Below are 56,936 nucleotides of genomic sequence, written 5' to 3'. Positions count from 1 at the left end.
TGGCTCTGTACCGCGCGTCGGCGAAGGCCTGCCGCTCTTTGTCACACCCTGTGTTTGGGCGCATCCGCGCCACTGCGCTACAATCCTGCGCCTTTGCTGCCAGTCGGCTTTAATTCATTGATATCGGATTGCCGGAACCTCGGTTCTGTGCCGATCCGCATTGCGAGGTACCGCCATGGTGCACAGCATGACCGCCTTCGCCCGCGTCGAAAAAGCCGGCGTCCAGGGCACCCTGAGCTGGGAACTGCGGTCGGTCAACAGCCGCTACCTGGAGCCCCACCTGCGCCTGCCGGAGTCCTTTCGCGACCTCGAGGGCGCTGTTCGTGAAGCCCTGCGCCAGGGTGTATCGCGGGGCAAGCTCGAATGCACCCTGCGCTTCACCGAAGAGAACACCGGCAAAGCACTGCAAGTCGATCAGGAGCGCGCCGCGCAACTGGTCGCCGCTGCCGAGACCATCGCCAGCCTGATCAACAACCCGGCAGCGCTGAACCCGCTGGAGGTCCTGGCCTGGCCCGGCGTACTGGTTGGCGACGCCACCGACCCACAAGCCCTGAACGCAGAAGCGCTGGCACTGTTCAATCAGGCTCTCAAAGAACTGAAGGCCGGCCGCGAGCGCGAAGGCGCGGAGCTGGCTCGGCTGATCAACGAACGCCTGAGCTCCATCGAAGAAGACGTGGTCACCTTGCGCGAACTGGTCCCGCAGATGCTCGCCACCCAGCGCCAGAAAGTCCTCGACCGCTTCGCCGACATGAAGGCCGAGATGGATCCGCAGCGCCTGGAGCAGGAAATGGTCATGCTCGCGCAAAAAAGCGACGTCGCCGAAGAACTGGATCGCCTGAGCACTCACATCATCGAAGTTCGCCGGGTGCTCAAATCCGGCGGCGCTGCCGGTCGGCGCCTGGACTTCCTGATGCAGGAACTCAACCGCGAAGCCAACACACTGGGCTCCAAAGCCTTCGACCCGCGCAGCACCCAGGCTGCGGTCAACCTCAAGGTGTTGATCGAGCAGATGCGCGAACAAGTGCAGAACATTGAGTAAGGCTACCCCGACATGACCCACAGCACCGGCACCCTGTACATCATTTCCGCCCCTTCGGGCGCGGGCAAGAGCAGTCTGGTCAAGGCCCTGACCGACGCCAATCCGGAGATTCGCGTATCGATTTCCCACACCACCCGTGCCATGCGTCCGGGTGAAGTGGACGGCGTGAACTATCACTTCGTGACCCGCGAAGAGTTCGTGAAGATGGGCGAGCACGGCGACTTCCTCGAACGCGCCGAAGTCTTCGGCAACTTTTACGGTACCTCGCAAAGCCGCCTGCAGCAGACACTGGACGAAGGTCACGACCTGATCCTTGAAATCGACTGGCAAGGCGCCGAGCAAGTGCGCAAGCTGATGCCGCAGGCACGCTCGATTTTCATTCTGCCGCCGTCGCTCCAGGCCTTGCACCAGCGCCTGACCAACCGCGGTCAGGACAGCGACGAGATCATCGACGGCCGGATGCGTGAAGCCGTCAGCGAGATGAGCCATTACGTCGAATACGACTACCTGATCATCAACGACGATTTCGCCCATGCGCTGGACGATCTGAAGGCGATTTTCCGCGCCAATCAGCTGCAGCAGAAACGCCAACAGGTGCGTTTCGGCAAATTGCTGGCTGAATTGCTCGGTTAATCAGCTCTTCCCAAAACCGTTGCAAGGGCTTTACATTGGCACTTGCAGCGCGTTGAAGGGCTTGGTCAAAAAATCAGCGCTTCCCTAATCGCTGGTGATTTTTTAAACTGTTGAGTCCGCTCGCCCATCCGGGCAGCGCGCATATTGCATTTGCTACGAGGAAGACCATGGCCCGCGTAACCGTTGAAGACTGCCTAGAACACGTGGATAACCGCTTTGAGCTGGTCATGCTCTCTACCAAGCGTGCCCGTCAACTGGCCACCGGCGGCAAAGAGCCGAAAGTAGCATGGGAAAACGACAAGCCTACCGTCGTCGCCCTGCGCGAAATCGCTGAAGGCCTGATCGACTACGCAGCTATCGCCGAAGCCGAAATCGTTGAAGATGAACCGCTTTTTGCTGCATTCGAGGACGAGTCCAACGAGGCCGTCTAAGCCTATGCCTGGTCGACGTGGCACGGCGCGGGATCACAGCTTGTGGCAGGAGACATCATGCCGAGCATAGACGCCCTCGCCGATCGCTTATCGGCCTACCTCGGCAAGGACCAGGTCAACCTGGTCCGCCGAGCGTATTTCTACGCTGAACAAGCCCACGACGGCCAACGCCGCCGTAGCGGCGAAGCGTACGTCACGCACCCACTCGCGGTTGCGAATATTCTTGCCGACATGCACATGGACCATCAGAGCCTGATGGCTGCGATGCTGCATGACGTGATCGAAGACACCGGCATTGCCAAAGAGGCGCTGCAAGCGCAGTTCGGCGAAACCGTGGCCGAACTGGTCGACGGGGTCAGCAAACTGACCCAGATGAACTTCGAGACCAAGGCCGAAGCCCAGGCTGAAAACTTCCAGAAAATGGCCATGGCCATGGCCCGCGACATTCGCGTGATCCTGGTCAAGCTGGCCGACCGCCTGCACAACATGCGCACCCTGGAAGTGCTGTCCGGCGAAAAGCGCCGGCGCATCGCCAAGGAAACCCTGGAAATCTATGCGCCCATCGCCAACCGGCTGGGCATGCACGCCATCCGCATCGAGTTCGAAGACCTCGGCTTCAAGGCCATGCACCCGATGCGTTCCGCGCGGATCTACCAGGCCGTCAAACGCGCCCGGGGCAACCGCAAGGAAATCGTCAACAAGATCGAAGAGTCCCTGAGCCACTGCCTGGCCATCGATGGCATCCAGGGCGAGGTCAGCGGTCGCCAGAAACACCTCTACGGCATCTACAAGAAAATGCGCGGCAAGCGTCGGGCCTTCAACGAGATCATGGACGTCTATGCGTTCCGGATCATCGTCGACAAGGTCGATACCTGCTACCGCGTGCTGGGTGCTGTACATAATTTGTACAAACCATTGCCGGGACGCTTCAAGGATTACATCGCGATCCCCAAGGCCAACGGCTATCAGTCGCTGCACACCACGCTGTTCGGCATGCACGGCGTGCCGATCGAGATCCAGATCCGCACCCGCGAAATGGAAGAGATGGCCAACAACGGCATCGCCGCCCATTGGCTGTACAAATCCAGCGGCGACGAGCAGCCCAAAGGCACCCATGCCCGCGCCCGTCAGTGGGTCAAGGGCGTGCTGGAAATGCAGCAACGCGCCGGCAACTCGCTGGAATTCATCGAAAGCGTGAAGATCGACCTGTTCCCGGACGAGGTCTACGTGTTCACGCCCAAAGGCCGGATCATGGAGCTGCCCAAGGGCTCCACGGCGGTCGACTTTGCCTACGCGGTGCATACCGACGTCGGCAACAGCTGCATTGCCTGCCGGATCAATCGTCGTCTCGCGCCGCTGTCCGAACCGCTGCAAAGCGGCTCCACGGTCGAGATCGTCAGTGCTCCCGGCGCGCGGCCGAACCCGGCCTGGCTCAACTTCGTGGTCACCGGCAAGGCGCGCACACACATTCGCCATGCACTGAAACTGCAACGTCGCTCCGAGTCCATCAGCCTCGGCGAACGCCTGCTGAACAAGGTCCTCAACGGTTTCGACAGCGCGCTGGAAAAAATCCCGGCCGAGCGCGTCAAGGCCATGCTCGTCGAGTACCGCCTCGAACTGATCGAAGACTTGCTGGAAGACATCGGCCTGGGCAATCGCATGGCCTATGTGGTGGCCCGCCGACTGCTGGGCGAGGGCGAACAGTTACCAAGCCCGGAAGGCCCGCTGGCGATTCGCGGTACCGAAGGCCTGGTGCTCAGCTACGCCAAGTGTTGCACGCCGATCCCGGGCGACCCGATTGTCGGCCACCTGTCCGCTGGCAAAGGCATGGTCGTGCACCTGGACAACTGCCGCAACATCAGCGAAATCCGCCACAACCCGGAAAAATGCATCCAGCTCTCGTGGGCCAAGGATGTCACCGGCGAATTCAACGTCGAGCTGCGCGTCGAGCTGGAGCACCAGCGCGGCCTGATCGCCCTGCTGGCCAGCAGCGTCAACGCCGCCGACGGCAACATCGAGAAAATCAGCATGGACGAACGCGATGGTCGCATCAGCGTGGTCCAGTTGGTGGTCAGCGTGCACGACCGCGTGCACCTGGCCCGCGTGATCAAGAAACTGCGCGCCTTGACCGGGGTGATTCGAATCACCCGCATGCGTGCGTAGCAATCCATCCATTACAAGGAGTCATTCATGACCAAGACTGTTATCACCAGCGACAAGGCCCCGGCCGCCATCGGTACTTACTCCCAGGCGATCAAGGCTGGCAACACCGTTTACATGTCGGGTCAGATTCCTCTGGACCCAAAAACCATGGAACTGGTCGAAGGCTTCGAAGCCCAGACCGTCCAGGTGTTCGAGAACCTCAAGGCCGTGGCTGAAGCCGCTGGCGGTTCGTTCAAGGACATCGTCAAGCTGAACATCTTCCTCACCGACCTGAGCCACTTCGCCAAGGTCAACGAGATCATGGGCAAGTACTTCGACCAGCCTTACCCTGCCCGCGCCGCCATCGGCGTAGCAGCCCTGCCAAAGGGTTCGCAGGTTGAAATGGATGCCATCCTGGTCATCGAGTAATCCGTGCGGCGCAGCCTCGGGCTGCGCCGACTGCTCTGCTGTAAAGAAAGCTTGAAAGGATTCCACCATGCGCAACGCGCTTGCTCTCTCGCTGCTCGCCCTGTTCCTGGGCGGATGTGCCAGCAACCCTGCCGATCGTGATATCAGCGGCACCTGGATCAACCAGGTGGCGATCGATGCTGCAGCCAAAGGCGTCCCCCTGCGTGAAGCGCTCCAGGCCTATGGCCCGAACCTGGAATGGGACATCAACACCAAGGCCAGCCAGGCCCGCTACACCAACGGTTTTGAAAACGTCGAAGGCAAGCTGCTGGGTGAAGAATCCGGCGCCTGGAAAGTCGACTTTTATGGCAGCTCGGCCAGCGAACTGAAGCGTGACGGCAAGCAACTGAGCCAGTCTGCCAGCGACAACGAGCCCGAGCAGGTTTTCGATCGCGCCGCGACTCCGGTACCGGATGGCGCTCCGATCGGTGCCAGTTTCGAGCGCGCACTGTATTCAGCGTACATGGGCGGTGGCTGGACAATCGTCAGCGGCCCCGGAGAAGGCAGCACGGTTCAATTCCAGGCCGACGGCCAGGTGAGCGGCCTGCCAGGCAGCGATCGTTATGCGTTGTGCCTGGCCGGCGATTGCGCATCCATGAGCGGCGGCAATGACAACATGTGGCTGCAACTCAATGGCCAGGGCAACGCCTGGATCTTTGCGCGCAAGGGCAAAGAGCTGGAGATTTTCCAAGCCGTGAACACGGCACAGGCGGACGAGATGCCCTCGTTCACCCCGGGCGAGCGCAAGTGGTTGCTGGAAAAGCAGTAACCCTGATCTGACTGCAAAGAAGATTTAATGTGGGAGCGGGCTTGCTCGCGAAAGCGGTGTATCAGTCGACATCAACGTTGAATGATAAATAGCCTTCGCGAGCAAGCCCGCTCCCACATTTTGGTTTCTGGTGACTGTAAGTCAGCAGCGGCCTTCTAGAATCGCCGCATACCCCTCGCGGAAGCTTGGATAATTCGGCGCCCAGCCCAAGGCTTTGGCCCGCGCATTAGTGCAACGCTTGCTGCCGGTGCGACGTACGCTGGCGTCGTCGTCCCACTCGGTCACGCCCAGATACCCGCGCAACCAGTTCACCACATCGGCCAGCGCCGCCGGCTCGTCATCGACGCCGATGTAGACATCATCCAGTGCCACCCCACGCCGATCCGCCTCAAGCAGGCACGCCATCAACCCTGCGGCATCGTCCGCATGAATCCGATTGGCATACAACGGTGGCTCGACCGCCACGCGATAACCCCGGCGTACCTGCGTCAGCAGCCATTCACGGCCGGGGCCGTAAATGCCGGTCAAGCGCACGATACTGGCCGGAATGCCGCTTTTAAGGGCAAGTTGCTCGGCTTCGAGCATCACACGTCCGGAATAGCCCGCCGCCACGGCTGGCGAAGCCTCGTCGACCCATTCGCCATCCTGCTGTCCGTAAACACTGCTGCTGGAAACGAACAACAGGCGGTTGGGCACCTGTCCGTAGTCGTTCAGCCACTCCAGCACATGCTCCAGGCCCTGGACATAGGCAGCACGGTAACCGGCTTCATCGTGATCGGTGGCCGCCGCGCAATACACCAGGTAATCCACGGCACCGACCGGCCAGGTGTCCGGGCAGTCTTTGTTGAACAAGTCACCGGCAACGCCGATGACGCCCACGGGCAGACGTGAAACGTCGCGCCGCAGACCCTGGACCTCCCACCCTGCCGCCAGCAGTTGTGTAGCCAGGCGGCTGCCGACATCACCGCAGCCGGCGATCAAAACAGTAGGCGCAGACATCAGAAAACTCCCATCGCAAAGCCACAGACTAGCGCCGGCCATAGACAGGCGGCTAGCAATGCAGGAAAAAAAGAGACGCTATTACTTCTGTTAACAAGAATTACTTGCAATAATGCGCCCCACTTTTGTTCTCGGCCTTTCGAGGCCTGGAAGAACATCACCCGTTTATTCTCTCAGGTCCGGCCAGCATGACACGCAATCAATTCCCCGCTTCGCCAACCAAACGACCTCGCGCCTGGAGCGCGGTGGCCGCCCTGCTGCTCAGCCTGATGCTGGCACCGGTTGCCGCTTTCGCTGACGCCCAGGCACCGGCCACTCCAGCTGTCGCAGCCGCCGCTCCTGCCGACCACACAGTCCCGGCCGTGGCGCCTGCCGCCACCGACCCGGCCCAGGCTGCGGACACCCTTGGCGAAGACGTTCCTGAGGTCCTCGAAGCCGACAACACGCTGGGCATGGCCCATGACCTGTCGCCGTGGGGCATGTACAAGAATGCCGACATCATCGTGAAAATCGTGATGATCGGCCTGGCCATCGCCTCGATCATCACCTGGACCATCTGGATCGCCAAGGGCCTTGAGCTGATGGGTGCCAAGCGTCGTCTGCGTGGTGAAATCGCCCAGCTGAAAAAATCCGCCTCCCTCAAGGAAGCCAGCGCCACGGCGGCGAAGGAAGGAACCCTGGCCAACCTGCTGGTCCATGACGCCCTCGAAGAGATGCGCCTGTCGGTCAACAGCCGTGAGAAAGAAGGCATCAAGGAACGCGTCAGCTTCCGTCTTGAGCGCCTGGTCGCGGCCTGCGGTCGCAACATGAGCAGCGGCACCGGCGTACTGGCGACCATCGGTTCCACCGCACCGTTCGTCGGCCTGTTCGGTACCGTGTGGGGCATCATGAACAGCTTCATCGGCATCGCCAAAACCCAGACCACCAACCTCGCCGTCGTGGCTCCCGGCATCGCCGAAGCCCTTCTGGCGACCGCGCTGGGTCTGGTCGCGGCGATTCCTGCGGTGGTGATCTACAACGTGTTCGCCCGCTCCATCGCCGGCTACAAGGCGCAGGTGTCCGATGCTTCGGCGCAAGTCCTGCTGCTGGTCAGCCGCGACCTCGATCACCAGCCTGAGCGCAGCTCGCAACCGCACATGGTGAAAGTGGGGTAATCGGCCATGGGCCTGCATTTGAAAGAAGGGGCAGACGACGATCTGTCCGAAAACCACGAAATCAACGTCACGCCGTTCATCGACGTGATGCTGGTGCTGTTGATCATCTTTATGGTGGCGGCGCCGCTGGCCACCGTGGACATCAAGGTCGACCTGCCCGCCTCCACCGCCAAACCGGCACCGCGGCCAGAAAAACCGGTGTTCCTCAGCGTCAAGGCTGACCAACGCCTGTTCCTCGGTGAAGACGAAGTGAAGGCTGAAGCACTCGGCGCCACGCTCGACGCCAGAACCCAGGGCAAGAAAGACACGACGATCTTCTTCCAGGCCGACAAAGGCGTGGATTACGGCGACCTGATGAGCGTGATGGATAACCTGCGCTCGGCGGGTTACCTGAAGGTCGGTCTGGTCGGTCTCGAGTCGGCAGTCAAGAAATGATCACGACGCGCCATAAGCTGACGCGTTACAGCGGTAGCCTGGCCGTGGTGCTGGGCGTTCACGCGCTGGCCATTGCACTGGCGCTGAACTGGTCCACCCGTCCGCCCATCGAATTGCCTCCTCAGGCAATGCTGGTCGAACTGGCACCGGTTCCGGCCCCGCCACCGCCTGCTCCGCCGAAGGTCGTCACCCCTGTGCAGCCACCGGCTCCGGTTGAAGAACTGCCGATACCCAAGCTCGCTGAAGCGCCGAAGGCTGAAATTGCCGTGCCCAAGCCCGTCAAGCCAAAGCCGAAGCCGCAGCCGCCCAAGCCGGTAGAGAAGAAACCCGAACCGCCGAAGGAAAAACCGGCCGAAGAAAAACCGGCCGAAACGCAACAGACTCAGGCGCCAACGGAGAAATCCGCCCAGCCTGCCCCGGGTCCGTCGCCGGCTCAACTGGCAGCCAAGGCCAGCTGGCAAGGCACGCTGCTGGCACACCTGCAGAAGTACAAAAAGTACCCTGCCAGTGCACAGGCGCGGGGCAAGGAAGGGATGAACCGTCTGCGTTTCGTCGTGGATGCCGAAGGCAATGTGTTGTCGTTTGAACTGGTAGGCGCCTCGGGCACTGCCGATCTGGACCGGGCCACCCTGGAAATGATCCGCCGCGCTCAACCGCTGCCCAAGCCACCGGCCGACATGCTGACCAATGGCTCCATCGAAATCGTTGCACCGTTTGTGTATTCGCTGGAAAAACGCCGGCGGTAAAAATGTGGGAGCGGGCTTGCTCGCGAAGAGGCCGACACATTCAACATCCATATTGTTTGGCACACCGCTTTCGCGAGCAAGCCCGCTCCCACATGGTCACGCTTCAACCTTAAAAGGCACCGAAAGGTGCCTTTCGCTTATCTGCCAGCGGCAAACCGGTATTACCCGGTGTCACGCGACACTCTCAGTCTGATAACGTGCGTCTATCGATTGCAGCCGGTATGCTTGGCCCGCAACTTCATGGACGCTTGCTATGACCCTCACAGAATTACGCTACATCGTTACCCTCGCCCAAGAGCAGCACTTCGGCCACGCGGCCGAGCGTTGCCACGTCAGTCAGCCGACCCTTTCGGTGGGCGTGAAAAAGCTTGAAGACGAACTCGGTGTGCTGATTTTCGAGCGCAGCAAAAGCGCCGTGCGCCTGACGCCGGTCGGCGAAGGCATCGTCGCCCAGGCTCAAAAGGTACTGGAACAAGCCCAGGGCATCCGCGAACTGGCCCAGGCCGGCAAGAACCAACTGACCGCCCCGCTGAAAGTCGGCGCGATCTATACCGTCGGGCCATACCTGTTCCCGCACCTGATTCCGCAACTGCACCGGGTAGCCCCGCAGATGCCGTTGTACATCGAAGAAAACTTCACCCACGTGCTGCGCGACAAACTGCGCAACGGCGAGCTCGACGCGATCATCATTGCCCTGCCGTTCAGCGAAGCCGACGTGCTGACCCTGCAACTCTACGATGAGCCGTTCTACGTGCTGATGCCGGCCCAGCACCCGTGGACGCAAAAAGAGTCCATCGACGCCAGCCTGCTCAACGACAAGAGCCTGCTGCTGCTCGGCGAAGGTCACTGCTTCCGCGACCAGGTGCTGGAAGCCTGCCCGACCCTGACCAAAGGCAACGACGGCGCCAAGCACACCACGGTGGAATCCAGCTCCCTGGAAACCATTCGCCACATGGTCGCGTCCGGCCTGGGCATTTCGATCCTGCCGTTGTCCGCGGTCGACAGCCATCACTACGCCCCTGGCGTGATCGAAGTGCGCCCGTTGTCGGCACCCGTACCGTTCCGCACTGTGGCCATTGCCTGGCGCGCCAGCTTCCCGCGCCCGAAAGCGATTGAAATCCTCGCCGACTCCATTCGCCTGTGCTCGGTGGCCAAGCCAGCGGCGCAAGCCGCTGTGGGCTAAGCAACGGTCATGAGCGAGTTGTCGCAAGTGTCGGTGACGGCACTCAAGGGTGTCGGTGAAGCCATGGCCGAGAAACTGGCCAAGGTCGGTCTGGAAAATCTCCAGGACGTATTGTTTCACCTGCCCCTGCGCTATCAGGATCGCACCCGCGTGGTCCCGATCGGCGCGTTGCGACCCGGTCAGGATGCGGTCATTGAAGGCACCGTCAGCGGCGCTGATGTGGTCATGGGGCGCCGGCGCAGCCTCGTGGTTCGATTGCAGGATGGTACCGGGGGCTTGAGCCTGCGCTTCTACCATTTCAGCAACGCGCAGAAAGAAGGCCTCAAACGCGGCACGCGGATTCGCTGCTACGGCGAAGCGCGGCCCGGTGCTTCGGGGCTGGAGATCTACCACCCGGAATACCGCGCCATCAACGGCGACGAGCCGCCGCCCGTGGATGAAACCCTGACCCCGGTGTACCCGCTCACCGAAGGCCTGACCCAACAGCGCTTGCGCCAGTTGTGCATGCAGACCCTCACCCTGCTCGGCCCGAGCAGCCTGCCCGACTGGCTGCCGAACGAACTGGCCCGGGACTACCAACTGGCGCCGCTGGCCGATGCGATTCGCTACCTGCACAACCCGCCCGCCGATGCCGACGTCGATGAACTGGCCCTCGGTCACCACTGGGCGCAACACCGCCTGGCCTTCGAAGAACTGTTGACCCATCAACTGTCGCAACAGCGCCTGCGCGAAAGCATGCGCGCCCTGCGTGCGCCAGCGATGCCCAAGGCAACGAAGCTGCCAGCCAAATACCTGGCCAACCTCGGCTTCAACCCGACCGGCGCCCAGCAACGGGTCGGCAACGAAATCGCTTACGACCTCAGCAAGCACGAACCGATGCTGCGGCTGATCCAGGGTGACGTCGGCGCCGGTAAAACCGTGGTCGCCGCACTCGCCGCGCTGCAAGCGCTGGAGGCCGGTCATCAAGTGGCCCTGATGGCGCCCACCGAGATTCTCGCCGAGCAGCACTTCATCACCTTCAAGCGCTGGCTCGAACCGCTGGGCATCGAAGTCGCGTGGCTCGCCGGCAAGCTCAAGGGCAAGAACCGCACGGCCGCGCTGGAGCAAATCGCCAACGGCACGCCGATGGTGGTTGGCACTCATGCGCTGTTCCAGGATGAAGTGCAATTCCAGAACCTGGCGCTGGTGATCATCGACGAACAGCACCGCTTCGGCGTGCAGCAGCGCCTGGCCTTACGGCAGAAGGGTGTTGGCGGACGCATGTGCCCGCACCAGTTGATCATGACCGCCACGCCGATTCCGCGCACGCTGGCCATGAGCGCCTACGCCGATCTCGACACCTCGATCCTCGACGAATTGCCTCCCGGCCGAACGCCGGTGAACACCGTGCTGATCACCGATACCCGACGGGTCGAAGTCATCGAGCGGGTACGCAGCGCTTGCGCCGAAGGGCGTCAGGCCTATTGGGTTTGCACCCTGATCGAAGAGTCGGAAGAGTTGACCTGCCAGGCCGCCGAAACCACCTTTGAGGACCTCACCGCCGCCCTCGGCGAGCTGAAGGTCGGGCTGATCCACGGCCGTATGAAGCCTGCGGAAAAAGCCGCGGTAATGGCCGAATTCAAGGCCGGCAACCTGCAACTGCTGGTCGCGACCACGGTGATCGAAGTGGGTGTCGACGTGCCCAACGCCAGTTTAATGATCATCGAGAACCCCGAGCGCCTGGGCCTGGCGCAACTGCACCAGTTGCGCGGCCGCGTAGGCCGGGGCAGTGCAGTCAGCCATTGCGTGCTGCTCTACCATCCGCCGCTGTCGCAGATCGGTCGTCAACGACTGGGTATCATGCGCGAAACAAACGACGGCTTTGTCATCGCCGAAAAAGACCTGGAACTGCGCGGCCCCGGCGAAATGCTCGGCACGCGCCAGACCGGCCTGCTTCAATTCAAGGTCGCCGACTTGATGCGCGATGCCGATTTGCTGCCCGCCGTGCGGGATGCTGCCCAGGCTTTGCTCGAGCGCTGGCCGACCCACGTCAGCCCGCTACTCGATCGATGGCTGCGTCATGGCCAACAATACGGCCAGGTGTGACAACCTTCACGGTTTCTGAGGCGTGGCCCCAAGCAAGCTGGTTATACTCCCGCAATTGTTTAAGTACGGATACAGACCATGACCGAAGTTGCCTTCGCACCCGACGCCCCGCACGCTCCGTCGGTTATTCGGCTGATGCTGGGCAAGTTGGGCATTGCCTACGAAGAAGTGCTGGACCATCACGGCCTGAATGCCGCGCGCAAAGTGCAGGCCGTTCTGCTGGATGACAGTGTCGGCGCGTTGATGGTGCTGTTTGCGCAGAGCCAATTGCTGGACCTCAATCGCCTCACTGAACTCACCGGTCGCCGCCTCACCGCCGTACCCACCGAACGCCTGACAAAAATGCTCGGCAAGCACAACCTCAGCTTGCTGCCGGGTCTGCCGGCGCTGACCAGTTCACCGTGCCTGTACGACGAAAGCCTGCTGCGCGAGCCGAAGTTGCTGATCAACTCCGGTGAGCCGGGCGTGCTGCTGGAAATCTCCAGCGAAGACTTCAAGACGACCATGCTGACCAAGGCCAGCGCCGCCAACTTCGGCGAAAACCTGACCAGCATTCGTCCCAACCTCGACCGCCCCGATGACGACCGCGAGGAAATCACCCAGGCCGTCCAGGCGTTCACCGCGCGGCGCATCCAGCAACGTCTGGAAGCGACCATCGAGATTCCGCCGCTGGCCGAAACCGCGCAAAAAATCATCAAACTGCGCGTCGACCCCAACGCCACCATCGACGACATCACCAGCGTGGTCGAAACCGACCCGGCGCTGGCCGCACAAGTGGTGAGCTGGGCGGGATCGCCGTACTACGCCTCGCCGGGCAAGATCCGTTCGGTGGAAGACGCCATCGTGCGCGTGCTGGGCTTCGACCTGGTGATCAACCTCGCACTGGGCCTGGCCTTGGGTAAAACCCTGAGCCTGCCCAAGGACCACCCGCAACACTCCACGCCGTACTGGCAGCAATCGATCTACACCGCCGCCGTCATCGAAGGCCTGACCCGCGCCATGCCGCGCGCCCAGCGTCCGGAAGCCGGCCTGACCTACCTGGCCGGCCTGCTGCACAACTTCGGCTACCTATTGCTGGCACACGTGTTCCCGCCGCACTTCTCGCTGATCTGCCGCCACCTGGAGGTCAACCCGCACCTGTGCCACAGCTTTGTGGAACAGCACCTGCTGGGCATCAGCCGCGAACAGATCGGCTCATGGCTGATGCGCTACTGGGACATGCCCGAAGAGCTGGCCACCGCCCTGCGCTTCCAGCACGACCCGGCCTACGACGGCGCCTACGCCGAATACCCGAACCTGGTCTGCCTGTCGGTGCGCCTGTTGCGCAGCCGTGGCATCGGCTCCGGCCCCGACGAAGACATCCCCGACGCCCTGCTCGAACGCCTTGGCCTGAGCCGCGAAAAAGCCAACGACGTCGTCAGCAAAGTCCTCGAAGCCGAAGTGCTGCTGCGCGAACTGGCTTCGCAATTCACTCAAGGCTGAAAAGCATCGCGAGCAGGCTCGCTCCCACAAGGATCACCAAAACCTTGTAGGAGCGAGCTTGCTCGCGAAAGTCGTCAACGATGACGCGTGCATCCTGGATAACCGCGGGGGGCTTGAGTTTCTCGTCGGAACGCCGCCCGGAGCAAGCTCGCTCCTACACCTTCTTCGGCTTCAAATACTTGGTCAGCCCCTGGAACCAGATCACCAGCGCCGGATTGCCCCTGATCTGAATCGACTTGTCCTGAATCCCCGTCATGAACGCCAGCTGCTTGTTCTTCGCCTGCATCGTGGCAAAGCCGTATGCGGCGTCTTTAAAGGCAATCGCAAACGCTGGCTCGGCATGCACACCCGATTGGCTGGTAATGCGCTGGTCCTTCACGCGGAAATGCCGCGCCACTTTCCCGTCCAGGGTCTGCAGCTGAAACACCAGGTCCTTGTCACCCAACTGCTGCTGAAACGCCGGATTGGTCCGGCTGGCCTTACCCATCAACAAACCCAGCATCCACAGCAGAAAACGAAATTTCATGCGCACAGCCTCAGAAGGAAAATGAACGGCGATGGCAGTGTAACGGCAAAAACATAGAACGCCACCATCCGCTTTATTTTGCAGAAGATGCTGCCGCTTTTGACGCCGATGACTACCAAGTCATTGACGAAGCTTCTACACAAGAGACTTCGCAAGGCTGTATTTTCCCCCTCGTCTACGCATTACCAGGAGCGCCGACGCCCCTTCCAGGTTAATGAGCCGTGCGCGGTGAACGCTGTCGCGTTCTTGCGCACGGCTTATGTCAGGTCACTTCATCCGTTAGCCAAAAGACCGGTTGGCCGTTACGCGGTCACCGTGTAGCGATAACTCACATTGGTCAGCCGCCCATGAATAGCCAGCATCACCTCGGACATGCCTGGCGTGTGTGTCGGCAAATGTACATAGCGCAGGTTTTCATCCAGATACGCATCTGGACTGCCCACGATTTGGACACCGCTCGGTTCATACAGGACGTCACCCGGCGTCTGGGCCTGCACAAATATTTCAGGCAGCCTGATGGGCAGCGAACTGTTTTGCGCCACATTGCCCAACTCAATAATGCCCAAGGCTTGATTGCGGATATTGATGGTGGTGGTCGAAGGCATGGCATTCAAGACGGTCAGGTCTTCAAACCCGTTGCTCTGAACCAACAGGTTTTTGAGGGCGGTCAGTCTGGCAAAGGAATCCGGCAGTTTTCCGCACAGGTTATTGTTATTGCCCACGTCAAAGCGTTCCAGTTTTGTCAGGTTGCCGATCGACTCCGGAATACCGCCTCTCATGATGCCCAGCGGCGATTGAGAACTCAGGTTCAGGTTGACCAGGCTTTCGAGATTTCCGATCCAGTCCGGAATTGATTTGAGTGCACAGTTGATGAAGTACGCCGACTTCAACTTTGCCAACGTCCCGAAGTCTTCAGGCAGACGAGTGATAACTTGGCGCTCTATCATCACGTCCTCCAAGTTGCGCAGGTTTCCAATACCTCGCAAGCTGGTGAATTTCAACGGCTCCCCGCCCAGTACTCTCAACGCCGTCACTTTATCCAGCATGTCCTGCGTTACCGTGTCTTCGATAGTCACCGGCGCGCCCGTGGCCGCTGAAATATGCACGGCCGCCACGCGCGCAAATGAAATGTCGTCAAAGAGAGCCTTGATCGGCGCCGGGATTCTCACAGGGGTAAAAGCCTTTGCCGTTGCAGTGTTCGAGGTCATGTCAGTCACCTTGCCAGTGTTTAAGGAGACTCTTTTATAAAACATCGGCCGTCCGCCTTTAACTGTCATAACTGACAGTTGCCAAGACCAATTTAGAATAATCTTGAGCCGAGCGACGGAGGGAACGGCATTTATCGCCCTCCCTAAAATTCAAGAAATTTTGTCGCTTCGGAAAGCGTAATTTAAATCACACTAAGCCACCGGCATGGACTGACGATCTCGAAAACGATCATTTTCGAGAAACCATCGTGAGAAAAAACGCCGCGACCATTTGAGCGAACCGGAAATGGTGACTATGACTGCCAAACAAAAATGGGCACCCAACCTTGGTTGGCGTGCCCATTTTTTATTCCGCTCCCCGCTACGCGGGTTAGGGAAAAGGATTACGGATTACGGATTAACGCTATCTTTCAACGATTTCCCAGGCTTGAAAGCAACGGTGTTGCTGGCCTTGATTTTGACGGGTTCACCGGTTTGCGGGTTTTTGCCGGTGCGGGCACCGCGATGGCGTTGCAGGAAGGTGCCGAAGCCCACGAGCGTTACGCTGTCTTTGCGGTGCAGGGCACCGGTGATTTCTTCAAGAACGGCGTTGAGAACGCGGTTGGCTTGTTCTTTGGTGAGGTCTGCTTTTTCAGCAATGGCTGCGGCGAGTTCTGGTTTACGCATATGAGTGAAGCCCCTTTGACGGTTTGTTGTTGTTATGTCCGTGCTGCCCTCTGCGGAGCAGCGCCAAAAGCGCCGCAGGTGCTCTACTCTGCGGCAGACGGGAGTGAGGATGGCACGCAGTGAGGCCCCGCGCCAGTATCGGCGCGGCCTTTGTTAGGGCAAAAGGGGGGTGATTCCGACAGAACGCCCGGTATTTATGCCAGCAGGGCCGGAAGCTCTTTGTTCAGGGCCAGTTTTTCCATCACGGCGGCACCGGTGAGTGCATAACCGAGCAGTTTGCCCGCGGCATCGCGGCATAAAACCTTGATGTCGGCACCCTGCCCTTCGACTGTCCAGATGCCTTCTGCGCCCCGTGGTGGCGGGGACACCACCAACGGGCACACCGGCGTTTTGACGGTGATCGGCATCGGGCCATAGGTGACGGCGGTCGGGTTGCCGGCGAGGGTTTGCGCCAACGCTCGCGCACAGCTCATCAGGGGCATGACGTACAACAGATTCAGCCCGTCGACTTCGGCGCAGTCGCCCAAGGCGTAGATGTTGGCGTGGGAGGTTTTCAGGTGCCGGTCGACCATGACGCCGCGGTTGACCTGCAGACCGGCCGCCGCCGCGAGATCAACGCGTGGGCGCAGGCCAATGGCCGAAACCACCACGTCGCACGGGATCACCTGGCCATCGGAGAGGTGCGCTTCCAGGCCATCGGCCACACGCTGCAGGCGGTTGAGCACCGGCCCCAGGTGGAAGCGTGCGCCGAGGCTTTCCAGGCCAGCCTGCACCGCTGCCGCAGCCGCCGGGTGCAACAGGGTCGGCATGACTTGTTCGCACGGCGCAACCAGCTGCACTTCGTAGCCGCCCAGGGTCAGGTCGTTGGCGAACTCGCAGCCAATCAGGCCGGCGCCGAGCAGCAGCACACGGCGCTTGCCTGCGGCCGCCGCCCGGAAGCGCGCGTAGTCTTCCAGGTCGTTGATGGGGAATACGCAATCCGCCGCGTCGCCTTCAATCGGCACGCGCACGGTTTCGGCGCCCCAGGCCAGGATCAGGTCGCGGTAGATCACCGCTTCTTCACCAATCCACAGGCGTTTGTGGCCCGGGTCGATGCCGCTGATGCGCGTGTGGGTACGTATTTCGGCCTTGAGTTGTTCCGCCATGGCGCCGGGTTCGGCCATGCTCAGGCCGTCGGCATCCTTGTTTTTGCCGAAACCGGTGGAGAGCATCGGCTTGGAGTAGGAGCGCCCGTCATCGGCGGTAATCAGCAGCAGCGGGGTTTCGCTATCGAGTTTGCGAAACTCGCGGGCGACGTTGTAGCCAGCCAGGCCGGTTCCCACGATGACTACAGGTGCGTTCATTCCTTACTCCTCAATTGTTCAGGCAGCGATTTCGATCATTTCAAAATCCATTTTGCCCACACCGCAGTCCGGGCACAGCCAGTCTGCCGGGACGTCTTCCCAACGGGTGCCCGGCGCAATGCCGTCATCCGGCCAACCGTCGGCTTCGTTGTAGATCAGGCCGCAGACGATACATTGCCACTTTTTCATCAGGTACTTCCTCAGGGTTCAGGCGTTTTGCCGGTCGGACGGTCGATGGTTGTAGCACTGCCGTCCAACTCAGCGCGTTTTGTACTGATCGGGACCGTCAGATGCAAGCCTGTTCGGCGCAACGGTGGGCCATTTCAATCGATATCAGCGGCTGACATGTTAAGCTCGCCGCCTCATTTGCTGCCAATAATGACTCATTGTGCATCACACAGAATCCCCCTCTCCAGCTCCTCTCTGGCTCTCGCGCAGCGAACTGGCGCCCCTCCCCGATGCTTCCACCCTCGACTGGCTGTTCGACGAAGGCTCGCTGACCAGACGTCTGATTCATCTGTCGAATGATGCTTTCAGCGTCTCGCCAATGTTCGAAGGCTGGCAGCCTTTGCGCGCCGACGAATGCGTCGCGCTGGACCTGGCCGAAGGCAGTGAGGGCTGGGTGCGTGAGGTGTATTTGCGCGGTCATGGCGAGGCGTGGGTGTTTGCGCGCAGCGTGGCGTCACGCAGTGCATTGCAAGGCGACGGCTTGCACATGGACGAACTGGGTAGCCGCTCGCTGGGCGAATTGCTGTTTTGCGATCATGCCTTCCAGCGCCGGGCCATCGAGGTTTGCCATTATCCGCAAGCGTGGCTGCCCGCCGAGGCGCAGTCGCCTGAGCTGTGGGGCCGCCGTTCGCGTTTCGATCGCGGCGCCTTGAGCGTTCTGGTGGCCGAAATTTTCCTGCCGACCCTGTGGAAGGCCGCCCTCGCCCAACCGGAGAACCGCTGATGTACCAAAGCCTGCTCAAGTCATTGAACCGCTTGAATCCTCGGGCCTGGGACTTCATTCAGCTGACCCGCATGGACAAGCCGATCGGCATTTACCTGTTGCTGTGGCCGACGCTGTGGGCGCTGTGGATTGCCGGCAAGGGTTCGCCGTCCCTGGCCAATATCGTGATCTTCGTCCTTGGCGTGGTGCTGACTCGCGCCGGCGGCTGCGTGATCAACGACTGGGCGGACCGCAAGGTCGACGGGCATGTGAAGCGTACCGAGCAACGGCCACTGGTCAGCGGCAGAATCAGCTCCAAAGAGGCGCTGGTGTTCTTCGCATTGCTGATGGGCGTGAGTTTCCTGCTGGTGCTGTGCACCAATGCCGCGACAGTCTGGCTGTCATTGGGAGGTTTGGCGCTGGCGTTCAGTTACCCCTTCATGAAGCGCTACACCTATTACCCGCAAGTGGTGCTGGGTGCGGCGTTTTCGTGGGGGATGCCGATGGCCTTCACCGCAGAAACCGGTGAACTGCCGGCTGTCGCATGGCTGCTGTGGATCGCCAACCTGATGTGGACCGTGGGTTACGACACGTATTACGCGATGACCGACCGCGATGACGATCTGAAGATCGGCGTGAAATCCACGGCAATCCTGTTTGGCGAGGCCGACCGCGTGATCATCCTGACCCTGCAAGGGCTGGCACTGGGCTGCCTGTTGCTGGCGGGGTCGAAATTCGGGTTGGGGACGTGGTTCCACCTTGGCTTGCTGGTGGCCGCCGGCTGTTTTGCCTGGGAGTTCTGGTACACCCGCGACAGGGACCGTATGCGCTGCTTCAAGGCGTTTTTGCACAACCACTGGGCGGGGTTGGCGATTTTCGTCGGGATTGTGCTGGATTACGCGTTGCGTTGAAGATTTGAAAGGATCGCGGCCTTCGCCAGCTCCTGCAGAGCCACGAAGGCCGCGATCCCATGCGACAAGGCAACAGCCGTTACATATGCTCGTGAACGACGTGCCAGACGTCTTTCTTCTTGTCGCCCTTCATTTCTCCAGCTGCCTTGTCGTCCTTGTAGTAGTACAGCGGCTTGCCGCCATAGGTCCATTGCATCGTGCCATCGTCACGCTTGACGACTGACCATTTACCTTCAGCCTTGGCACCCGCCGGCGCCATCATTGGCGGCCAGTATTCGGCGCATTCGCCGTTGCACATGGACTTGCCGCCCGCGTCCTTGTCGTACGTGTACACAGTCATGCCCTTATGGTCGACCATCATGCCGTCTTTCATCATCGCCGGCTCAGCCGCGAAGGCCATGGTTGGCAAGGAAAACGCGGCCGCCAACAGCAGGGCTTTAAGGGAATACGAGTATTGCTTCATGGAAACCTTCCTCTTGTGGTTGTCAGGATCCGGACTTAGAGCTTAGTTCAGGATCCAGCCAATCGCCGGCCGACTAAAATACTGTCACACGACTGCAATAATTCCGTTATCTAATGCGGCGCAAGACAGTTAAATGACAAGAGGATTAAGGGCATGGTTGGCAGGAGCATTCTGATCGTCGACGACGAAGCGCCTATTCGCGAAATGATCGCCGTTGCGTTGGAAATGGCCGGCTATGACTGCCTGGAGGCTGAAAACTCCCAGCAGGCCCACGCCATTATCGTCGACCGCAAACCGGACCTGATCCTGCTCGACTGGATGCTGCCCGGCACCTCCGGTATCGAGCTGGCCCGCCGCCTCAAGCGTGACGAGCTGACCGGGGACATCCCGATCATCATGCTCACCGCCAAGGGCGAAGAGGACAACAAGATCCAGGGCCTGGAAGTCGGCGCTGACGACTACATCACCAAACCGTTTTCCCCCCGTGAGCTGGTTGCGCGCCTGAAGGCCGTGCTGCGCCGTGCCGGCCCTACCGATGGCGAAGCACCGATCGAAGTCGGCGGCCTGCTGCTGGACCCGATCAGCCACCGCGTGACCATCGACGGCCGTCCTGCCGAGATGGGCCCGACCGAATACCGCCTGCTGCAATTCTTCATGACCCACCAGGAGCGCGCCTACACGCGTGGCCAGTTGCTGGATCAGGTCTGGGGCGGCAACGTCTATGTCGAAGAACGTACCGTCGACGTGCACATTCGACGCCTGCGCAAAGCCCTCGGCGACGCTTATGAAAATCTGGTACAAACCGTGCGCGGCACCGGTTACCGCTTTTCTACCAAAGCCTGACCCGGACCTTTACCGCCCGACAAGCTGACAAGGACGCGCGTCAAGTGAACCAAAACTGGCATGGCACCCTGATTCGCCACATGCTGCTGCTGGTCACCGCCTGCCTGGTGATCGGCCTGATCACCGGCTATTACGGCTGGAGCCTTGCTGCAGGCCTGGGTCTTTACCTGGCCTGGACCCTCAAGCAGTTGCTGCGATTGCACGAGTGGCTGCGCCTGCACAAACCCGATGAAGCACCACCCGACGGCTACGGCCTGTGGGGCGAGGTGTTCGACAGCATCTACCACCTGCAACGCCGTGACCAACGGGTACGCGGACGCCTGCAAGCGGTGATCGACCGGGTTCAGGAGTCCACCGCCGCGCTGAAAGACGCGGTGATCATGCTCGACACCGACGGCAACCTGGAATGGTGGAACCGCGCCGCCGAAACCCTGTTGGGCCTCAAGACGCCACAGGACAGCGGCCAACCGGTGACCAACCTGGTGCGTCATCCGCGCTTCAAGGAATATTTCGAGCAAGAGAGCTACGCCGAACCGCTGGAAATCCCTTCGCCGACCAACGACCGTGTACGCATCCAGCTGTACATCACCCGTTACGGCAACAACGAGCACTTGATGCTGGTGCGCGATGTGACACGCATCCATCAGCTGGAACAGATGCGCAAAGACTTCATCGCCAACGTTTCCCATGAACTTCGCACACCGTTGACGGTGATCTGCGGCTACCTGGAAACCTTGCTCGATAACGTCGACGAGGTAAACCCGCGCTGGGGCCGTGCCTTGCAGCAGATGCAGCAACAAGGCGGACGCATGCAGACCTTGCTCAACGACCTGTTGCTGCTGGCCAAGCTGGAAGCCACCGATTACCCGTCGGACAACCAGCCGGTGCCGATCGACAGCCTGCTGCAATCGATCAAGAGCGACGCGCAGCAACTGTCCGGCCAGAAAAACCAGAAAATCACCCTGGAGGCCGACCCGACGATTCTGCTCAAGGGCAGCGAGGCGGAGTTACGCAGCGCGTTTTCCAACCTGGTGTTCAACGCGGTGAAATACACCCCGGCCGAAGGCAACATCCGCATTCGCTGGTGGGGCGATGATCAAGGTGCGCACCTGAGCGTGCAGGATTCCGGGATCGGCATCGATGCCAAGCACCTGCCGCGACTGACCGAACGCTTCTATCGCGTCGACTCCAGCCGCAATTCCAACACCGGGGGCACCGGCCTCGGACTGGCGATCGTCAAACACGTTTTGTTACGACATCGGGCCCGAATGGAAATCAGCAGCGTACCGGGCCACGGCAGTACTTTTACCTGCCACTTTGCCCCGGCCCAGGTCACCAAATCACGGGTCATCAGCACCGCCGACTGATACCGGCCAGCACTCACCACTAGGCAATCACTCAGTCAGCCGCTACATTGGCTGACTTGTGCCTGCCTTTTCAGGCGCGATTTCTACTTCCCTTTCGAATACACGGAACCCGCAAAACTCCATCATGGACCCTTCCCCTGGCTTGACCCTCGCTACAATTTTCGCCGACTTCGGCATGATTCTTTTTGCTCTGATCCTGGTTTTGCTCAACGGATTCTTCGTTGCGGCGGAATTTGCCATGGTCAAGTTGCGCTCGACCCGGGTCGAGGCCATCGCTGATAAAAACGGCTGGCGCGGGCACATCCTGCGCACCGTGCACAGTCAGCTCGATGCTTACCTGTCGGCGTGCCAATTGGGTATCACCCTCGCCTCTCTCGGCCTGGGCTGGGTCGGCGAACCGGCGTTCGCGCACCTTCTGGCGCCTGTACTGAGTGCCGTTGGCGTAGATTCCGCTGAAGTGGTCAAGGCGGTTTCGTTCTTCACGGCGTTCTTCATCATTTCGTACCTGCACATCGTGGTCGGTGAGCTGGCGCCGAAATCCTGGGCGATCCGCAAACCCGAATTGCTGTCGCTGTGGACGGCGGTGCCGCTGTACCTGTTCTACTGGGCCATGTACCCGGCCATCTACCTGCTCAACGCCAGCGCCAACCAGATCCTGCGCATAGCAGGGCAAGGTGAACCCGGCCCGCATCACGAGCATCACTACAGCCGTGAAGAGCTGAAACTGATCCTGCACTCCAGCCGTGGCCAGGACCCGAGCGACCAGGGCATGCGCGTGCTGGCCTCGGCGGTGGAAATGGGCGAGCTGGAAGTGGTCGACTGGGCCAACTCCCGCGAAGACCTGGTGACCCTGGAGTACAACGCGCCGCTCAAGCAGATCCTGGCGATGTTCCGTCGCCACAAATTCAGCCGCTATCCGGTGTACGACAGTGAACGCCAGGAGTTCGTCGGCCTGCTGCACATCAAGGATCTGCTGCTGGAACTGGCGGCGCTGGACCACATTCCCGAGTCGTTCAACCTGGCCGAACTGACTCGCCCGCTGGAGCGCGTGTCGCGGCACATGCCGCTGTCGCAGTTGCTGGAGCAGTTCCGCAAGGGCGGCTCGCACTTCGCCGTGGTCGAAGAGGCCGACGGCAACATCATCGGCTACCTGACCATGGAGGACGTGCTGGAAGTGCTGGTGGGCGACATCCAGGACGAACACCGCAAGGCCGAACGCGGGATCCTCGCGTATCAGCCGGGCAAGTTGCTGGTGCGGGGCGATACGCCGCTGTTCAAGGTCGAAAGGCTGCTGGGCATCGACCTCGACCACGTCGAAGCCGAAACCCTTGCCGGGCTGGTCTATGAGAGCCTGAAGCGAGTTCCGGAAGAGGAAGAAGTGCTGGAAGTCGAAGGCCTGAGGATCATCATCAAGAAGATGAAAGGGCCGAAGATCGTTCTGGCCAAGGTGTTGATGCTGGATTAACCGGCTTATCCGGATTCGCGGCGATCCTGTGGGAGCGGGCTTGCCCGCGATGGCGTCAGACCAGACAACGCATCACTGCTTGCCCAACGCAAAGTTGGGCAGCGCGCTTACCGGCTGGTTGAACTGGTACGGAATCGACACCAGCCCCAGCCCGGTATTGCGCTGCACCACGAAGTGCAAATGCGGCCCGGTGCTGTTGCCGGTGTTGCCGGACAATGCCAATGCACTGCCTACCTTTACCCGCTGGCCTTCTCGAACGCAGACCGAACCTTTCTTCAGGTGCAGGTAAACACCCATGGTCCCGTCATCGTGCAGCACCCGCACGAAATTGCCGGATGCATCGGTGCCGCGGCCGCTCTGGCGATTTTCGGTTTTCACCACCACGCCATCTCGAGCTGCAATGATCGGCGTGCCTTCGGGCATCGCAATGTCTATGGCGTATCGACTCTTGGGCCCGAAGTGGCTGTAGGGCCCATTGGCCCCCTGACTGATCCGGAACGGCCCGCCACGCCAGGGCAACGGGTACCGATAGCCCACCGTGGGTCCTGAGGGGTCGCCCAGGGAGTACTTGAACTTCGGAACGTAGGCGAGCGGCCGTCCAGCGTTGGTGGCCTTGAGCTGCGCCAGGCGAACGCTGGAGCGTAGCGGGATCACGCGCCGAATCGTCCGCCCCGGCGCCCCACTGGCATTCTTCACCCCGGTGAAACTCAATTCGACCTCTACCGGTGCATACAGGTCATTGCGCACGTACACGCTGTGCACGCCGTTCTTCTTCATGATGACGAGGCGCACCTGGCGCTCGAGGTGCTCGACCATGCCATCGCGAAAAACGAACACATGGGCGCCTTTGCTGGGGCGGTCACTGTAGGAAACCACGCCATAGACATCTTTGGACTTGTAAATGGTCATGGCCACGGCCGAGGTGGCGACCATGAACAGGCCACATAAAAACAGCAGGCGCGTGAACATAGGCAAGGATTCTGTCGAGGGGGACTTGGGTTTGAGCCTAGCAGCTGCAATGGACCCGGATAGTCGACAGATGTTTCAGAATGGGTGTTCAGTAGATGTACGGTAACAGTGATGGCCCTTTCGCGAGCAAGCCCGCTCCCACAGGTCCAGCTAGAACCTGTGGGAGCGGCGGTGCGACGATTCGAATTGCTCGCGAAGACGGGCTGACAGGCGACGTTGCATCAAGCGCCAGGAACGAAGTGCTTCTGCGCCGTACCGCGCGCAATCAGGCGGGAGATGTAATCGAGCTTCTGCGCGTCCTGATCGACAAAGCGGAAGGTCAGTTGGAGCCAGTCGCTGTCTGGCTTCGGTTCGTGGGCCACGACGGCATGCAGATAGCCGTTGAGGCGGGCGACTTCGGCATTGTCGCCCTGCTCCAGGTCCAGCACGGCGCTGTCGAGGATCTGCGGCAGTCTCTCGGTGCGCTTCACCACCAACAGCGCTTCCTTGAGGCTCAAGGCCTTGATCACGCATTGCGCAATGCCGTTCGGCAAACGCAGTTGGCCCTGGCCACGGCCACTGGTGGGTGCCGAAGAGGCCGCAGGCGCCTTGACCGGCGGATTGTTGAGCAAGCCTCTGGACGGTGCAGGTGCAGGTGCAGGCGCGGCTGTTGGCGTGGCGACCGGAGCCTTGCCACCGGTCAAGGCGGCGAGGGAGTCGTTAGCGAATGCAGGGCTGGTTTTGGTCGCGGCTACGTTGATCAAGGCATCGAGTTTGCCGACCTTGTGCAGCGCCTGCTTGACCTTGGTGAGCAGTTGCTCGTTGGTGAACGGCTTGCTGACGTAACCGGATACCCCGGCCTGGATCGCCTGGACGACGTTCTCCTTGTCGCCACGGCTGGTCACCATCACGAAGGGCATGGTTTTGAGGTTGTCTTGCTCGCGGCACCAGGTCAGCAGTTCCAGGCCGGACATTTCGGGCATTTCCCAGTCGCACAGGACCAGGTCGAATGCTTCCTTGGCCAGCATGGCCTGGGCCTTTCTGCCATTGATTGCGTCTTCGATCCGCATGCCCGGGAAATAATTGCGCAGGCACTTTTTCACCAGGTCACGAATGAACGACGCGTCGTCCACGACCAACACACTGACCTTACTCATCCACCACCCCTTTAAAAAATCCCGGCCAGCATACCGCTTTGCTGATGGCACTTTGCCAAAAAACCTTCAGTCACGCCGGACTTTTCGTTCGCGGGTGCTGCTTTTCGAATTCGTGTGCCACAAACAAAAACGCCCGGCCAACAGGCCGGGCGCTTTACTTGGGCAACCTTACTTATCGTCAGTTTTGCCCGGAACATTAGCGCTTTCGCCACTGGTTCCTTCAACTTCTTCCTTCATGCGCTTGAGGCCCAGGTGCCGCACGTCGGTGCCGCGTACCAGGTAGATCACCAGTTCCGAGATATTGCGCGCGTGGTCGCCGATACGCTCCAGCGAACGCAGCACCCAGATAATGCTCAGAACCCGCGAGATAGAACGCGGATCTTCCATCATGTAGGTCGCCAGCTCACGCAGGGCGGTCTTGTATTCGCGGTCGATGATCTTGTCGTACTGCGCCACCGACAAGGCCAGTTCGGCGTCGAAACGGGCAAAGGCGTCCAGTGCGTCGCGGACCATGTTGCGCACCTGGTCACCGATGTGGCGCACTTCGACGTAACCGCGAGGCGCTTCACCTTCTTCGCACAGCTGGATGGCGCGACGGGCGATCTTGGTCGCCTCGTCACCGATGCGCTCCAGGTCGATCACCGATTTGGAAATGCTGATGATCAGGCGCAGGTCCGATGCCGCTGGCTGACGACGGGCCAGAATGCGCAGGCATTCCTCGTCGATGTTGCGTTCCATCTGGTTGATCTGGTCATCGATCTCACGTACCTGCTGGGCCAGGCCGGAGTCGGCCTCGATCAGCGCGGTCACCGCGTCGTTGACCTGCTTCTCGACCAGCCCGCCCATGGCGAGGAGGTGGCTGCGCACTTCCTCAAGCTCGGCGTTGAACTGCTGGGAGATGTGATGTGTAAGGCCTTCCTTAGAAATCATGTTGTCTGCTCCGCAAAAGCTGTGAGCTGCAAGCTACAAGCTGCAAGCTGATTTGTGTCGTACCCGAACCGCTCTAGATTGCCGCTTGAAGCTTGACGCTTGCGGCTGTACGGCTAGCCGTAGCGACCGGTGATGTAGTCTTCGGTCTGCTTCTTCGCCGGGTTGGTGAACAGGGTATCGGTGTCGCCGAATTCCACCAGTTTGCCCATGTACATGAACGCGGTGTAGTCGGAAACCCGCGCCGCCTGTTGCATGTTGTGGGTAACGATCACGATGGTGAACTTGGATTTCAGTTCGTAGATCAGCTCTTCGACTTTCAGCGTGGAGATCGGGTCGAGTGCCGAGCACGGTTCGTCGAGCAGCAGCACTTCCGGCTCCACGGCGATGGTGCGGGCGATCACCAGACGTTGTTGCTGACCACCGGACAAGCCCAGTGCCGACTCGTGCAGACGGTCCTTGACCTCATCCCACAGCGCCGCGCCTTTCAACGCCCACTCAACGGCTTCGTCGAGGACGCGCTTCTTGTTGATGCCCTGGATGCGCAGGCCGTAAACCACGTTTTCGTAAATGGTTTTCGGAAACGGGTTCGGCTTCTGGAACACCATGCCGACGCGACGACGCAGCTCGGCCACGTCTTCACCCTTGCGGTAGATGTTGCTGCCGTACAGGTTGATCGCACCCTCGACACGGCAGCCGTCAACCAGGTCGTTCATGCGGTTGAAGGTACGCAACAGTGTCGACTTGCCGCAGCCGGACGGGCCGATGAAGGCGGTCACGCGCTGTTTCGGGATGTTCATGCTGACGTCGTACAGCGCTTGTTTTTCGCCGTAGAACAGGCTCAGGCCCGGCACTTCGATGGCCACGGTTTCCTGCTCGAGATTCAGGCTCTGTTTGTCGCGACCCAAGGCCGACATGTTGATGCCGTGGGTATGTGCTTCGTGCTGCATGGGAGGCTCCCTGTGCTAACAAATTCGGTTCGGTTGCCGCTGGCCAAGGCCTGCGGTTACACAATTCTTTCTGTAGGAGCGAGCTCACTTGCGATGGTGTTCCAGGCGCTGAGTGGCGTCGGCTGTACCTTTTTCGCGAGCAAGCTCGCTCCTACAGTTCGGTGATGATCAGCTATCCAGCGCCTTGTACTTCTCGCGCAGGTGGTTACGGATATAAACGGCCGACAGGTTCAACGTGGCGATCACCAGCACCAGCAGCAGCGCCGTGGCGTACACCAGCGGCCGCGCGGCTTCGACGTTCGGGCTCTGGAAGCCGACGTCATAGATGTGGAAGCCCAGGTGCATGATCTTCTGGTCCAGGTGCAGGTACGGGTAGTTGCCGTCCACCGGCAGCGACGGCGCCAGTTTCACCACACCCACCAACATCAGCGGCGCCACTTCACCCGCAGCGCGGGCCACGGCGAGGATCATGCCGGTCATCATCGCCGGGCTGGCCATCGGCAGCACGATCTTCCACAAGGTTTCCGCCTTGGTCGCGCCGAGGGCCAACGAGCCTTCACGTACGGTGCGAGGAATCCGCGCCAGACCTTCTTCGGTGGCCACGATCACCACCGGCACCGCCAGCAGCGCCAGGGTCAGCGAGGCCCAGAGCAGACCCGGTGTGCCGAAGGTCGGCGCCGGCAAGGCTTCCGGGAAGAACAGACGGTCGAGCGAGCCGCCCAGCACATAGACGAAGAAGCCCAGGCCGAACACGCCGTAAACGATGGCCGGAACACCTGCCAGGTTGTTCACCGCGATGCGGATCACCCGGGTCAGCGTGTTCTGCTTGGCGTATTCACGCAGGTATACCGCCGCCAGCACGCCGAACGGGGTCACGATCATCGCCATGATCAAGGTCATCATCACGGTGCCGAAGATGGCCGGGAAGATCCCGCCTTCGGTGTTCGCTTCGCGCGGGTCGTCGCTCAGGAACTCCCAGACCTTGCTGAAGTAGAAACCGATCTTGGTGGTCGTGCTCATGGCGTTCGGCTGGTAGGCGTGAACCACTTTGCCGATGCCGATTTCGACTTCCTTACCGTTCGCATCGCGGGCGGTCAGGCTGTCGCGGTTGAACTGCGCGTGCAGGTCGCTCAGGCGCGCTTCGACATCCTGATAGCGAGCATTGAGTTCGGCGCGCTCGGATTCCATGTCCGCTTGTGCGGTGGCGTCCAGCTTGCCTTCCAGCTCAAGCTTGCGACCGTGCAAGCGGATGCGCTCGAGACCGGCGTTGATCGCGCCGATGTCGGTTTTTTCCAGGTTCTTGAGCTGTGCAGCCAGCTTGTTCACGCGGTCGACGCGGGCCTGCAACTCAGGCCATGCGGCTTCGCCCTCAGCGATGACCTTGCCATCCTGTTTGACGTTGACCAGGTAACCGTAGAAGTTGCCCCACTCACGACGCTCGATCGCCATCAGCTCTGGCGGTGTCGTCTGGTTGGTCAGCCACTCGCCGACGGTCCAGGTGAAGTCGTTGCCGTTCAGGTCACGGTTGCCGACCTTGATCAGCTCGCGGGTCATGAACTCCGGGCCTTCGTCGGGCACCGGCAGGCCGGCGCTTTTCAGACGGGCACGGGGCACCTCTTCCTTCTGTACCACTTCACCGATGACCAGGTGCTGGCCCTGGCCCGGTACGTCGTAGCTGGCGTGGATCAGATCCGCCGGCCAGAAGTGACCCAGGCCGCGCACGGCAATCACTGCCAGCAGGCCAATGGTCATGATGACCGCGATGGACACCGCGCCACCGCTGATCCAGACGCCTGGGGCGCCGCTCTTGAACCATCCATTCAGGGAGTTCTGTTTCACAGACTTCTACCTTTCTTAAAGCGACGAGTATTTCTTGCGCAGGCGCTGACGGATCAGTTCTGCGAGGGTGTTCATGACGAAGGTGAACAACAGCAGCACCAGCGCCGAGAGGAACAGCACGCGGTAGTGGCTGCCGCCGACTTCCGATTCGGGCATTTCCACCGCGACGTTGGCGGCCAGGGTGCGCAGGCCTTCGAACAGGTTCATTTCCATGACCGGGGTGTTACCGGTGGCCATCAGCACGATCATGGTTTCACCGACCGCGCGGCCCATGCCGATCATCAGCGCCGAGAAGATGCCCGGGCTGGCGGTGAGGATCACCACGCGGGTCATGGTCTGCCATGGTGTGGCACCGAGGGCCAGGGAGCCCAGGGTCAGGCCGCGAGGCACGCTGAACACGGCGTCTTCGGCGATGGAATAGATGTTCGGGATGACCGCGAAGCCCATGGCCAGGCCGACCACCAGGGCGTTGCGCTGGTCGTAGGTGATGCCCAGGTCGTGGGAAATCCACATGCGCATGTCGCCACCGAAGAACCAGTTTTCCATGAACGGGCTCATGTACAGCGAGAGCCAGCCCACAAACAGGATCACCGGAATCAGCAGCGCACTTTCCCAGCCATCCGGGACTTTCAGGCGGATCGACTCAGGCAGGCGGCTGAAGGTGAAACCGGCAACCAGGATGCCGATCGGCAGCAGCATCAGCAGGCTGAAGATGCCCGGCAAATGCCCTTCCACATAAGGTGCGAGGAACAGACCGGCGAAGAAGCCAAGGATCACCGTCGGCATCGCTTCCATCAGCTCGATCACCGGCTTGACCTTGCGGCGCATGCCAGGGGCCATGAAGTACGCGGTGTAGATCGCAGCGGCAACGGCCAATGGAGCGGCCAGCAGCATGGCGTAGAACGCGGCTTTCAGGGTACCGAAGGTCAGCGGCGACAGGCTCAGCTTGGGTTCGAAGTCGGTGTTGGCGGCGGTCGATTGCCAGACGTATTTAGGCTCGTCGTAGTTCTCGTACCAGACCTTGCTCCACAGCGCGCTCCACGACACTTCCGGGTGCGGGTTGTCGAGCAGCAGCGGGTGCAACTTGCCGCTGGCTTCCACGATCACGCGGTTGGCCCGTGGCGACAGACCGAAAATGCCTTGGCCTTCTGCAACCGGCTCCACCAGCAAGGTGCGGTGGGCAGTACTGTGGAACACGCCAAGCTTGCCGGAAGCGTCGAGGGCAACGAAGCCCTTGCGGCGTTCTTCGGCGGTGATTTCAACGATAGGCGTGGTGCCCATCTGGAAGGTGCGGATCTGCTTCAGGCGCTGTTCGCCATCCGGATCGCGGGCCATGAACCACTGGGCCAGACCACCCTTGGAGTCACCGATGATCAGCGAGATACCGCCCACGAGCTGAGTGCTGGCAGTGACTTGCGCTTCACCGTCTTCAAGCAGTTTGTAGCGACCATTGAGGCTCTTGTCGCGCAGGCTGAAGACGTCGGCCTGGGCACGCCCGTTGACCACGTAGAGCCACTGCTGACGCGGGTCGACGAAGATGTTCTTCACCGGCTCGTTCATCTGCGGCAGGTCAATGCGCTTCTGCTCGTTGGTGACTTCGCCGGTCATCATGTTCTCTTCGCTGGTCAGCGACAGAACATTGAGTTGCGAACCGGTGGCGCCAACCAGCATCAGGGTCGAATCGTTGGCATTGAGGCTGACGTGCTCCAGCGCACCGCCCGCTTCGTTCACCGCGATTGGTGTTTCGCCGTATGGGTATTCGACCGCTGGCGAGATGCTCTTCTTGCCTTCCGGGTAGCTGACTTTATAGGTGTGACGGAACACCAGTGCCTGACCGTTGGAAAGACCCACGGCAACCAGCGGGTGACCTGGTTGGTCTTCGCCGATGGAGGTCACGGTGGTACCGGTTGGAATCGGCAGATCGACGCGCTTGAGTTCGGCGCCACTGTCGATGTCGAAGAACAATGCCTGGCCCTTGTCGGAAACCCGCATCGCAACCTGGTTCTGCTCTTCCAGAGAAATCATCAGCGGTTTGCCGGCGTCTTGCATCCAGGCTGGCGTGATGGCGTCCTTGGCAGTCAGGCTGGCACCCTGGAACAGGGGCGCAACGACGTAGGCAAGGAAGAAGAAGATCAAGGTGATTGCGCCAAGCACAGCAAGGCCGCCAACGAGGACGTACCAGCGGGTCAGGCGATCTTTGAGCGCGCGAATGCGGCGCTTGCGTTGTAGCTCAGGCGTATTGAAGTCAATTCGCTTGGGGGGATTAGTAGTCATGTTGGAATTGGCCAGATCATTCATGCGCACACCCTAGCGATCCTGTATGACAGAAAGATGACAATGCAGTGACGCAACAAATCCGCCGCTAGCGGTAACCAGCAGTGGATAGAGAATTTGAGGTGTATGGGGGCGGCTCCTGCCGCCCCCATGTGAGTCCGAGGGGTTCACCTCGGACTCAATTTGTTACTTTTTTGCGACTTCAGCGCCGCCTTCCGCCAGACCCAGGTCAGCCAGAGCTTTGGCAGCTACTTTGGCCGGCAGTGGGATGTAACCGTCTTTCACTACAACTTCCTGGCCCTGTTTCGACAGAACCAGTTTCACGAACTCGGCTTCCAGCGGGGCCAGAGGCTTGTTCGGGGCCTTGTTCACGTAGACGTACAGGAAGCGGGACAGCGGGTACTTGCCGTTCAGGGCGTTTTCTTCGGTGTCTTCGATGAAGTCCTGGCTGCCTTTCTTGGCCAGGGCCACAGTCTTCACGCTAGCGGTTTTGTAGCCGATGCCCGAGTAACCGATGCCGTTCAGCGAGGAGCTGATCGACTGAACGACCGAAGCCGAACCTGGTTGCTCGTTGACGTTAGGCTTGTAGTCGCCTTTGCACAGGGCTTCTTCCTTGAAGTAACCGTAGGTGCCGGATACCGAGTTACGACCGAACAGTTGAACCGGCTTGTTGGCCAGGTCACCGGTCACACCCAGGTCACCCCAGGTTTTCACGTCGGTTTTAGCGCCGCACAGACGAGTGGACGAGAAAACTGCGTCAACTTGTTCCATGGTCAGGTGCTGGATCGGGTTGTCTTTGTGTACAAAGATCGCCAGGGCGTCCACGGCAACCGGGATAGCGGTTGGCTTGTAGCCGTACTTCTGCTCGAAGGCAGCCAGCTCGGTGTCCTTCATCTTGCGGCTCATCGGGCCCAGGTTAGCGGTGCCTTCAGTCAGCGCAGGTGGCGCAGTGGCGGAGCCAGCAGCCTGAATCTGGATGTTTACGTTCGGGTATTCTTTTTTGTAGTTCTCAGCCCAGAGGGTCATGAGGTTGGCCAGGGTATCGGAGCCGACGCTGGACAGATTGCCCGACACACCAGTGGTCTTGGTGTAGCTCGGGATAGCAGGGTCAACAGCGGCAACCGCGTTGGCAGTCGCAACGCCAGCAGCGACAAAAGTCATTGCCGCCATCAAACGCTTCAGTTTCATGCCTTACTCCTAGCAGATAGGGTGTGTTAAGTCGGGGCCAAGTATCAGCAGGCCGTGTGAACACTCTATGGCTGAAATATGACAATTGGATGAAAGGCCAGCACTCCACTTGGAAGGCTGGCCTTTCAGTTGTAACTATAAATGTAGGAATTGGAGGGATTTAGCCGGAAAAGCAGCGCGCACCGTTGCCACTACTAACGGATCAACGGCCCTTCTTCCAGAGCCAGGCCCCCACCAGAATCCCGACCCCACACAGCACCGCCACATAATAAGCAGGCCCCATCGCACTCTCCTTGAGCAACAGGCTGACGATCATCGGCGTCAGGCCGCCGAAGATGGCGTAGGCCACGTTGTAGGAGAACGACAAACCGCTGAAGCGCACCACGGGCGGGAAGGCCTTGACCATCACGTAGGGCACCGCGCCGATGGTGCCGACCAGCAGACCGGTCAGGGCATACATCGGGAACAGCCAGTCGGGATGATCGGCCAGGCTGTGATAGAAGGTCCAGGAGCTGGCCAGCAATGCCGTACAACCGAACACGAAGACCCGTCCTGCGCCGAATCGGTCCGCCAGTGCGCCAGCGATGATGCAGCCAAAGCTCAGGAACACGATCGCCACGCTATTGGCCTGCAGGGCGGTAGTCGCCGGGAAATGGTGGACCGTCTGCAACACGGTCGGGGTCATCAGGATCAGCACCACGATGGCGGCAGACAGCAGCCAGGTCAGCAGCATCGAAATGGCGATGGCACCACGATGGTCACGAAGCACCGCACGCAGCGGCACCTCTTCGGCCAGGGCCTTGCGCTGTTGCAGCTCGGCGAACACCGGGGTTTCATGCAGCCAGCGACGCAGGTACACCGAGAACAGACCAAACACACCGCCAAGCAGGAACGGAATCCGCCAGGCGTAATCCGACACCTCCACCGGGGTATAGAGGCTGTTGATCGCCGTGGCGACCAGCGAGCCGAGCAAAATGCCCGCCGTCAGACCGCTGGTCAGGGTGCCGCAGGCGTAGCCGACATGCCGCTGCGGAACGTGTTCGGAAACGAAGACCCACGCCCCCGGCACTTCACCGCCAATGGCCGCGCCCTGGATCACCCGCATCAACAGCAACAGGATGGGTGCCCACATGCCGATCTGCGCATAGGTCGGCAACAAGCCCATGATCAGCGTCGGCACGGCCATCATGAAAATGCTCAGGGTGAACATTTTCTTGCGCCCAAGCAGGTCGCCGAAGTGCGCCATCACGATGCCGCCCAACGGCCGTGCCAGGTAGCCGGCGGCGAAGATGCCGAATGTCTGCATCAGGCGTAGCCACTCAGGCATGTCCGCCGGGAAGAACAGCTTGCCCACCACCGTGGCAAAGAACACGAAGATGATGAAGTCGTAGAACTCCAGCGCACCGCCCAGGGCAGACAGCGATAGAGTCTTGTAGTCGCTGCGGGTCAGCGGACGTGCGGGTTGGTCTGGCTGCGCGATGCTCGAGGGCGCTGTGGTCATGGCAAGGGCTTCTCTTATAGTCGGATCTGCAACCTCAACAACGCTGGCGGAGGTTTGGGCAGGTCCGGCACGATAGCAAATTGTTCGAAAAAGCACATAGAGGTGCGTTTTTGACGGTCAAAATGAGAACCGGACGGTCGTCGTGGAGTCTACCGACCGATATACTCGCAGCCTTGCTCCGGTTTTTGAGGGGTTGCTGTGCGAAAACGCCTGTCAGGTTCATAGGCGATTTCGCAGAGTTTCCCTTTAGGCGCCTTATGGAAAACGTGACGAACGTAGTATGTTCGGTGGTGAATCGTTTTTCCCGAAGACGGCTACCACCAGCAATACCAACGAAGAGTCACGGGTCAGAGGCACCCCCGGCATGATAGAGCTCGAACAAGAAGATCCGATCCCGCAAGGCGACCTGGCCTTGCAAATTACCGCGCTCCCTCGCGAAACCAATGGCTTTGGCGATATTTTCGGCGGCTGGCTGGTGGCGCAGATGGATTTGGCAGGTACCGCGATGGCCAGCAAGGTCGCCGGCGGGCGCGTTGCCACCGTTGCGATCGACCGCATGGCGTTTCTGGTTCCGGTGGCGGTGGGCGCGCAGCTGTCCTTTTATACCCAGGCCCTGGAAATCGGCCGCAGCTCGATCAAGATGATGGTCGAGGTCTGGAGCGACGATCCACTGTCCAGCGAGTGGCGTAAAGTAACGGAAGCGGTGTTTGTGTTCGTTGCCATCGACGGCAGCGGTCGCACCCGTTCGGTTCCGCCAAGGGCTCGATAAGAGCTTTTAAACCTGGTAGCCGTTTTGCGGTCGATAGTTGTCCACGTTACTGATCGAGAGCTGTCCCATGAGCACGCCCAATGTTGAAGCCGTAAAGCTGGATGAACTGAACTGCTGGCGCATCCGCCACGGTCAGGCCGAATTGCTGGTAGCCCAGCAAGGCGCGCACATCCTCAGTTATCAACTGGCCGGCCAGCCGCCGTTGATCTGGCTCAACGACGAGGCCGTGTTCAAGACCGGCAAGAGCATCCGTGCCGGCGTGCCGGTGTGCTGGCCGTGGTTTGGCGTCTTTGAGCGCAATCCGCAAAGCGTTCAGGCAATGCGCGTCAGCAAGGAAGCACCGGCGGCTCACGGTTTCGTGCGAGCGATGGATTGGGAACTGGGTGGCATCGAAGCCGAAGGCGAAAGCCTGAAGGTCGAATTCCTCCTGCCCTACCCCGAAGGCGGCTTTCCCGGCTGGCCACACCAGGTGGAATTGACGCTGAGCATTCGCCTCGACGAGCAATTGCACATCCATCTGATCAGCCACAACCGGGGTGCTGAAACCGTCAGCATCAGCCAGGCGCTGCACAGTTATTTTGCCGTCAGCGATGTACGTGACGTGCACGTCGAAGGCGTGGACGGCCTCAACTACATCGAAACCCTGGACAACTGGAAAACCGTTACCCAGACCGGTGACCTGCGCTTTACCGGCGAGACCGATCGCATCTACCTCGACGCCCCGCCGCAGCTGAGCATCGTCGATCCTGCATGGGAGCGACGCATCGTACTGACCAGCAGTGGATCGCGTACGGCGGTGATCTGGAACCCGTGGGTCGACCGCGCCGCTGCGTTCAGCGACATGGCCGACGACGGCTGGCAGCGCATGCTGTGCATCGAGACGGCGAACGTGATGGGCGATGTAGTGAACCTGAAACCAGGGGCAAGCCATACGCTGGGCGTGAGCGTCAACAGCGCGCCGCTCTAAGTAACACCTAAAACCAATGTGGGAGCGGGCTTGCCCGCGAAGGGGTCATAACATTCAACATCATCGTTGGCTGTTACACCGCCTTCGCGAGCAAGCCCGCTCCCACATTTGCATCTCTACAAGTCGGACTCTTTTACGACTCTGACCTTCTCCGCATCCAGCGCATACGCTGCATCGGCCAGGTCATTGCTGACCTTCTCGATCTTCAGCGTACCGGTCACCCACAACGGCGTGTAGATGTCGTTCAGCTTCAGGCCTTTGGGATAACGCACCAGCACCAGTTGGTTGGGCGGCGGTGGTGGCACGTGGATACAGGCGCCCGGGTACGGCACCAGGAAGAACAATGTACTGTGCCCCTTGGCGTCGGACTCCAGCGGCACTGGATAACCGCCGATGCGGATGTTCTTGTCGTTCATCGACGCAACGGTCTTGGTCGAGTACATCACCGCCGGCAAGCCTTTGGCCTGTTTCATCCCACCCTTGTCGGTGAAAGTGCCATTGGCTTCAGGGGAGTTGTGGTCGATTTCAGGCATGGCCTCGAGGGCCTTCTGGTCCGACTTGGGCATCAATTCGAGCCAGTCGGTTTCCGGCAGTTCGCCGGCATGGGCAAGGCCCGAACCCAGTAAAACAAGAGTCAACAAAAGACGGCGCATGAAGGTGCTCGGTAATTGGAAGAACAGGAAACGCCGAGCATTCTAGCCCTCCCGGCCGGATTGGCGGAGAGGGCTTTGTCGCCTGGATCAGTTCTTTTTGATCAGTCCGTAGATCACCAGCAACACAATGGCACCCACCAGTGCACCGATGAAACCTGCACCTTGGCCAGCCTGGTAGATGCCCAAGGCCTGACCGCCGTAAGTGGCCGCCAGCGAACCGCCGATACCGAGCAGAATCGTCATGATCCAGCCCATGCTGTCATCGCCCGGTTTCAGGAACCGTGCCAGCAGACCGACGATCAAGCCGATAAAGATGGTTCCGATAATTCCCATGGCATTCCCCTCTCAATGAAGTAGCTATTCGAAAGCCTAGTCAGACTTTCGCAACCTGCCATGAGAGAACGGCGCAACCGGAAGGTTCCGCCGCAACCAGATAAAAACTATTCGGCGATCAGTGCTTCAACCTTGAGAATCTGGGCCGTCAGCGTCTCGCGGTCTGCACAACGAAGGTTGGCATGACCGACCTTGCGGCCGACCTTGAACGCCTTGCCGTAGTGATGCAGATGGCAATCGGCGATGGCCAGGACTTTCTCGGTCTCCGGCACTTTACCGATGAAGTTGACCATCGCGCTTTCACCGACCTTGGCAGTCGAACCCAACGGCAGACCGGCAACGGCCCGCAGGTGGTTCTCGAACTGGCTGCACTCGGCACCTTCGGTGGTCCAGTGCCCTGAGTTGTGCACGCGCGGGGCAATTTCGTTGGCCTTGAGGCCACCGTCGACTTCAAAGAACTCGAACGCCATCACACCGACGTAATCCAGCTGCTTGAGCACACGGCTGGAGTAATCTTCGGCCAGGGCTTGCAACGGGTGATCGGTGCTGGCCACGGACAGCTTGAGAATGCCGCTTTCGTGGGTGTTGTGTACCAGCGGATAGAAGCGGGTTTCACCGTCACGGGCACGCACGGCGATCAGCGAGACTTCACCGGTGAACGACACGAAGCCTTCCAGCAGGCAGGCCACGCTGCCCAGTTCGGCGAAGGTGCCAATCACATCTTCTGCCGTGCGCAGGACTTTCTGACCCTTGCCGTCGTAACCCAGGGTACGGGTCTTCAGCACCGCCGGCAGACCTATGGAGGCCACGGCGGCATCCAGGTCGGCCTGGGACTGAATGTCGGCGAACGCCGGGGTAGGAATCCCCAGGTCCTTGAACATGCTCTTCTCGAACCAGCGATCGCGAGCGATGCGCAGGGCTTCGGCGCTCGGGTAGACCGGGACGAATTGCGAGAGGAACGCGACGGTTTCCGCCGGGACGCTTTCGAACTCGAAAGTCACCAGATCGACTTCATCGGCAAGCTGACGCAGGTGATCCTGATCGCCGTAATCGGCCCGCAGGTGTTCGCCCAACGCGGCTGCGCAAGCATCCGGCGCCGGGTCCAGAAAAGCGAAGTTCATACCCAGCGGAGTGCCCGCCAGCGCCAACATGCGACCCAACTGGCCGCCACCGATTACACCGATCTTCATCGTCAACAACCTCAGGCGATGCGTGGGTCTGGATTTTCCAGGACGCTGTCTGTCTGCTCAGCACGGAAAGCTTTCAGCACCGTGTGGAACTGCGGGTGCTTGGCGCCAAGGATACTCGCCGACAGCAGCGCGGCGTTGATCGCGCCCGCCTTGCCGATGGCCAGGGTGGCGACCGGGATGCCGGCTGGCATCTGCACAATCGAGAGCAGCGAATCAACGCCCGAGAGCATCGCCGACTGCACCGGCACGCCCAGTACCGGCAAGTGGGTCTTGGCCGCACACATGCCAGGCAAGTGGGCTGCGCCACCGGCACCGGCAATGATCACCTCGATGCCACGCGCCTCGGCTTCTTCAGCGTACTGGAACAGCAGGTCCGGGGTGCGGTGGGCAGAGACCACTTTCACCTCGTAAGGGATGCCGAGCTTTTCCAGCATATCGGCGGTGTGGCTAAGGGTGGACCAATCGGACTTGGAGCCCATGATCACGCCAACCAGTGCACTCATCGTCGTGCCTCTTCTCTCTGGGCGCCCGCAGGCGCGTCAAAAAACAACAAGCCACGCAGGATGCGTGGCTTGATTGTACGAATTATGGCCGGTCGTAACCGGCCGAAGGCCGCGCAGTATACCGCAATACGGCAGATAAACAGCCCCCGTCACGACCATCTGTCATACGGCGCAAAGTCCCGGTTTTATTGACCTGAAGGTCAGCCAGCGAACCTCACAAATCTTCCTGCAGGAGCGAGCTCGCACGCGATGGTCGTTAACGATGACGCTGGAAGCCTGACAGCCCGAGGCGCTCTCAGGTTCATCGCGAGCGAGCTCGCTCCTACAGGGGCTTTCATCGTGTTCAAGAACCGGTTGTACCTTGCGCCGCCCCACCCTCCAACTTGCGCCACAACAACCGCACATTCGCCTTGCGCACCAACGCGCAGCGATACAGACGAATCTCCAGCGGCACATGCCATTGCGGGCCGCCACAGACCACCAGTTCACCGCGCGCCAGTTCGGCGCGCACGCTCAGTTGCGGCACCCAGGCGATACCAAGGCCTTCCAGGGCCATGCTTTTCAGGCTGTCGGCCATGGCGGTTTCGTAGATGGTGGTGAAACGTAGCGCCCGTTGCCGCAGCAGCATGTTCACCGAGCGGCCGAGGAACGCACCGGCGCTGTAGGCCAACAGCGGCACGCTGCCCTCGCCTTCCAGATCGAACAGCGGCTTGCCATCGGCATCCGCCGCACACACCGGCAGCATTTCGGTGTGCCCCAGGTGCAGTGACGGGAAGATCTCCGGGTCCATCTGCATCGCCGCATCCGGATCGTAGAACGCCAGCATCAGATCGCAGCCGCCTTCGCGCAGCGCATGCACCGCGTCGCCGACGTTGGTCGCCACCAACCGCGTGGCGATGTTCAAGCCTTCGTTGCGTAGTTGGGCGATCCAGCGCGGAAAGAATCCGAGTGCCAATGAGTGAGCGGCTGCAACTTGCATGACTTCGCCCTGACCACCTTCAAGGTGATGAAGATGACGCAACACTTCACCCAGTTGTTCGACCACGGTGCGCGCAGTGACGAGGAACAATTGTCCCGCCGCTGTCAGCTCCACCGGTGTACGCGAACGGTTGACCAGGGTCAGTCCCAGCGCGGCTTCAAGGCTGCGAATCCGTCGACTGAACGCAGGCTGCGTCACAAAACGCCGCTCGGCTGCCTGGGAGAAGCTGCGGGTGGCGGCCAAGGCACTAAAGTCCTCCAGCCATTTGCTTTCCAGATTCATCACGTCCTCCCGGACACGCACCAATTTAGGTCACACGCTTGCCGTCAACGCGGCGTCACACGGGCATTATGCCGAATGTGCATAGGCTAGTGTTTAACAGCATTGGCCCAAAATTTCGCACAAGCCTAGCATTCACAGCGTTCCGGCACAGACCGGGTCCATATTGAGATGATTTCTATCATGTCCTCCGCTGCATCATTCCGCACAGAAAATGACCTGCTTGGCGCTCTCGAAGTACCGGCTCAAGCGTATTACGGTATCCAGACCCTGCGAGCGGTGAATAACTTCCGCCTTTCGGGCGTTCCGATTTCGCACTACCCGAAACTGGTTGTCGGTCTGGCCATGGTCAAACAGGCCGCCGCTGACGCCAACCGCGAACTGGGTCACCTGAGCGAAGCCAAGCACGCTGCCATCAGCGAAGCCTGTGCACGTCTGATCCGCGGCGACTTCCACGAAGAGTTCGTGGTGGACATGATTCAAGGCGGCGCTGGCACTTCGACCAACATGAATGCCAACGAAGTGATCGCCAACATCGCGCTGGAGGCCATGGGTCACCAGAAAGGCGAATATCAGTACCTGCACCCGAACGACGACGTAAACATGGCGCAGTCGACCAACGACGCCTACCCGACGGCGATCCGTCTGGGTCTGTTGCTCGGTCACGACGCCCTGCTCGCCAGCCTCGACAGCCTGATTCAGGCATTCGCGGCCAAGGGTGAAGAATTCAACCACGTCCTGAAGATGGGTCGTACCCAGCTGCAAGACGCCGTTCCGATGACCCTGGGTCAGGAATTCCGTGCGTTCGCCACCACCCTGGGTGAAGACCTGGCACGCCTGAAGACTCTGGCACCGGAAGTTCTGACTGAAGTGAACCTGGGCGGCACCGCGATCGGCACCGGCATCAACGCCGACCCGCGTTACCAGCACCTGGCCGTTCAGCGCCTGGCAGTGATCAGCGGTCAACCGCTGGTACCGGCGGCCGACCTGATCGAAGCCACCTCCGACATGGGCGCCTTCGTGCTGTTCTCCGGCATGCTCAAGCGTACCGCGGTCAAGCTGTCGAAGATCTGCAACGACCTGCGCCTGCTGTCCAGCGGCCCACGCACCGGCATCAACGAGATCAACCTGCCGGCGCGTCAGCCAGGCAGTTCGATCATGCCAGGCAAGGTCAACCCGGTTATTCCGGAAGCGGTAAACCAGGTAGCGTTCCAGATCATCGGTAACGACCTGGCCCTGACCATCGCGGCCGAAGGCGGCCAGCTGCAACTGAACGTGATGGAGCCGCTGATCGCCTTCAAGATCTTCGACTCGATCCGCCTGCTGCAACGCGCCATGGACATGCTGCGCGAGCACTGCATCGTCGGCATCACCGCCAACGAAGCACGCTGCCGTGAACTGGTCGAGCACTCGATCGGTCTGGTCACCGCACTGAATCCGTACATCGGCTACAAGAATGCCACCCGCATCGCCGGCCTCGCTCTTGAAAGCGGCCGCGGCGTGCTAGAACTGGTGCGCGAAGAAGGTCTGCTCGACGAAGCCATGCTCGCCGACATCCTGCGCCCGGAAAACATGATTGCTCCGCGTCTGGTGCCTCTGAAGGCATAACCCGACGCGTTACCTGTAGCACCGCTCACCAGGTCGAGGGACTAGACACCTCTCACCTTTTGAGGGCTTGGAGATCAATCTCCAGGCCCTTTTTTTTAACTGTTTGCCGGTGAAAACCGTGTATCTGGGGACTGACCAGTGTGGGAGCGGGCTTGCTCGCGAAGGCGGCAGCACATTCAACAATGACGTGTCTGATACACCGCTTTCGCGAGCAAGCCCGCTCCCACCAAGAGCAGTTCCCACATAGCCTGACAACAAGAATGTCAGGTGTTTCAAAGGATTCGTTTTACCGAACGCACCACAACCGTGCAGACGGACGGCACTGTCATCGGTATAGTGCCGCCCCTCTTCGCGTGAGCGGTCGTCGGTAGCGAGACCACAACCCATGCGAAACCCGAACTAATAACAAACCCGCAATATGAAACCGGGACGAACTTCGAACCGCCCTTAGTGCCGTGCGCCAAGGGGTGTAACTCGATGTGTCTACCCGGCCAGCATTTGCCTACACAAAAAACAGCGAGGAATAATCCATGCTCGAAGTCATTAACGACTTCCTCTCAGGGAAAGTACTGATCGCGCTCATTGTCGGGCTCGGTAGCTACTTCACGATCCGCTCGCGTTTCGTTCAACTGCGCCACTTCTTCCACATGTTCGCGGTGTTCCGCGACAGCCTCAAAAGCAGCGCCGGGCAACTCAGTTCGTTCCAGGCCCTGATGCTCAGCCTCGCCGGCCGCGTCGGCGCGGGCAACATTGCCGGTGTCGGCATCGCCGTGACTCTCGGTGGGCCGGGGGCGGTGTTCTGGATGTGGGTGACCGCACTGGTCGGCATGTCCAGCAGCTTCTTCGAATGTTCCCTTGGCCAGCTTTACAAACGCACCGATGCGGACGGCACGTTCCGTGGCGGCCCGTCCTATTACATCCAGCATGGCCTGCAAAAACGCTGGTTGGGGATGATCATGGCGTTCCTGCTGCTGATCACCTTCGGCTTCGCTTTCAACGGCCTGCAATCCCATGCCGTAACGCACTCGCTGAACAACGCGTTCGGTCTGGACACGACCTACACCGGCATCGGCCTGGCCGTACTGCTGGGCCTGGTGTTCATCGGCGGGATCAAGCGCATCGCCAAGGTCGCTGACCTGCTGGTACCGGTGAAAACCCTGGTATACATCGGTGTGACCATCTATGTGATCGTGCTGCAGTTCGACCAGGTGCCGGGCATGCTGATGACCATCGTCAAGAGCGCCTTCGGTCTGGACCAGGCCTTTGGCGGCCTGATTGGCAGCGCGATTATCATGGGCGTCAAGCGTGGCGTGTTCGCCAACGAAGCGGGCCTTGGCAGTGCGCCGAACGTGGCGGCGGTTGCGGCGGTCGAGCACCCGGTGGCACAAGGTGTGGTACAGGCGTTCAGCGTGTTCCTCGATACCTTCGTGATCTGCACCTGCACCGCGCTGCTGATCCTGCTCTCGGGCTTCTACACCCCGGGCTTCGAAGGCGACGGCATTGCCCTCACCCAGAACTCGCTGGCCGCCGTGGTCGGTGACTGGGGCCGGATGTTCATCTCCGTTGCCCTGGCGCTGTTCGTGTTCACCTCGATCCTCTACAACTACTACCTGGGCGAGAGCAACCTGCGCTTTTTGATCGGTGAAAACCGCAAGGCACTGATGGGTTATCGCGCACTGGTACTGGTCCTGATTTTCTGGGGCGCCATCGAAAACCTCGGCACGGTGTTCGCTTTCGCCGACATCACCATGACCATGCTCGCGTTCGTCAACCTGATCGCGCTGTTCCTGCTGTTCAAGGTCGGCATGCGCATCCTGCGTGACTACGATGACCAGCGCGCTGCTGGTATCACCACGCCGATATTCGATTCGAGCAAATTCCCGGATCTGGATCTGGACCTGAAAGCCTGGCCGGCGAACCCGCCAGCCGCCGCCACCAAGGCTCAAGCTGAGCCGCAAGGCGTACCCGCAGCGCAACGCTGATCGGTAAAAACCGGGCGCATCCCCTGCGCCCGACGTGACACAGCTTGCGACCGGCGTCATGCTCGGTCACAAGCTGTCATAGTTTATTGGAGAACCTCCCATGAATGCCTCGACCTACCCTGCCGCCCAGCACGTCATGGTGCTCTACACCGGCGGCACCATCGGCATGCAGGCCGGCGCCCATGGCCTGGCCCCGGCATCCGGTTTCGAAGCGCGGATGCGAGAGTATCTGCACAGCCAACCCGAGCTGGTGGTGCCACAGTGGCGCTTTCGCGAGATGTCGCCGCTGATCGACAGCGCCAACATGACCCCGACGTATTGGCAGCAGTTGCGTGAAGCCGTGGTCGATGCGGTGGATGTTCAGGGCTGCGACAGCGTGCTGATCCTGCATGGCACCGACACTCTGGCCTACAGTGCCGCCGCCATGAGCTTCCAGTTGCTCGGCCTGCATGCCCGCGTGTGCTTCACCGGTTCCATGCTGCCGGCCGGCGTCACCGATAGCGACGCCTGGGAAAACCTCGGCGGCGCGCTGGTTGCACTGGGCCAGGGCCTCGCGCCGGGCGTGCATCTGTACTTCCATGGCGAACTGCTGGACCCGACCCGTTGCGCCAAGGTACGCAGTTTTGGCCGTCATCCGTTCAAGCGACTGGAACGTCAGGGCGGTGGCGTGAAAGCGCCTTCGCTACCAACACCGTTGAATTACAACCAACCCGGACAATTGGCGAACGTCGCGGTGCTGCCACTGTTTCCCGGCATTAGCGCCGAGGTGCTGGATGGTTTGCTCGACAGCGGCATTCAGGGCCTGGTGCTGGAATGCTACGGCAGCGGCACCGGTCCGAGCGACAACCCCGGGTTTCTCGCCAGCCTCGGCCGTGCCCGGGACAAGGGCGTGGTGGTGGTTGCCGTTACCCAATGCCATGAAGGTGGCGTCGAGCTGGATGTCTACGAGGCAGGCAGCCGGTTGCGTGGAGTTGGCGTGCTATCCGGTGGCGGCATGACCCGTGAAGCGGCGTTCGGCAAGTTGCATGGGTTGTTGGGAGCCGGACTCGAAACTGCCGAGGTTCGCCGTCTCGTTGAACTCGACCTCTGCGGCGAATTGAGCTGACACAGTACAAATCCCTGTAGGAGCGAGCTTGCTTGCGATGGTCGTTAACGATAACGCTGGAAGCCTGGCACCCCGCGGCGCTCTCAGGTTTTTCGCGAGCAAGCTCGCTCCTACAGGTTCCTCGCTCGGCATGTAACTTGCTGCGCTCCAGCCATCCCAAGGCTGGAAGTCCTTATGCTCCACTCCCACCTCACCACGCTCAATGCCGTTTCCCTGGTCCTCGATGCCTTCAAGGCACAAGGCTTGTCCAGCGAAGCGCTGCTGGCCGGAAGCGGCATCAGTGCGGCGGATCTGAACCGCGCCGACACGCGCATCACCACCAATCAGGAAATGCAGGTCTGTGCCAATGCCGTCGCCCTCAAGCGCGACATCGGCCTGGAACTGGGCCGACGGATGCACGTCTCCTGCTACGGCATACTCGGTTACGCCCTGCTCACCAGTGCCACCTTCGGTGACGCTTTACGTCTGGCGATGCGTTATCCGGCGCTGCTGGGAACACTTTTCGAACTGAGCCTTGAAGACGATGGCGAGCGCATCTGGTTCGCCGCCGCCGATTACCGCGAGAGCCCGGCCATGGCGGTGTTCAACGCCGAGTTCTGCCTGGTGTCGCTGAAGGTCACCTGCGACGACCTGCTTGGCCATCCTCTGCCCTTGCTCGGCGCACGCTTCGAACATGCCGCGCCCGACTACGAAACAAGCTACGCCGAACACTTCGATTGCCCTGTGCACTTCAGCGCGCGCAACAACGCCTTCGCCTTTGACAAGCGCTGGCTCGACCAGCCGTTGCCGCTGGCCGATGTGATCACCCATCAGGCCATGGCCGAACGCTGCCGCAAACAGAACATCGAGTTCACCGGGCGCCAGGCCTGGCTCGGGCGGATTCGCCAATTGCTCAGCGCGCAATTGAATGCGGCACCGGGGCTGGAGGGTCTGGCCGAGCAGATGAATTGCTCGGCGCGGACCTTGCGCCGGCATCTCAAGGACATGGGTTGCAGTTATCAGGAGTTGCTCGACGAACTGCGTTTTGAGCAGGCCAAGCAAATGCTTTGTGAGGACCAACTGCCGATCTATCAAATCGCCGAGGCCCTGGGCTTCAGCGAGACCGCCAGTTTTCGCCATGCCTTTGTGCGCTGGAGCGGTGTTGCGCCGAGTCAGTTCAGGCCGCATTGACACCCCTTGCGCCAACAAGGGGCGAATTTCGGTCAAATGTTTTGGCCATATCGATCCCCTTTTGGCCTTTCCTGCCGTTCTCCTAAACCCTGCGCACCGCAAGACTGTGTTTAACCGAATCAGCCTGCGGAGAACAAGAAATGCTGACGATCTACTCGGATGATCACCACCTGCACCACGGCCGTTGTGAATTGATCGATGGCCAGCTCAAGCCCTGCTTCGAGATGCCATCGCGTGCCGACCACGTCCTGGCTCGGGTGCAAAAGCAGAAACTCGGTCCTGTCGAAACGCCGAAGGATTTTGGCCTCGGGCCCATCGAGCGCATCCACAGCCGCGACTTCCTCGACTTTTTCAAAGGCGCCTGGGCCCGTTGGACCGAATTCAACACCGACGGTGACTTGCTGCCTTACACCTGGCCAGCGCGCACCCTGCGCCGCGTCAAGCCCACCAGCTTGCATGGCGAACTCGGTTACTACAGCTTCGACGGCGGCGCCCCAATCACCGCGGGCACCTGGCAGGCGGCGTACAGCGCAGCGCAAGTGGCGCTGACCGCCCAGGCGGAAATCCAGCGCGGCGCCCGCAGTGCCTTCGCCCTGTGCCGTCCACCGGGACACCACGCCGCCAGCGATTTGATGGGCGGTTATTGCTACCTCAACAACGCCGCCATCGCAGCCCAGGCGTTCCTTGATCAAGGCCATAAAAAGGTCGCAATCCTCGACGTCGACTATCACCACGGCAACGGCACCCAGTCGATTTTCTACGAGCGCAGCGATGTGCTGTTCACCTCGATCCACGGTCACCCGGAAGCCGAGTTTCCGTTCTTCCTCGGCTATGAAGACGAGCTGGGCGAAGGTGCCGGCGAAGGCTTCAACTTCAACTATCCGCTGGCCGCAGGATCGGGCTGGGACACCTGGAGCGCGGCGCTGGAGCAGGCCTGCAAGGAGATCGACAACTACGGTGCCGACATCATCGTCGTGTCCCTGGGCGTCGACACCTTCAAGGACGATCCGATCTCGCAATTCAAGCTCGACAGCCCGGACTACCTGGCCATGGGCAAGCGCATTGCGGCGCTCGGTAAACCGACGCTGTTCGTGATGGAAGGCGGCTATGCGGTGGAAGAAATCGGCATCAACGCCGTGAACGTACTTGAAGGCTTTGAAAGCGCTCAGTGAGGAAAACAACAATGAACAGACTCAAGCGCTTTATCGCTCCCGCGCTGTGCGCCACGCTGCTCGGTGGTGCCGTGCACGCTGAAGAACGCACGCTGCGCGTTTACAACTGGTTCGACTACATCACCCCCAAGGCCCTGGAAGATTTCAAGGCGCAGAACGCCCAGACCAAACTGGTCTACGACATCTTCGATACCAATGAAGCCCTCGAAGCCAAGCTGCTGACCGGCAACTCCGGCTACGACGTGGTGGTGCCGTCCAACGTGTTCCTCGCCAAGCAGATCGAAGCCGGCGTGTTCCAGCCATTGGATCGCAGCAAGCTACCGAACTGGAATCACCTCGATCCAAAGCTCATGAAGCTGATCGAGGCCAACGACCCTGGCAACAAGTTCGCCGTGCCCTACATGTACGGCACCATCCTGATCGGCTTCAACCCGGCCAAGATCAAGGCGGTGCTCGGCGACAACGCCCCGGTGGACAGCTGGGACCTGATCTTCAAGGAAGAGAACATCAGCAAGCTCAAGCAGTGCGGCGTCGCCCTGCTCGACTCGCCGTCGGAGATCCTGCCGCTGGCCCTGCAACACCTGGGCCTGGACCCCAACAGCAAAAAGCCTGCGGACTACGACAAGGCTGAAGCGCTGTTGATGAAGATTCGCCCATATGTCACCTACTTCCACTCCTCCAAGTACATGGCCGACATCGCCAACGGCGACATTTGCGTGGCGGTCGGTTACTCCGGCAGCTTCTCCCAGGCCGCCAACCGCGCCAAGGAAGCCAAGAACGGCGTGGTCGTCGACATGCGCCTGCCCAAGGAAGGCGCGCCGATCTGGTTCGACATGCTCTCCATCCCGAAGGGCGCGAAGAACCCGGAAGACGCCTACACCTTCATCAACTATCTGCTGCAACCCCAGGTGATCGCGCCGGTCAGCGACTTCGTCGGTTACCCGAACCCGAACAAGGACGCCACGGAGCTGGTCGATCCGGCGATCCGCAATAACCCGAACCTGTACCCGACCGAAGCGGCGATGGGCACGCTCTACACCCTGCAACCGCTGCCGCGCGATGCCGAACGCGCGCGGACCCGGGCCTGGACCAAGATCAAGTCCGGGACCTGACACAGACGTTGAAAATGAAGACCCGCCATCGCGCGGGTCTTTTTTTGCCTGCGATATTTATCTACCACCTGGGGCGACGGGCAGCTGGGTACTTTCGCCAGGACCGGCAACTGCTGCCTTCTCCAACAGGACTCCCCAATGAGTGAAAATACCGCTACACCTGCCAACCGCCAGCCACCGGCTCTTTTGAATAAAAGCCTTCTGGTAGACCTGACCAGCGGTGGCCCGCCCCTGCAAGAAGCTGTTGTTCAATTCTTGCAAAAAGCTCTGGAAAAACGGTTTCCCGAACAAAAGATCGACCCTCACACTGCTCTGCTGGCATCACCGCTGTGGCGAGAGCGGGGTGATGATCTCATTAGCGTGCGCAACCTCTTCGAAAGCCTGCCCCACTTACTGGTTCGCATGGCACTGACGGCAACCTCGGCCGACCTGATCGAAGGTGAGCATTTCCTGACCCAGACCCCTCATGCCAGCGACCCCATTCACCTCCCCGTCAGCATGGACGCACTCACCCATCTGCTCAATGAACTTGCCCCTTCGGTGTTCATGGCCTTCGCACAAAGCCAGCTGGATTACTGGAACGGATCCGTGGACCGGATACCTCGCTGGCAAATGCTCTCCGATGCCCTCAAAGACGCGCTCAACGTCCAGTCAGCCAGCGGCTGGGACGCTGACCAATGCACACTGGCGCGGCTTGTTTCGCAATATCCCGACAAGGATTCCCGCCTGGTCGATGACAGCGGGCTGTCTGGTGTTCGTGCCTGCCTGATTGATTTCGATCTCGACTTTGTGATGGCCGAAAGCAGCAGTTCCCGGCATTTGATGCTCTCGGGCGCTCTGGTGTTGACCGCAAAACGGGGCAGCCGCGATCTGCTGCTGATGTACACCATCAGCGGTGGCTATGAAGCGTTTGAGTCCATGGCGCAATTGGGTGCCGTGCTCCCCGAACGGATCGATCTCGATGTCAGGGGCCAGACCTTGAGGTGGAGGCTCTACGAGCCCGAGGGAAACATTTTCGATGCCATGGTCTGGGCAATGGTGGGCTATCAGATCGACGTCATCGATGCACTGGACCCCACAAGCCGTTCACCACTGGCCGGCATCCCCTATAGGCAGAATACAGACGCCATCGCCAACACCGGGGACAACGCACGAATCAAACAAATGGTAGACGCCCTTCCCGAATGGCTTATGACCGGTTCGCTGAACGATATCCAGGCTTACAGCGATTACCTGACTGAACTGGGTACCCTGCGAGACGCAACCGACCGTGACGCCTTCGACGCCAAGGATATTCCGCCTATTCAAACGTATGCCCTGCAGCAAATGCAGGCCGCCATCGTTGCCGATCGAATGGGCAGCGACACCCACAACCTGCGCCTGGATGACGTTCGCATTACCCTCTTTCCTGCCTACGAAACCAACCTCATTACGGCGCCGGATCCATTTCACCGTAGCGTCGAAACCCTGGCCGAATTCGCCCTGCACAACGCTCAGCCTTACCTCGCGACGGTGACCTATAGCGACGGAACAGCCGTGCCCGACTGGATGACCGACACATACCTGACGCGAATGGCCAACAAAACCGACGCTGGTCAAACCTATCCCCAACTGGTCAAGCGCACACTGATCGACGACCCGGAGCAGGCCCGGCGCCACAGGATCCGCTACTGTCGGCAACTGCCGTTGCTCCTGCCCTTACTGGCGCTGGAATACAAACTCAAGCGCCAGGGCGGGGTCGATGAGATCGGCTATCGCCAGGTCTGCCAACTGATGGCTGCGATCAAAAGCAATTCGCCAGCCGCTCTATGGCCGATTCAGATCCGTCCATTGGCTTTCGTGCCTCATTTTCGTCTGGGTACCACGCCGGATACTGTCGCCAACATGTACATCATCGGCCCGCGCGACAGGCGCAGTGGCCCGTGCCTGCTTTACCGCCCCTTGCTGGCCCTGCCACTGCTGCAGTTTCCCTCCGAGCAGAACATGTTGTACGCGTTTTACCAACCGGGTGAGTTACGTGATTCGATACTGGCCTGGTTGCCGACTTCAGACCTGAGCCTGGAATACGCCAAGTATGTATTTCCCAGCGGGATTCCGTCGCTCTGGACCCTTGTCGACATGGCCACCGAGCCGCTTGCACACCTCGACCTGAGTGCTGGTGTGGAACTGACGAATACCCCTCTGAGCGGCGATATTCCTGCGACCTTGTTCGCCCATAACAGCGAGGCCATGATCGAACTCGCCGACCGCCAATCCACCTCCAATGCCGAGCGGCGCTGGGCACTGCTGGTCGAAACCGGCTGGGCGATTTTCAGTGTCGCGTCGAACTTCTTCAGCGGCCCGGCAGCCGCCGCCGTTTGGGTCTGGCAAATTATCGATCAGATCCAGAAGGTTCGAGACGCCCATGAACACGGCGACCAGGTCGACGAATTGACGTCGGCCGGCGACCTCCTGCTGACCCTCGGCATTCTGCTCACCCATCGGATCGCCACTCGACGCATACGACCTTCAAGCATACTCGATAAAGTCCCCGAGCCAGGAAGCCAGCTCATGGGTGAGCCGCCGCTGATCAACCCTGCCGCAAAAAAGGCTGTATCGGTCACGCAGGACCCGACCCCGCTCAGCGGTCAACAGCTCAACACCCACTCTTCGGCTCTGGTACCCGCCACCGCCACCCTCGGCCGCCTCAACGCAAAGGCAGCATTTTTAAAGAACATCGATAGCTTCCAGGTGCCGGCGCCCTCTTTGCACGGTGACGCTCAGGCCAATGCCGAACACCTCTATGAATTCTCGGGAAAGCTGTATGCACAGGTCGGCGCGCGATGGTTTCAAGTCAGTGCCGAAACCGATGCACCGATTTTCATCGTCGATCCGAACGACCCGACGCGCTCCGGCTTTTGCGTGCAATACGACGAAAGCGCGGGACGCTGGCATTGGGACCTCAAGTTGCGCCTGCGCGGCGGCGGTCCGACAGGTCGCATCGAGGCTCTGCGTCGCGCAAAACTTGCGCAAAAGGATGAGGCATGGACCGCGTTGAAATCATTCTTCAGCCGGGAAGCCACTCTCAAAGCCAGCGTGGATGAGGCTCTGAACGCCATGGAGAGCAATGAGGTCTCAGCCCCCGACTCCGAAGAATCCATCGCTTCCTACACGGAAAAGACCAATGAACTGGCCAACGTCTATGGCCAGGCGTTGCAAGACCTTGAAAAGTGGCGCATCGCAGGTGGCAACGGCGTGGTGTATCAATCGCAACTGATGCGCCTGACCATTGAGCAGCATCGCTTTCTCAATGGATGGATGCGAATGAAGTTGCTCGCGTACGCGAAAATCGTCACTCCCCTGCTCAACCAGGCAGAAGGTTCAGAGGGAATGCCACGTGCCGAGCAGGTGCTGGCCGCGGAAAAAGCCATCGGAGTGAGCAACGAAATCATTGACCGCCTCGACCGACTGCAGGTTTCTCTGGACAGGTTGACGAACCACAGCGGCATCACCCGCAAAGTTGCCATCGACCTGTCGAAACTGAGCCCGTCTCTCTCGCGTTTCGACCTGGAGGCCAATGAAGTCAGTATGTCCAGTGAGCTCTGCCTGCGTGACAGGGCGGGTAGCGACATCAGTGAGGTACGCCGGCAGGTCGAAGACATTTTCGATAATGCAGCCGAAGCCGCCCACGCTCTGGCTGAACGGCGCAGTGCTACACCGCCCAACATCGATCAGCTCACCCATCTGGTCGATCGACTGGCCGATTGCGAAAAACGCCTGCAAGTACTCTTCGCCACTTCGTCTGATGACCTGGAATCAGGACGATTCATACGGGTACAGCAGTTGGTCACGCAGTTCCACCAAACAGCGCGTAACCGTTTGCTCAGCTTGCTGCCGGAGCCTGATGAGGTCCCGGTCGCAGCGATGGCCAGGCTCGAAACCGGCCCTTCCACTTCGAGAGCCATTGGCAAGGTGAGCAAGGCTCGGCCACGCGTCCAGGAAACGAAAAAGGCGCCGTCAACGGACATGGAGGCCAGCGCAGAAATCCCCATCGTCGACAGGACCAGCGGTCGTCCAGTGAAACCGGCTGTACGGGATGACGCCAGCATCGTGGCCAACGGATTGAGCCTGAGTGTAGATATCAACGAGTTCATCCGCCGTACACGCGCAGACGCCGAACGCCCTTCGCGCGTTCCGGCGGACATGAAAGACCTGTTCGATCAACAGGCGGCACGTCTCGAACAGGCTGCCAACGAAGTTGATAACGTTTTGGCTCGTAAAAGAAACGAGTTTCCGGTGGCTAATCTCGGCCTTGAATTGAGAGAGGGCGCCGCGAAAGCCAGACGCGAAGGTATCGCCGTATACGGTGGCATGCTCATGAAGCGCAAACCCCGGGAAACCTACCTGAAATGGTTACAGGAACACGAGCTGCTTGAGATTATCAAAGACCCGCGCGGGCGCATCAGGACCAAACAACGCAAGGACTACTTTCAGGAATACAAAATCCACGACCGGGCGCGCAATAAGCCATTGTGGGTAGCGCACTTTCACTACGACAGACTGACCGATCCTGATGAAGGGTTCACGGCCGCGCACCTCAAGTTTGCCGATGAGTATTTGCGCGAACTGCCAGTCACGTCCCGTCAGGAACTGGAAGTCTTCGATGCGGTGGACAACGCACTGCGCCGAATCGTAGATCCACAGGTGCGGGATCTGTTTCTGCAACCCGAACCGAAGATGCCGCCTGCACAGTAAAAAGTTCAGTCGCGCCAGACCTTGCTCAACCGTGTCAGAGCCGCTTTTATCGCCGGCTCTGGCACGGCAGCAAAACCGAGAACCAGACCGGCTCGCTGATCCAGCGGAGTCTGCGAATCGGGTAACCAATAGCTGCTCAATCCATTGACTTCAACGCCGACGGTTTCGGCCCTTTCGATCAGCTCGCGCTCGCGTGCAACGCTGCTCACCGGGACTGTCAGGTGCAATCCGGCCATGACATTGGGCAGATTGCCGACACCCTCGATGTTTGTCGGCCAATGCGTCAGCAGGCAGTTGCGCCGACTCAACGCGGCACGGCGCATACGCCGGATGTGCCGCTGAAAATGCCCGGCAGCCATGAACTCGGCCATTACCGCCTGAGTGCTCACTTCCGAATGCCGCACATCCACTGCGCGCCTTTGCGCGAACGCATTCACCAAACCTGGCGGCAACACCAGGTAACCCAGACGCAATGCCGGAAACGCGACCTTGCCGAACGTCCCCACATACAACACCCGCCCGTGCCGATCGAGTGCCGCCAAGGGTGCCAGCGGCGCGCCGCTGTATCGATACTCGCCGTCGTAATCGTCCTCGACGATCCAGCCTTGGGTACGCTCGGCCCAGGCCAGCAACTCCAGACGTCGCGCCAGGCTCATGACCACACCGGTGGGATACTGATGCGATGGTGTTACGTATGTCAGGCGGCAATCACTGAGCTGCGTCAGTTCGCCACAATTGATGCCCTCACTATCGACCGCGACCCCGTGCAAGCACGCCCCTGCTACGGCAAACGCATGACCCGCCGCACGGTAGCCCGGATTTTCGATCGCCACGCCGTCGCCCGGCTCCACCAGCAGCTGTGCACAAAGGCTGATCCCCTGCTGTGCACCACTGGTGATCACAATTTGCTCAGCCGTGCACTGCATACCCCGCGAACTGCGCAAGTACGCGGCGATCATCCCGCGCAGGCGCGCATCGCCCGCCGGATCGCCATAACACAGCTGCTGCAGATCCGGTTTGCGCCAGAAAGCCGCATTCAGCTTGGCCCAGACCTCAAACGGAAACAGGTCGAAGGCCGGAACACCGACCCGAAATGCCCGGGGCGGACCGCTTGGCGGCAGTGCCAAATGGTTCTTTTCAACCCGCCCCAATGCACCGCTGTGGATAACTTTGCTGGATGAATCCACAGGTAAATCCAGCCAGTTTGTGGATAAGGTTGTGGGTAAGCCTGTTGACAACCCTGTGGATACTTTTGTGGATAGTTTTTTTGCCGGTAATGCACTTTGCGGCAATTGGGCGACATAAGTCCCGTCGCCCACCCGTCCCTCGATGAAGCCTTCCGCATACAGCTGATCGTAGGCACGGACCACACTGTTGCGGGAAATCGCCAATGCCGCCGCCAGGTCACGACTGGCCGGCAGACGCATGCCACTGGCGAGCCGACCGTCGAGCACGCGGATGCGCAGCGCCTGATAGAGCTGGCGGCTCAGCCCCAGACGGCGATCAAGTTCAATCCCCGCAGGATTGAACGACATGGACAGCGGCTGAGAATCCGACATGGCAATGGACCTATGAAATTGGTCATTAATGGCTCTTACAACAGACCAATAGCCTGCCTAGGATGCAGGCATTCGCCAAGGAAAATTTCCATGTACACGCCACGCGCCTTTGCCATTGATGACTTGTCCCAATTACACGAATTGATCCTCGCTACTCGCCTCGCCATATTGGTGACTCACGGCGAGCACGGCTTGCAAGCCAGCCACGTACCGGTGTTGCTCCATCGCGAACAGGGTCCGAACGGCACGCTGTACGGGCATCTGGCCAAGGCCAATCCGCAGTGGAAAGACCTGCGCGACGGTGCTGAAGCCCTGCTGATTTTCTCCGGTGCCGATGCCTACGTCAGCCCTGGCTTTTATCCGAGCAAGGCCGAGCACGGAAAAGTCGTGCCGACATGGAACTACGTCGCCGTCCACGCCTATGGCCGCGCCGAAACATTCAGCGATGGCGGACGGCTGCTCGACATCGTTAGCACCCTCACCGATCGCCATGAGGCCGGCCGCGCCCAGCCATGGAAAGTCGCCGACGCCCCCGCCGACTACATCGACGGCATGCTCAAGGCCATCGTCGGTTTTGCCTTGCCGATCCAGCGCCTGGAAGGAAAACGCAAGCTCAGCCAGAACCGTAGCCCCGCAGACATTGCCGGCGTGCGCGAGGGGCTGAGTGCCAGCCCTGATGTGCACGATCAGGCCCTCGCCCACTTGATGCGTTAAGGAATGAACATGAGTCAGATCGAGATCCGCCAGGTCAGCGCCGACGACTACGCCGCGTGGCTGCCGCTATGGCAGGCCTACCTGCGCTTCTACAATACGGAACTGCCTGAAGCGGTCACCCAAAGTACCTGGCAGCGCATGCTCGACCCGAGCGAGACGACTCATGCAGCCCTCGCCTGGGCCGACGGCAAAGCGGTGGGCATGGTGCATTTCATCTACCATCGTTCGAACTGGAGCATCGAAAACTCCTGCTACCTGCAAGACTTGCTGGTGGCACCTGAAACCCGTGGCACCGGTGTCGGTCGCCAGTTGATCGAATTCGTCTACACCACCGCCAAGGCCGATGGTTGCTGCAAGGTCCATTGGCTGACCCACGAAACCAACGCCACTGCGATCCGGCTCTACGAGCGCATCGCCGAACGTCCCGGTTTCATCCAGTTTCGTAAAGCCATTTAAGGTTCAAGGAGAACAACATGTCGACTTCACTCAGCGACTGGAAAGGCGTCCCGGCCCCCACGGTACAAACCCTCGAAGGGCGTTTCATCCGCCTGGAAAAACTCGACCCGGCGCGCCATGGCGATGACCTGTTCAAAGCCCTGCAAGGCCCCGGCGCCGACCCGAAACTCTGGGACTACTTGCCCTACGGGCCGTTCCCGGAGCGCAGCGCGTTCAACGATTGGCTGAATAACCATGCGGCCAATAGTGACCCCTACTTCTTCAGCGTGATCGACCGTAGCAGTGGTGAAGTGCAAGGCATCCTCAGCCTGATGTCGATCGTCCCGTCCCAGGGCCGCATCGAAATCGGCCACGTCACCTTCGGCGCGCCGATGCAGCGTTCGCCGAAAAGCACCGAAGCGATTTATCTGCTGGCCAGGGAATCCTTCGCCCTCGGCTACCGTCGCCTGGAATGGAAGTGCAACAACGGCAACGCCCGCTCCAAATACGCGGCTGAGCGACTGGGCTTCAGTTTCGAAGGGGTGTTCCGCCAGCACATGGTGGTCAAGGGGCAAAATCGGGATACGGCGTGGTATTCGATTCTGGACTCGGAATGGCCGGCGATTGAGGCGGGGTTTGAGCGCTGGCTGAGCGATGAGAACCAGAGTGATTCGGGACAGGTAAAAACGCTTTCCGAGTGCCGCGGCTAATCAATTGAGGATCAGCAACACCTGATCTCTGTAGGAGCCGGCAAGCCGGCGCCTACAAATGATCGGTGCTGATTCAGCTGATATCACGTCGAACGCGTACCACTCCCATCTTCAATCCAAACGGGCGGAATACTGCATTAAGTGACTTCAGCGTCTGATTTCCTTCCCCATGCTCGATATGCACCAAAGTGCGAACCGAGATTTTGCACATCTTGGCAAATTGAGTCTGATGCAGGCCGGTCACTTCCACTCGCAGGCGCCGGACGGCTTCGCCTATTTCAATCGAGCCTTGGGTGAGTCCTTCTTGAATGTTTTCTATGAGCACCGTGCGCTCGGCAACGGTCATGCTCATTTCAGATCCCACTCTTTCAAACGTTGCTCCAGATTTTTCAATGCAATGCGCGGGTGATTCATCGTCGTGGCGGGCAATCCACTGGCGGTCAAAATATCGGGAAGTGCCACCAAACGTTGTGCCTCCTCCCGCAAGCGCTCGAAAGAGTCTGGCGCGTCAGCCAACGCTGCCAATGGATCTTCCGGATCAGCGATATTCGCCAATGCTCGACAGACTCCGCGCCAATCGACTTCGCCTGCCCTCTCCAACTCTTTTGGCCACTTGGTCGTGCGGGTCACACCTTCGTCATCCATCACCATTGGCGCCAAATCATAAATCGGCGCCAAACGAAACGAGTCCATATCCCGGATAATTGCGGTGTTGCGGCCATGGTTATCCGAGTTACCGAGGATTTTGTTGAGCAGATCCCGACGCAGGTAATCGGCAACAAGATCCGGAATCCGATCCGCCTGCCCTACTTCGCGCCAGAGCCCGGCAAGCATGCGGATAACCTCCATGTGGTTCATCGCACTTCCAGGCTTGGTGACATTCGCCAGC

At 60.2% G+C, this 56,936-nt stretch carries 52 protein-coding genes; 29 read left to right on the top strand and 23 right to left on the bottom strand.

What is annotated here, in order from left to right; all coding sequences use genetic code 11:
- Positions 1-175: 175 nt before the first annotated feature.
- The 6 genes from ACCD00_RS07640 (at position 176) to ACCD00_RS07615 (ending at position 5,482) form a co-directional block, all read left to right on the top strand.
- Entirely contained in the window at positions 176-1,039 is an 864-nt protein-coding gene (locus tag ACCD00_RS07640) for a YicC/YloC family endoribonuclease (protein WP_413423325.1), read from the top strand.
- A gap of 12 nt (positions 1,040-1,051) precedes the next feature.
- Positions 1,052-1,672 (top strand): guanylate kinase, encoded by a 621-nt coding sequence (gene gmk, locus ACCD00_RS07635; protein ID WP_003229498.1) that lies wholly within the window; start codon positions 1,052-1,054, stop codon positions 1,670-1,672.
- Positions 1,673-1,839: 167 nt separating this feature from the next.
- The gene (gene rpoZ, locus ACCD00_RS07630) at positions 1,840-2,103 is read left to right on the top strand and encodes a DNA-directed RNA polymerase subunit omega (RefSeq protein ID WP_007921129.1); all 264 of its coding nucleotides are present in this window, start codon (positions 1,840-1,842) and stop codon (positions 2,101-2,103) included.
- Between the two features lie 57 nt (positions 2,104-2,160).
- Positions 2,161-4,266, top strand: coding sequence for a bifunctional GTP diphosphokinase/guanosine-3',5'-bis pyrophosphate 3'-pyrophosphohydrolase (gene spoT / locus ACCD00_RS07625; protein ID WP_085723649.1), 2,106 nt, complete (start codon positions 2,161-2,163; stop codon positions 4,264-4,266).
- Between the two features lie 27 nt (positions 4,267-4,293).
- Positions 4,294-4,674 carry a RidA family protein gene (locus ACCD00_RS07620; RefSeq protein ID WP_003229509.1) on the top strand — a complete coding sequence of 127 codons (381 nt, stop codon included), beginning with the start codon at positions 4,294-4,296 and terminating at the stop codon, positions 4,672-4,674.
- Between the two features lie 67 nt (positions 4,675-4,741).
- On the top strand, positions 4,742-5,482 hold the full coding sequence (locus tag ACCD00_RS07615; protein WP_413423321.1) for a hypothetical protein: 741 nt from the start codon (positions 4,742-4,744) through the stop codon (positions 5,480-5,482).
- Positions 5,483-5,623: 141 nt separating this feature from the next.
- On the opposite strand, the gene ACCD00_RS07610 is transcribed toward ACCD00_RS07615, so the two are convergent.
- Entirely contained in the window at positions 5,624-6,481 is an 858-nt protein-coding gene (locus tag ACCD00_RS07610) for an NAD-dependent epimerase/dehydratase family protein (protein ID WP_413423319.1), read from the bottom strand.
- A gap of 188 nt (positions 6,482-6,669) precedes the next feature.
- On the opposite strand from ACCD00_RS07610, the gene exbB reads away from it, so the two are divergent.
- The 6 genes from exbB (at position 6,670) to ACCD00_RS07580 (ending at position 13,566) form a co-directional block, all read left to right on the top strand.
- Entirely contained in the window at positions 6,670-7,635 is a 966-nt protein-coding gene (gene exbB / locus ACCD00_RS07605; protein WP_413423317.1) for a tonB-system energizer ExbB, read from the top strand.
- A gap of 6 nt (positions 7,636-7,641) precedes the next feature.
- Positions 7,642-8,070: a TonB system transport protein ExbD gene (gene exbD / locus ACCD00_RS07600; RefSeq protein WP_103395949.1), complete on the top strand. Its 429-nt coding sequence runs from the start codon at positions 7,642-7,644 to the stop codon at positions 8,068-8,070.
- Positions 8,067-8,816 carry an energy transducer TonB gene (locus ACCD00_RS07595; protein ID WP_057395887.1) on the top strand — a complete coding sequence of 250 codons (750 nt, stop codon included), beginning with the start codon at positions 8,067-8,069 and terminating at the stop codon, positions 8,814-8,816. Before exbD ends, ACCD00_RS07595 begins: the two co-directional genes overlap by 4 nt.
- Positions 8,817-9,069: 253 nt before the next feature.
- Positions 9,070-9,999, top strand: a complete 930-nt coding sequence (locus ACCD00_RS07590; RefSeq protein ID WP_111283035.1) for a hydrogen peroxide-inducible genes activator — start codon at positions 9,070-9,072, stop codon at positions 9,997-9,999.
- 9 nt (positions 10,000-10,008) lie between these two features.
- Positions 10,009-12,084: an ATP-dependent DNA helicase RecG gene (gene recG / locus ACCD00_RS07585; protein WP_413423315.1), complete on the top strand. Its 2,076-nt coding sequence runs from the start codon at positions 10,009-10,011 to the stop codon at positions 12,082-12,084.
- Between the two features lie 78 nt (positions 12,085-12,162).
- Positions 12,163-13,566: an aminoacyl-tRNA deacylase and HDOD domain-containing protein gene (locus ACCD00_RS07580; RefSeq protein ID WP_413423313.1), complete on the top strand. Its 1,404-nt coding sequence runs from the start codon at positions 12,163-12,165 to the stop codon at positions 13,564-13,566.
- Between the two features lie 154 nt (positions 13,567-13,720).
- On the opposite strand, the gene ACCD00_RS07575 is transcribed toward ACCD00_RS07580, so the two are convergent.
- From ACCD00_RS07575 to ACCD00_RS07555, 5 genes are all read right to left on the bottom strand, one after another.
- Positions 13,721-14,092: a helicase gene (locus ACCD00_RS07575; protein WP_413423311.1), complete on the bottom strand. Its 372-nt coding sequence runs from the start codon at positions 14,090-14,092 to the stop codon at positions 13,721-13,723.
- Between the two features lie 302 nt (positions 14,093-14,394).
- Positions 14,395-15,300, bottom strand: coding sequence for a leucine-rich repeat domain-containing protein (locus ACCD00_RS07570; protein WP_413423309.1), 906 nt, complete (start codon positions 15,298-15,300; stop codon positions 14,395-14,397).
- Between the two features lie 390 nt (positions 15,301-15,690).
- On the bottom strand, positions 15,691-15,966 hold the full coding sequence (locus ACCD00_RS07565; RefSeq protein ID WP_003213368.1) for an HU family DNA-binding protein: 276 nt from the start codon (positions 15,964-15,966) through the stop codon (positions 15,691-15,693).
- A 194-nt stretch (positions 15,967-16,160) separates the two neighbouring features.
- Positions 16,161-17,309: an NAD(P)/FAD-dependent oxidoreductase gene (locus tag ACCD00_RS07560; RefSeq protein WP_413423307.1), complete on the bottom strand. Its 1,149-nt coding sequence runs from the start codon at positions 17,307-17,309 to the stop codon at positions 16,161-16,163.
- Between the two features lie 18 nt (positions 17,310-17,327).
- Complete coding sequence (locus tag ACCD00_RS07555; protein ID WP_007995385.1) at positions 17,328-17,498, bottom strand: rubredoxin; 171 nt, start codon at positions 17,496-17,498, stop codon at positions 17,328-17,330.
- 199 nt (positions 17,499-17,697) lie between these two features.
- Here ACCD00_RS07555 and ACCD00_RS07550 point away from each other — a divergent pair, with 199 nt between their 5' ends.
- Positions 17,698-18,261 carry a chorismate--pyruvate lyase family protein gene (locus ACCD00_RS07550; protein WP_413423305.1) on the top strand — a complete coding sequence of 188 codons (564 nt, stop codon included), beginning with the start codon at positions 17,698-17,700 and terminating at the stop codon, positions 18,259-18,261.
- A complete protein-coding gene (gene ubiA / locus ACCD00_RS07545; RefSeq protein ID WP_413423303.1) occupies positions 18,261-19,151 on the top strand; it encodes a 4-hydroxybenzoate octaprenyltransferase in 891 nt (296 codons plus the stop codon). The genes ACCD00_RS07550 and ubiA overlap by 1 nt, the downstream gene beginning before the upstream one ends.
- A gap of 79 nt (positions 19,152-19,230) precedes the next feature.
- Here the strand turns inward: ubiA and ACCD00_RS07540 are convergent, their stop codons facing one another.
- Positions 19,231-19,614 carry a hypothetical protein gene (locus tag ACCD00_RS07540; protein WP_413423301.1) on the bottom strand — a complete coding sequence of 128 codons (384 nt, stop codon included), beginning with the start codon at positions 19,612-19,614 and terminating at the stop codon, positions 19,231-19,233.
- Between the two features lie 153 nt (positions 19,615-19,767).
- Between ACCD00_RS07540 and phoB the strand changes: the two genes are divergently transcribed.
- From phoB to ACCD00_RS07525, 3 genes are all read left to right on the top strand, one after another.
- Complete coding sequence (phoB, locus tag ACCD00_RS07535) at positions 19,768-20,457, top strand: phosphate regulon transcriptional regulator PhoB (RefSeq protein WP_003229608.1); 690 nt, start codon at positions 19,768-19,770, stop codon at positions 20,455-20,457.
- An 80-nt stretch (positions 20,458-20,537) separates the two neighbouring features.
- Positions 20,538-21,824, top strand: a complete 1,287-nt coding sequence (gene phoR, locus ACCD00_RS07530; protein WP_413423362.1) for a phosphate regulon sensor histidine kinase PhoR — start codon at positions 20,538-20,540, stop codon at positions 21,822-21,824.
- A 124-nt stretch (positions 21,825-21,948) separates the two neighbouring features.
- The gene (locus ACCD00_RS07525; RefSeq protein WP_085716189.1) at positions 21,949-23,289 is read left to right on the top strand and encodes a hemolysin family protein; all 1,341 of its coding nucleotides are present in this window, start codon (positions 21,949-21,951) and stop codon (positions 23,287-23,289) included.
- A 72-nt stretch (positions 23,290-23,361) separates the two neighbouring features.
- Here ACCD00_RS07525 and ACCD00_RS07520 read toward each other — a convergent pair whose 3' ends face one another.
- From ACCD00_RS07520 to ACCD00_RS07485, 8 genes are all read right to left on the bottom strand, one after another.
- Positions 23,362-24,258 (bottom strand): peptidoglycan DD-metalloendopeptidase family protein, encoded by an 897-nt coding sequence (locus tag ACCD00_RS07520; RefSeq protein WP_413423298.1) that lies wholly within the window; start codon positions 24,256-24,258, stop codon positions 23,362-23,364.
- Between the two features lie 221 nt (positions 24,259-24,479).
- Positions 24,480-25,394: a response regulator gene (locus tag ACCD00_RS07515; RefSeq protein ID WP_413423296.1), complete on the bottom strand. Its 915-nt coding sequence runs from the start codon at positions 25,392-25,394 to the stop codon at positions 24,480-24,482.
- 168 nt (positions 25,395-25,562) lie between these two features.
- Positions 25,563-26,324 carry a phosphate signaling complex protein PhoU gene (phoU, locus tag ACCD00_RS07510; RefSeq protein ID WP_046038908.1) on the bottom strand — a complete coding sequence of 254 codons (762 nt, stop codon included), beginning with the start codon at positions 26,322-26,324 and terminating at the stop codon, positions 25,563-25,565.
- Positions 26,325-26,437: 113 nt separating this feature from the next.
- The gene (gene pstB, locus ACCD00_RS07505) at positions 26,438-27,271 is read right to left on the bottom strand and encodes a phosphate ABC transporter ATP-binding protein PstB (protein ID WP_008018291.1); all 834 of its coding nucleotides are present in this window, start codon (positions 27,269-27,271) and stop codon (positions 26,438-26,440) included.
- A 168-nt stretch (positions 27,272-27,439) separates the two neighbouring features.
- Positions 27,440-29,110 carry a phosphate ABC transporter permease PstA gene (pstA, locus tag ACCD00_RS07500; protein ID WP_008018292.1) on the bottom strand — a complete coding sequence of 557 codons (1,671 nt, stop codon included), beginning with the start codon at positions 29,108-29,110 and terminating at the stop codon, positions 27,440-27,442.
- A 15-nt stretch (positions 29,111-29,125) separates the two neighbouring features.
- On the bottom strand, positions 29,126-31,408 hold the full coding sequence (locus ACCD00_RS07495; RefSeq protein WP_413423293.1) for an ABC transporter permease subunit: 2,283 nt from the start codon (positions 31,406-31,408) through the stop codon (positions 29,126-29,128).
- Between the two features lie 162 nt (positions 31,409-31,570).
- On the bottom strand, positions 31,571-32,572 hold the full coding sequence (locus tag ACCD00_RS07490) for a phosphate ABC transporter substrate-binding protein PstS family protein (RefSeq protein WP_413423291.1): 1,002 nt from the start codon (positions 32,570-32,572) through the stop codon (positions 31,571-31,573).
- Positions 32,573-32,774: 202 nt separating this feature from the next.
- On the bottom strand, positions 32,775-34,073 hold the full coding sequence (locus ACCD00_RS07485) for an MFS transporter (protein WP_413423289.1): 1,299 nt from the start codon (positions 34,071-34,073) through the stop codon (positions 32,775-32,777).
- Positions 34,074-34,437: 364 nt separating this feature from the next.
- Between ACCD00_RS07485 and ACCD00_RS07480 the strand changes: the two genes are divergently transcribed.
- Positions 34,438-34,842 carry an acyl-CoA thioesterase gene (locus ACCD00_RS07480; RefSeq protein WP_007942704.1) on the top strand — a complete coding sequence of 135 codons (405 nt, stop codon included), beginning with the start codon at positions 34,438-34,440 and terminating at the stop codon, positions 34,840-34,842.
- Positions 34,843-34,909: 67 nt separating this feature from the next.
- Positions 34,910-35,809: a D-hexose-6-phosphate mutarotase gene (locus tag ACCD00_RS07475; protein WP_413423287.1), complete on the top strand. Its 900-nt coding sequence runs from the start codon at positions 34,910-34,912 to the stop codon at positions 35,807-35,809.
- A gap of 116 nt (positions 35,810-35,925) precedes the next feature.
- Here the strand turns inward: ACCD00_RS07475 and ACCD00_RS07470 are convergent, their stop codons facing one another.
- From ACCD00_RS07470 to ACCD00_RS07450, 5 genes are all read right to left on the bottom strand, one after another.
- A complete protein-coding gene (locus tag ACCD00_RS07470; RefSeq protein ID WP_413423285.1) occupies positions 35,926-36,462 on the bottom strand; it encodes a DUF3299 domain-containing protein in 537 nt (178 codons plus the stop codon).
- 87 nt (positions 36,463-36,549) lie between these two features.
- Positions 36,550-36,795 (bottom strand): GlsB/YeaQ/YmgE family stress response membrane protein, encoded by a 246-nt coding sequence (locus ACCD00_RS07465; protein WP_003229635.1) that lies wholly within the window; start codon positions 36,793-36,795, stop codon positions 36,550-36,552.
- Between the two features lie 107 nt (positions 36,796-36,902).
- Positions 36,903-37,985, bottom strand: a complete 1,083-nt coding sequence (locus ACCD00_RS07460) for a 5-(carboxyamino)imidazole ribonucleotide synthase (protein ID WP_413423283.1) — start codon at positions 37,983-37,985, stop codon at positions 36,903-36,905.
- Between the two features lie 11 nt (positions 37,986-37,996).
- Positions 37,997-38,488, bottom strand: coding sequence for a 5-(carboxyamino)imidazole ribonucleotide mutase (gene purE / locus ACCD00_RS07455; protein WP_413423281.1), 492 nt, complete (start codon positions 38,486-38,488; stop codon positions 37,997-37,999).
- A 343-nt stretch (positions 38,489-38,831) separates the two neighbouring features.
- A complete protein-coding gene (locus ACCD00_RS07450; protein WP_008045548.1) occupies positions 38,832-39,749 on the bottom strand; it encodes a LysR substrate-binding domain-containing protein in 918 nt (305 codons plus the stop codon).
- A gap of 180 nt (positions 39,750-39,929) precedes the next feature.
- On the opposite strand from ACCD00_RS07450, the gene ACCD00_RS07445 reads away from it, so the two are divergent.
- From ACCD00_RS07445 to ACCD00_RS07415, 7 genes are all read left to right on the top strand, one after another.
- Entirely contained in the window at positions 39,930-41,354 is a 1,425-nt protein-coding gene (locus tag ACCD00_RS07445) for an aspartate ammonia-lyase (protein WP_046038891.1), read from the top strand.
- Positions 41,355-41,884: 530 nt separating this feature from the next.
- Complete coding sequence (locus ACCD00_RS07440; protein WP_413423278.1) at positions 41,885-43,336, top strand: alanine/glycine:cation symporter family protein; 1,452 nt, start codon at positions 41,885-41,887, stop codon at positions 43,334-43,336.
- Positions 43,337-43,436: 100 nt separating this feature from the next.
- Positions 43,437-44,441, top strand: coding sequence for an asparaginase (locus ACCD00_RS07435; protein ID WP_413423276.1), 1,005 nt, complete (start codon positions 43,437-43,439; stop codon positions 44,439-44,441).
- Positions 44,442-44,615: 174 nt separating this feature from the next.
- Positions 44,616-45,611, top strand: coding sequence for an AraC family transcriptional regulator (locus tag ACCD00_RS07430; RefSeq protein ID WP_413423274.1), 996 nt, complete (start codon positions 44,616-44,618; stop codon positions 45,609-45,611).
- Positions 45,612-45,751: 140 nt separating this feature from the next.
- A complete protein-coding gene (locus ACCD00_RS07425) occupies positions 45,752-46,783 on the top strand; it encodes a histone deacetylase family protein (RefSeq protein WP_413423272.1) in 1,032 nt (343 codons plus the stop codon).
- 11 nt (positions 46,784-46,794) lie between these two features.
- Positions 46,795-47,895, top strand: a complete 1,101-nt coding sequence (locus ACCD00_RS07420) for a polyamine ABC transporter substrate-binding protein (RefSeq protein WP_413423270.1) — start codon at positions 46,795-46,797, stop codon at positions 47,893-47,895.
- A 138-nt stretch (positions 47,896-48,033) separates the two neighbouring features.
- Positions 48,034-52,629, top strand: coding sequence for a dermonecrotic toxin domain-containing protein (locus ACCD00_RS07415; RefSeq protein ID WP_413423268.1), 4,596 nt, complete (start codon positions 48,034-48,036; stop codon positions 52,627-52,629).
- Between the two features lie 5 nt (positions 52,630-52,634).
- On the opposite strand, the gene ACCD00_RS07410 is transcribed toward ACCD00_RS07415, so the two are convergent.
- Entirely contained in the window at positions 52,635-54,188 is a 1,554-nt protein-coding gene (locus tag ACCD00_RS07410) for a PLP-dependent aminotransferase family protein (RefSeq protein ID WP_413423266.1), read from the bottom strand.
- A gap of 90 nt (positions 54,189-54,278) precedes the next feature.
- On the opposite strand from ACCD00_RS07410, the gene ACCD00_RS07405 reads away from it, so the two are divergent.
- From ACCD00_RS07405 to ACCD00_RS07395, 3 genes are read left to right on the top strand one after another with little or no spacing between them, the layout of a single operon-like run.
- Positions 54,279-54,902, top strand: coding sequence for an FMN-binding negative transcriptional regulator (locus tag ACCD00_RS07405; RefSeq protein WP_413423264.1), 624 nt, complete (start codon positions 54,279-54,281; stop codon positions 54,900-54,902).
- 9 nt (positions 54,903-54,911) lie between these two features.
- Positions 54,912-55,358 (top strand): N-acetyltransferase family protein, encoded by a 447-nt coding sequence (locus ACCD00_RS07400; RefSeq protein WP_413423262.1) that lies wholly within the window; start codon positions 54,912-54,914, stop codon positions 55,356-55,358.
- A 17-nt stretch (positions 55,359-55,375) separates the two neighbouring features.
- The gene (locus ACCD00_RS07395) at positions 55,376-56,047 is read left to right on the top strand and encodes a GNAT family N-acetyltransferase (RefSeq protein ID WP_413423260.1); all 672 of its coding nucleotides are present in this window, start codon (positions 55,376-55,378) and stop codon (positions 56,045-56,047) included.
- 73 nt (positions 56,048-56,120) lie between these two features.
- Here the strand turns inward: ACCD00_RS07395 and ACCD00_RS07390 are convergent, their stop codons facing one another.
- Positions 56,121-56,399, bottom strand: a complete 279-nt coding sequence (locus ACCD00_RS07390) for a helix-turn-helix domain-containing protein (RefSeq protein ID WP_085716166.1) — start codon at positions 56,397-56,399, stop codon at positions 56,121-56,123.
- A partial coding sequence (locus ACCD00_RS07385) for a HipA domain-containing protein (protein WP_413423258.1) occupies positions 56,396-56,936 on the bottom strand: 541 nt, incomplete at its 5' end. The genes ACCD00_RS07390 and ACCD00_RS07385, both read right to left, overlap by 4 nt.

The organism is Pseudomonas sp. Pseusp3 (genome assembly GCF_047304225.1).
Taxonomy (GTDB): Bacteria; Pseudomonadota; Gammaproteobacteria; order Pseudomonadales; family Pseudomonadaceae; genus Aquipseudomonas; species Aquipseudomonas fluorescens_CD.
The sequence above is the reverse complement of the archived record's forward strand: the minus strand, read 5'-3'. Positions and strand labels throughout refer to the sequence as shown.

What these genes read in the sequence shown, in the direction of transcription:
- ACCD00_RS07640 (WP_413423325.1), top strand. Translation starts at nt 176, where the DNA reads ATGGTGCACAGCATGACCGCCTTCGCCCGCGTCGAAAAAGCCGGCGTC.
- gmk (WP_003229498.1), top strand. Translation starts at nt 1,052, where the DNA reads ATGACCCACAGCACCGGCACCCTGTACATCATTTCCGCCCCTTCGGGC.
- rpoZ (WP_007921129.1), top strand. Translation starts at nt 1,840, where the DNA reads ATGGCCCGCGTAACCGTTGAAGACTGCCTAGAACACGTGGATAACCGC.
- spoT (WP_085723649.1), top strand. Translation starts at nt 2,161, where the DNA reads ATGCCGAGCATAGACGCCCTCGCCGATCGCTTATCGGCCTACCTCGGC.
- ACCD00_RS07620 (WP_003229509.1), top strand. Translation starts at nt 4,294, where the DNA reads ATGACCAAGACTGTTATCACCAGCGACAAGGCCCCGGCCGCCATCGGT.
- ACCD00_RS07615 (WP_413423321.1), top strand. Translation starts at nt 4,742, where the DNA reads ATGCGCAACGCGCTTGCTCTCTCGCTGCTCGCCCTGTTCCTGGGCGGA.
- ACCD00_RS07610 (WP_413423319.1), bottom strand. Translation starts at nt 6,481, where the DNA reads ATGTCTGCGCCTACTGTTTTGATCGCCGGCTGCGGTGATGTCGGCAGC.
- exbB (WP_413423317.1), top strand. Translation starts at nt 6,670, where the DNA reads ATGACACGCAATCAATTCCCCGCTTCGCCAACCAAACGACCTCGCGCC.
- exbD (WP_103395949.1), top strand. Translation starts at nt 7,642, where the DNA reads ATGGGCCTGCATTTGAAAGAAGGGGCAGACGACGATCTGTCCGAAAAC.
- ACCD00_RS07595 (WP_057395887.1), top strand. Translation starts at nt 8,067, where the DNA reads ATGATCACGACGCGCCATAAGCTGACGCGTTACAGCGGTAGCCTGGCC.
- ACCD00_RS07590 (WP_111283035.1), top strand. Translation starts at nt 9,070, where the DNA reads ATGACCCTCACAGAATTACGCTACATCGTTACCCTCGCCCAAGAGCAG.
- recG (WP_413423315.1), top strand. Translation starts at nt 10,009, where the DNA reads ATGAGCGAGTTGTCGCAAGTGTCGGTGACGGCACTCAAGGGTGTCGGT.
- ACCD00_RS07580 (WP_413423313.1), top strand. Translation starts at nt 12,163, where the DNA reads ATGACCGAAGTTGCCTTCGCACCCGACGCCCCGCACGCTCCGTCGGTT.
- ACCD00_RS07575 (WP_413423311.1), bottom strand. Translation starts at nt 14,092, where the DNA reads ATGAAATTTCGTTTTCTGCTGTGGATGCTGGGTTTGTTGATGGGTAAG.
- ACCD00_RS07570 (WP_413423309.1), bottom strand. Translation starts at nt 15,300, where the DNA reads ATGACCTCGAACACTGCAACGGCAAAGGCTTTTACCCCTGTGAGAATC.
- ACCD00_RS07565 (WP_003213368.1), bottom strand. Translation starts at nt 15,966, where the DNA reads ATGCGTAAACCAGAACTCGCCGCAGCCATTGCTGAAAAAGCAGACCTC.
- ACCD00_RS07560 (WP_413423307.1), bottom strand. Translation starts at nt 17,309, where the DNA reads ATGAACGCACCTGTAGTCATCGTGGGAACCGGCCTGGCTGGCTACAAC.
- ACCD00_RS07555 (WP_007995385.1), bottom strand. Translation starts at nt 17,498, where the DNA reads ATGAAAAAGTGGCAATGTATCGTCTGCGGCCTGATCTACAACGAAGCC.
- ubiA (WP_413423303.1), top strand. Translation starts at nt 18,261, where the DNA reads ATGTACCAAAGCCTGCTCAAGTCATTGAACCGCTTGAATCCTCGGGCC.
- ACCD00_RS07540 (WP_413423301.1), bottom strand. Translation starts at nt 19,614, where the DNA reads ATGAAGCAATACTCGTATTCCCTTAAAGCCCTGCTGTTGGCGGCCGCG.
- phoB (WP_003229608.1), top strand. Translation starts at nt 19,768, where the DNA reads ATGGTTGGCAGGAGCATTCTGATCGTCGACGACGAAGCGCCTATTCGC.
- phoR (WP_413423362.1), top strand. Translation starts at nt 20,538, where the DNA reads ATGCTGCTGCTGGTCACCGCCTGCCTGGTGATCGGCCTGATCACCGGC.
- ACCD00_RS07525 (WP_085716189.1), top strand. Translation starts at nt 21,949, where the DNA reads ATGGACCCTTCCCCTGGCTTGACCCTCGCTACAATTTTCGCCGACTTC.
- ACCD00_RS07520 (WP_413423298.1), bottom strand. Translation starts at nt 24,258, where the DNA reads ATGTTCACGCGCCTGCTGTTTTTATGTGGCCTGTTCATGGTCGCCACC.
- ACCD00_RS07515 (WP_413423296.1), bottom strand. Translation starts at nt 25,394, where the DNA reads ATGAGTAAGGTCAGTGTGTTGGTCGTGGACGACGCGTCGTTCATTCGT.
- phoU (WP_046038908.1), bottom strand. Translation starts at nt 26,324, where the DNA reads ATGATTTCTAAGGAAGGCCTTACACATCACATCTCCCAGCAGTTCAAC.
- pstB (WP_008018291.1), bottom strand. Translation starts at nt 27,271, where the DNA reads ATGCAGCACGAAGCACATACCCACGGCATCAACATGTCGGCCTTGGGT.
- ACCD00_RS07495 (WP_413423293.1), bottom strand. Translation starts at nt 31,408, where the DNA reads ATGAATGATCTGGCCAATTCCAACATGACTACTAATCCCCCCAAGCGA.
- ACCD00_RS07490 (WP_413423291.1), bottom strand. Translation starts at nt 32,572, where the DNA reads ATGAAACTGAAGCGTTTGATGGCGGCAATGACTTTTGTCGCTGCTGGC.
- ACCD00_RS07485 (WP_413423289.1), bottom strand. Translation starts at nt 34,073, where the DNA reads ATGACCACAGCGCCCTCGAGCATCGCGCAGCCAGACCAACCCGCACGT.
- ACCD00_RS07480 (WP_007942704.1), top strand. Translation starts at nt 34,438, where the DNA reads ATGATAGAGCTCGAACAAGAAGATCCGATCCCGCAAGGCGACCTGGCC.
- ACCD00_RS07475 (WP_413423287.1), top strand. Translation starts at nt 34,910, where the DNA reads ATGAGCACGCCCAATGTTGAAGCCGTAAAGCTGGATGAACTGAACTGC.
- ACCD00_RS07470 (WP_413423285.1), bottom strand. Translation starts at nt 36,462, where the DNA reads ATGCGCCGTCTTTTGTTGACTCTTGTTTTACTGGGTTCGGGCCTTGCC.
- ACCD00_RS07465 (WP_003229635.1), bottom strand. Translation starts at nt 36,795, where the DNA reads ATGGGAATTATCGGAACCATCTTTATCGGCTTGATCGTCGGTCTGCTG.
- ACCD00_RS07460 (WP_413423283.1), bottom strand. Translation starts at nt 37,985, where the DNA reads ATGAAGATCGGTGTAATCGGTGGCGGCCAGTTGGGTCGCATGTTGGCG.
- purE (WP_413423281.1), bottom strand. Translation starts at nt 38,488, where the DNA reads ATGAGTGCACTGGTTGGCGTGATCATGGGCTCCAAGTCCGATTGGTCC.
- ACCD00_RS07450 (WP_008045548.1), bottom strand. Translation starts at nt 39,749, where the DNA reads ATGAATCTGGAAAGCAAATGGCTGGAGGACTTTAGTGCCTTGGCCGCC.
- ACCD00_RS07445 (WP_046038891.1), top strand. Translation starts at nt 39,930, where the DNA reads ATGTCCTCCGCTGCATCATTCCGCACAGAAAATGACCTGCTTGGCGCT.
- ACCD00_RS07440 (WP_413423278.1), top strand. Translation starts at nt 41,885, where the DNA reads ATGCTCGAAGTCATTAACGACTTCCTCTCAGGGAAAGTACTGATCGCG.
- ACCD00_RS07435 (WP_413423276.1), top strand. Translation starts at nt 43,437, where the DNA reads ATGAATGCCTCGACCTACCCTGCCGCCCAGCACGTCATGGTGCTCTAC.
- ACCD00_RS07430 (WP_413423274.1), top strand. Translation starts at nt 44,616, where the DNA reads ATGCTCCACTCCCACCTCACCACGCTCAATGCCGTTTCCCTGGTCCTC.
- ACCD00_RS07425 (WP_413423272.1), top strand. Translation starts at nt 45,752, where the DNA reads ATGCTGACGATCTACTCGGATGATCACCACCTGCACCACGGCCGTTGT.
- ACCD00_RS07420 (WP_413423270.1), top strand. Translation starts at nt 46,795, where the DNA reads ATGAACAGACTCAAGCGCTTTATCGCTCCCGCGCTGTGCGCCACGCTG.
- ACCD00_RS07415 (WP_413423268.1), top strand. Translation starts at nt 48,034, where the DNA reads ATGAGTGAAAATACCGCTACACCTGCCAACCGCCAGCCACCGGCTCTT.
- ACCD00_RS07410 (WP_413423266.1), bottom strand. Translation starts at nt 54,188, where the DNA reads ATGTCGGATTCTCAGCCGCTGTCCATGTCGTTCAATCCTGCGGGGATT.
- ACCD00_RS07405 (WP_413423264.1), top strand. Translation starts at nt 54,279, where the DNA reads ATGTACACGCCACGCGCCTTTGCCATTGATGACTTGTCCCAATTACAC.
- ACCD00_RS07400 (WP_413423262.1), top strand. Translation starts at nt 54,912, where the DNA reads ATGAGTCAGATCGAGATCCGCCAGGTCAGCGCCGACGACTACGCCGCG.
- ACCD00_RS07395 (WP_413423260.1), top strand. Translation starts at nt 55,376, where the DNA reads ATGTCGACTTCACTCAGCGACTGGAAAGGCGTCCCGGCCCCCACGGTA.
- ACCD00_RS07390 (WP_085716166.1), bottom strand. Translation starts at nt 56,399, where the DNA reads ATGAGCATGACCGTTGCCGAGCGCACGGTGCTCATAGAAAACATTCAA.